We start from the raw sequence: 57,671 nt of genomic DNA, 5'->3' as shown, positions 1-57,671 counted from the left end.
TTGATCAGAAATTCATTTTGGTTAAAATTATATTTGTAAAAGCGGCTGCCAATATTCTTACCACGGATCGTTATTTTTTCATCAGTGTAGCGATACCCTAAAGTAGCCCAAATGGCATGCATATGAGCCCACTCACGGGCATAAGAAGTTTTTTCAATATAAAAGTCAAGAGGCTGACCGGTTGTACCTCCTGTGTTACTTTTTTTAAGTGCAAAATCTTTAAAGCTTCGCTTTTCGATAGAGTATCGCTGATATTCAGTTTTAGTACTAACTGGGATTTTTAGTACATCATCCATTATTTCAAACCGGTCTGGACTGAAACCATGGTCATTATAAAAATTTCGATAATACTCAATGTTTTTATAAGAGAAACTAACAAGGCTCTTTAATAATCCAAATTGTTCACCAATGACAGCGGAACTATGGCCATTGATCTTATTTGAAAACCGCTGATAGCTCCGTCCCAATCGAAACTGCATCGGGGTGACCCCCAACAACTTCCCTATAGGGTAAGGGATATGATCTGCAATTTTTTTTAGACTTTCTTTCATAAGTGATATGCCAATCTTATTTGGCTAAAGCCGTTAAAGTCGATATCATATTATTTTCAAATATTTTTATTGTATATTCACGGTTAAATTTTTCTAAACTTTTCTTTGAGCACGATTCTGAATACTGTCTGTCTTCAATATATTTAATCATTACTTTTGCCAATGAATTAGGCGTACAGTCGGGAATAATATCACCATTCACTTCCGTTTCAACAATATCAGTAATCGCTCCTTCATTTGTAGATATTACAGCCAACCCTGCTGACATTGCCTCTAATATTGAAAGCGGGAAGCACTCATTCTTGAACCGAGTAGGTAATACAAAAACATGAGACGATGTTAACTCCTTTAACTTGTCGTCATCATAGCGCGGCCCAAGAATATGAATATTATTATGTGAATGTTTTTTTATAATCGATTCTATCTCGGTCAAGTATTTTTGATCACTTTTTTTACCAATAATTTTAACCTGAAATTTTTCTTGATACCCTTCAGGTATCAGAGTGGTTGCTTTAACTAGTACGTCCGCCCCTTTCGAACGAATGAGATTAGATAAATACAGGAATGTTATTTTTTCATCTTTACTCTTAAACTGCTCCGGCTTGATCGGTTCAACACCATTAGCCACTGCATAGATGCTCTTTTTTTTATCCCTAACAGACTCAATGTCATTAAACAAATTTGGCGATAGATGGATTACATCAACCCCCCTAAATACCAGCCTGTAAAGCCATTTTTTGACCTTACTTTTCTCAGCCTCTCGGCTTATACCCTTCCCGTGCATATGAAAGACACAACGTCCTCTCATTAATTTAATCAACAGAGCAATAAGACCATCTTTGTAAAACGCCGCACCATGTGGACTAAGCGTCAAGTAAACAAGGTCCGGGCGAAATTTAATATATGTAAAAATCACCCGAACCAAGATAGAAAAGGTAGAAAGTATTTTCTCTAAATTCAATTTACCAAGGTCGGAAATCTCTTTAGCTGGAGATATGTTAAAATAATATGCATTGAAATTATCATTAAAAATCTGACTATCTTTAATAGTTTGGTTCACCACTGACGCACCATGTACTGGTGGTGGTAGCTGGAATAGGAAAAGAACTTTCTTCATAAATCCTCAAGTTTTATATCAAACTGATTTTCGTTTTTTTGAAAGCCAAAAAACCACTATAAAAAAAGGAAATATAATTTCAGGATATTCATATATATTATCAGAACAGCCAATAATAAAAACAAAAATTATAATAAAATTTATAAAGAAACGATTTAAATCATCAGAGTAATCCAATAAACCTAAAACGTAACTCCTTAACCTAGAAAGCATGAAAACAATGAAAGCAATACCTAGAAAACCGTACTCAGCCAAGATAGAAAGAAAGCTAGAGAACGGTTGATTCATACTACCATCTTGATACTGCTGAGAGAGTATTTCTTTTGACCACAACGGCATTACATATTTAAAATGATAGTTTGTAACCGAAGTGGGCAAGAAAGATAAAGACGAGTAATCACCATTAAGCAAAAATGCAGCTCTAGAATTAAATCCGCCCCCCCCTACTCCTGTTACAAACAAGCTAGGATTTTCACGCACCATATCGACATAATTAATAAAGACCAAAATTTTCCTTGGTACATAATAATCATAATAATGACTATTATCAAAAACAGAAACTACAGCACCAAAAAAAACAACGATATTATTAATATTATAAAAGAAAGCTGACCTATTAACATGAAAGATAACAAAAGCCATAAAACAAAACAAAACCATTACATAAAAAATTGCTCTTATCTTATTCTTTGAGGAAATAATAATCGCCAACAAAAGTGACAATGAGAAGACAACTAAACCTATCCCGTAGAAGCAAGTCACAAAAAAAACCAGAGAAAAAAAACTCTTTATTTTAAAATACTTGCTATCGGAGGTATAAAAATATACAAATGAAAAAACATAAAGAATTGCTAAACCGTGCATCTGCAATCCGGAACGACCATAGAAACCGATAGCAGAATCATCCGCAGGATTAATCGAGAACTGAATTAAACCGACAATTCCATTTATAATCAAAACATGAAAGAAAAAACATAAAAACTGATCTACTCGATAAGATGTCAAACTAGAGAAAAACGAACGATGAAATATAAGTAAAAATAAGAACGGAAACAGAAGAAGTGAAGAAACAATGTAGTTTAAAACAATCACACCATTAAGCTCAATAAACGAAAGTATCGAAATAATACCCCACAAAAAAAAGATGAGAATATCTTTTACTCTAAGTTTCTTTACAAAAAGAATGAGAGTTAGCGGTGAAATAAATACACTGAGATTCCTTAACGGTGACAAAAATATAAAAAAATTAAACAGAAAAATAGCTTTTCTAATCAACATAACTAGCCTTAAAAATACTGGTAAATATAAGGTGGTAAATTTTAACGGATTTACAAAAACATTATTAGGACGTGACCGATCACCCATATGATATTGCTAGTTAAATATAGTCTATATTAAGTCACACCAGTTAATAAATACCAGAAATATTTAGTACTTAAAGACAGCTTATTTCCATAAATTGAAGTGAACACTATCACAAAAAAAATTAAGAATAGACCACTCATTTTCATATATATCACCGCGACAGATTTTTATTATATCTGCATACTATTCCGACCAGTATCGTGCGATACTTAAGACTAGCTTATAGCTGAGTCAATCGTGATTTACTCTATGCAAACCTTCTCGTGAATAAAGCCCATCTATGATATTTATTTTAATCTCATATTAAATTATAAAAAGCACCACTCATTTAAGAATTACCCGCTTTGTCCTATCAATAACATCAAACACAAGCCCTAACAAAAAACCGAAGCCGTATACCAGATAATTAAATGAAATTCTAAAGCTCTTAACCATAAAAGAAACAAACAAAAAAATTAAAAACAATAAATAAACCCCAATATTCATAATTCCAGCACTAACAAAAACCATTGAAACAATAATCCCTAGAGAATATAAAAAAGTATAACGATTTTTCATTAAAAATTCAAAAAAATATGCTGGGGAGCTAAGGGAAACAATAAAATTCTTTGAAAGAGCGGTGATTTTTCTATCTTTCAACCGATCTTTCAACCTCATTCCAGAAGTAGGGACTTCTGTATGATGATTTATCATAGGCGTGAATATTCTTTTGAATAAAAACCCTTTTCTTGAAAGTCTAAAGAAAAGTTCCGACTCTTCATTTACAACTAAATCAGAGTTAAATCCTCCAACATTTAAGAACAAATTCTTTCTAATAAGAAAAGCACCACCAGGTATGTTTTTCGTCAAATCATAGACGTCTAACTCTTTGTTAGCTAAATATCCAGAATCATCATAAAAATAGTTATGCATCTGCCCTGCCACAGCCGCGATGTCTTTATTATTTTCAAGTTCCGATATTGCGTTATTTAAAAAACCAGGAAGTAATTCCATATCACCATCAAGAAAAAGAATATAGCTAGACATATTTTTAATTCTAGCTACACCTTCATTACGACCGCGCGCCGCCGTAAACGGTGAATTATCGTAAGAAAAGAAAGATACGCGTTTATCACTTAAAGCATAGAGCCTTACAACCTCACCTGTATTATCCGTCGAGTTGGAGTCAGACACAATAACTTCACTAATTCGTGAATCGACTAACGATTCAAGAGTCCTTTTTACATTTACTGCTTCGTTTCTAGTTATAACAACGACACTAATCATTTTTTAACCTTAATCTTCATTGATTAACTGAAATACCAACAATATTATTTTCATTCAAGCTCTCTATTAAAAACAACTTAGAAAATTCTTTCAGTGATTCCAATTTTTCAATCGCTGTTATAAAGTCAAAATCTTTTGATATTGCAAGTTTAAAAAGCTCATTCGTACTTTCAAGCGAACACATATCAAGACCCAACCTTCCTAGTAGTGAATTGAATCGAGCCGCTCCTCTTTTTTTATTAATAATTACAAAAAATGGCTTTCCAAAAATTATGGAAAAGACCATTCCATGGAAAGAGTCTGTCAATACAAATTCAGCATTAGCAAATGACGCCAACCAATCTTCTACCGGTGGCATCATATAATCTTCCAGTTTACTGCTAGCCGAGCTGCTCAAACCTAGCTTTGCCTGGCACTGGTAGGTATACGTATTCAAATGAGTAGCTAGTTGTTCGCTAACGGCACGTTTTTCGTCACTCCCATCCAGCCAGTAAGTGAACACTCCCTCCCCAGCCTCCTTATTATATCTATCACCGATAAGTTCAAGATAATCCTCTTTCTCAAGCAGTAAGGTCGGATCTAATACGCACTCACTTTTTACCCCTAAATGTCTATCACATAATTCAATACCTGAGGTTTCGCGAACGGATATTGCATTAAATTTCTGAGCAAGCTCAGCACACTTTCTTGTTTCCTCCGCTGAGTATTCCCAATTATCTACGCCAAATGATGACGCATAGGCGACACGCTTCACATTCTCTCCATCCATAAAGTCGAGGTAGAAATTATAGATATCCGGTGAGTACTTAGGACGCCAAGTCTGATCACTGCCAACCACTACTGCATCATATGAATTGTTCAAAAAATGCTTTTTAAGATTTTGAGTAGAACAAATACGCTCTGTTAGATTAATATTATTATCAATAAAACTATGTGAATTCTTAAAAATCAGCGGGTAATATCGTTCGATATTAACTGGAGCTTTTCTCTTACCTGTTATTTTTTTCATACCACGATACATCAAGCGCAGGCTGTCATGTACCATGCCACGATCGGCGGCCTGTCTGTCGATGGTAACCACTTCGTGACCCATTTTTTTAAGCACTTTTTGCAATGCAAATGCTTGTATCATTCCACCGTAGTTTTTCCCCAGAGGCTGGGTCAAGATCGCGATCTTCATCTCAGCATTACCGTTTGACTAATTTTTTTAAAGTGCTAATACCCTTTGGTCCAAGAATTTTCTTGACCCGCTCTTTAGTCTTGCCTTTAGGACTCGAGACGAGGGTTTGAATTCTTTCGATCGCTTCACTCTCGAGTGTACTATCGGTGAATACTTCAAATACGATCGGCCTATCCAGTATTTCTGATGTCACGAATCCTTCATAGCAATTCTCAAACTCCGTCTTCGACGAAGCTGTCATATATTCATAACCAAGGTCAGTGGCCAAATTCTTGACCAAGGTCGGTGACTGATTTCCGAAATGTCCTGCTGCTGCAATATATTCATCAGCCTGCTCACCAAAATAGGCAGCATGATGATTATACTGCCGAAATTCTGTTCCTTTACCATTGTTGACCAGTAGTATTCTCAGGTTTTTCCCGGTATGCCGGTTGCCCAACACATTAATATCATAGAAGAATGCAAGGTCACCAATAACTGCAAAATAGAGTTTTTCGCTATTTGCCAGTGAGGCTCCCACTAAAGACGAAAGCCCACCATCAATACCGAAACCGCCTACATTGGAAGCCGCTGTAACCGTAGCTGGAAGTTCAAAAAAGTTCCACGACCTGAGACTATTAAGAATACCAAAGTGGATTGTAGACTCTGGTGGAATATGAGGAGCTAACTTGGAAGCAAGCCAGACATTAGAGAACGGTAATTCCGGAATTTTGGCACGAATGGAGTCCAAGTGCTGATGACAACGCTGGTAATAACCATCCTCTTCAAGGTTGCCGGTAGCGTAATGTTCGAAAAAATATTTTTCAGGCATTTCGAACACATAGCGTAGACGATGAAATGTATCTCGTATTTCACCGTCCTCACTGACTCGCCAGACCTGCTTCCCAGCCATATTAAGAGTTGCATAATCACCAGAAATTTCGCCAATATGAATTAATATATCGGGGCGATAGTCAGTTTTATCAAGCATGCTTTGTGCTGCAGCTAGGGAATAAAGCAAACGGTGCTTACCATAATATCCACTGGTATGGTCACAAAAAACGACCGCATTGTTCTGTAAGCAAAAATTTTCTAGTGATTTTATTTCAGTATCGGACCATTGCTTGTGTGAGCCAACAAATACGGCTATCTTACCTTCCAGAATCGGAAAACTGTCATGCACGGTAACTCTATTAATAACCCGGTAGGCCGGTAACTCTTTTGTTCCGTAGGGTTTTGTATAGGTAGTGGGTAGATTGATGTGTACCGGCCCTCCACCTGCATGTTTCAGTTCCAATATGGCCTTGTTTACTTTTATTTCACAATCCCAAAGGTCGTCATCATCCTTGACAATAGGTAATGATACACTCAATTTTACAGCATCCTTGGGTACTGAACTGCGGTCAATCACTTGAGCTACGTGGTGCCCAACCTTTGTAAAGGACTGCATAGAAGTTATTGCCAGTACCGGTAATTTTCTGTAGAACGCTTCGGTCAGCCCCGGCAGATAGTTGCGTGATGCTGTTGCGCCGGTACAGCTAATTACAACCGGCTCACCCAGTTCAGCGGCCAAACCGCAGGCCATGTAAGCCGCTGAACGTTCGTCCACTGATGAATACATGATGAAGAAAGGATCTTGTTGCATGCTGGCAACCAGCGCAGTGTTGGTAGTACCAGGTGAAGCGATCACATGTTTTATGTTATGTGCTTTCAAAAGACACAGGATAACCTGTGCGTTTTTTTCATTTGTATATAAGAATGCCATTCTATCATCCACTGAATTTTTTATGCAAAGGGCGAGAATCTTGAAATGCAGTATTTCGCTTTCTGCTTGAGGCCTGGTATAGCAGTAATAGGCATTCGCTCACCGAACATCCGGTCTTTTATCCCTTCTTCACGCCAGTTCAGTACTTTAAATTGAGGATTTTTAGAGGTAATAAAACTCTCAAGGCATTGAGCCAAACCAACTCGCGGATCTAGGAATGAAGATCTATCGATGTACCGGTCTATTTTAGCGTTATCAAATTGGCGATTGTAAAGACGATCGTAAATTATCTGGTATTTACCGGAGCGCCATTGCATGAAGCTGTCCAGATCCTGCAGGGTTACTGTAGGCCTGTGCTGCAAGTATGCCTCTAGCACGGTCATATATGTATCCAACACTTCACTCCAGCTAATAGAAGTGTCCGAGGTGATGTGAAAGGCTTCACCCAGTGCACTTGGTTGTCCTAGAATGGCCGCCATTCCTTTAGCAACATCCTCCCCAAACGTCAGCGTTGTTTTTTTCGACTGAATATCACGGCATGCAGCGATGGTTTTTCCACGAAGCGCACGGTAAAGCCAGTCTTCTTTCTCCAGTACCCCTAGTTGCAGACGCTCATCACTGTAAGTGATGTAGGGGCGAACAATTGACCAGTTTTTATGCGCTGACTCGAAGAGTATATTTTCTTGCCTGGCTTTTGATAAAGCGTACTCATCGGTTTCGATATATGCTTGATCTTTTATAACATCCAGCAGGCGCGGGGAATTTTCTGTGATTGGCTGCTCTGAGTTGGCATAAACCCGAGATGAACTCAGGTAAATGTAGTGACCTGTTGCATTCAGCAATTGCCTGTAACGATGCTGAAATGACTGCGTTGAATAAACCATGAAGTCTACAATTGCATCCCAATGTTGATTCAACAGGCCTGTAATAAAACGCTCATCTCTCGCGTTGCCGGTCACGTATTCAACATTACCATCACGCCCGGACCGCGTGCGCGATGTAACCACGACTTGATTTCCCTGCTTAGCCAGAAAACTGACAAGGTGAAAACCCATGGCTCCTGTGCCACCCATCACCAATATTTTCATGCATTAGTCCCAACTTTGAATACGCGACGCATTACCATCTCTTTTGTTTTACTACGCCATAATTTATCCAGCCCAAGGTAATACATGCACAGTGTTGCAGCTGCCACGCTCACCAGTACCACTAACGCAGAAGCGACAAGCCCCTTATCCAGCCAGTTTTTTAGAGCAAGCGCCGGTATCGCCGAGAAAAAGGTGACCAAACTGATTGGGATCAATACTTTCATGTAGTAAGGTGTTAATCGCAGATCGACAAGCTTTTTCACGATCAAAAGCCTAACTTTAAACATCAATAGATTGGCAATTATCGCTACGATAAAAACAGAAGATGCAGGATAACCGTCCTGCAGAACAAACCAAGATGTAAAAAAAATCGCCAATTGGATGCTGCCAAGCGTTAGCTCGTATAGCATCATCTTACCCGGTGCTCTTGCCGCAGTGGCCAACGGCAAGCTAAATGACAGGATCAAGGATTCTACCAGTGCTAATTGAGTGAAGAGTACCGCCTCTGGTGGTGGTGTTTTCAGCCAGAGCGTCAGGATGGTTTCCATCTCTATAAGCATAGGCAAAGCAAAAACCCACATCAGAAAGAATGTCAGCTTTGAACCATTCAGAATGAGATTAAACATATCTTCCTTCTGGTTCGCTGCATAGGACTTGATGATGGGCGGATACAGTCCTGTATTTAAATGCTGAGAGAAGACCAGCGCCTGGTTCGCAACGGTTATTGCAATAGCCCTTGCGGCAACTGTTGCAGGATTGAACGTTTGGTTGACAAGAACGGTTATAGCCTGGTTTCTGAACACGGTACTTAACTGACCAAATAATGTCCAGCTAGTGAACCCGATAATTTCTTTTAGCAAAGACTTGTTCCAGTAGACCTTTGTGAACTGGCACTCTGCGTACTTCCTCAGGCAGATGGTGATATAGGCAGCAGTCGTGACTATCCCCGTGATTAGTAGGAATCTACCATACAGTTCAAGTGCGTCCCCCTCTACGTAGACCAGCAACACGGCAGCGGTGAGTTTCATGATTGCTTCGATAACCGATATCAATGCATAGATATGCATGTCTTCATGAGCAATCAAAATAGCAATAAACGGCGATGAAAAAACCGAAGCGACGAAGCTGAATACAACAAGATGATATAAGTTGACTACAGCGGCCGACCGCTCACTTGGAATGCTCAGGTGTTCAGTGATAAACCACAGACCTATGCTTTGAAGAACAAGAAAGGCCACTAGTGAAATAGCGGCATACAGTAGCCAGTTCATGTAAAAAGTTTGCTTGAGCTTCTCTGTATTTTCCTGCCCCATAGCAAATGAAAAAAAGCGTTGCGTTGCCGAGGCCATTGAGCCCGGTAGAAAGGTCAATAAGGTAACGAAACCTGCTACTACGCTGTATATGCCATAATCTTCAATGCCAAGTGCATTCAATACTACGCGCAGTGCATAGAGGTTGATTAGAACTATAAGTACTTGGCGGGCATAAAGAGCCAACGTGTTTTGAAGTATTTTTTTATTACGCATTATGTAAGAACGTCGTACATTGAATCACTCTTCGTAGTAGCCAGACCTGAAAACATGTTGCCTCAATTAATTGGACCAGGCACCACGGGTATCTATCACGTGCAGGCTACAAGAGGCTCTACTCTGCACCTCTTTGAACTCCCGGTGGTCTACCAGTAACACCAATACATCTGCTTCTGCCAAGCCATTATCCAAATCACTCAACTGAACAGTCCCTTCCAGTTTTTTCGGAAGTTGCTCGATATTCGGCTCAACCGCCAGCACCGGGCCAGGATGCGTTGCTGTAATCTGCTGGGTAATGGCCAATGCCGGGCTTTCACGCAAATCATCAATATCCGCCTTGAATGCCAGCCCCAGGCAAGCGATGGTCACATCTCTGGCTGTTTTTTCCGGGTTGGCTTGCAGGAAGTCGGCTACCGCCAGCTTGACCTTGTTGATCACCCATTCAGGCTTGCTGTCATTCACTTCACGAGCAGTACGAATAAGCCTGGCCTGTTCCGGTGCCTGGCTAACGATAAACCAGGGGTCCACGGCGATGCAGTGCCCGCCCACGCCAGGGCCTGGCTGAAGGATATTGACGCGCGGATGGCGATTGGCCAAGCGAATCAGTTCCCACACGTTGATATCCAGCTTGTCGCAGATCATCGACAGCTCGTTGGCAAAGGCGATATTCACATCCCTGAAGCTGTTTTCAGTCAGCTTGGCCATTTCTGCGGTGCGGGCATTGGTGACTACGCAGTCACCTTCCACAAACAGCTTGTACAGGCTTACGGCGGCGGCGGAGCACTTGGCGGTCATGCCACCGATAATACGGTCGTTCTGCACCAGTTCACGCAGTACATGGCCTGGCAGTACGCGTTCTGGGCAATGAGCAACACGGATATCAGAGTCTTCACCATGGGTTTGCGGGAAACTAAGGTCTGGCCGTGCCTCGCTCAGCCAGGCGGCCATCTGTTCGGTGGCCCCCACCGGCGACGTGGACTCCAGAATCACCAGGTCGCCCTTTTTCAGTACCGGGGCAATGGCCTTGCTGGCAGACTCTATATAGCGCAGGTCGGGCTGATGATCACCCTGCTCTTCATTGGAAAGAAAGGGTGTCGGAACCGCCACCAGAAAGGCATCCGCAGGTTCTGGAACCAGGGTGGCGCGCAGATAACCTTCGACAACGGCAGCATGCACCACCATATCCAGATCCGGCTCAACGATATGGATTTCGCCGCGATTAATGGTATCAACGGCATGCTGGTTAACGTCGACGCCGATAACTTTTTTCTTGCGGGAGGCGAAAACAGCGGCGGTAGGCAGGCCAATATAGCCAAGGCCAATAACGGAGATAGTATCGAAAGGCATGGAAAACTCTTAATGTTCGCGGAGATTGTTAATTGCGCAATTCGCGGCGCGGCGCCGCTCCTGCGAGAAGCGGCCCAGGAAGCTTGCAGTAGATTAAATATTCGCCAATAGCGCTTCGATGATGCGCTGGCAGGCTTTGCCATCCCCATAGGGGTTATGGGCAAAGCTCATGGCACTATAGGCATTCTCATCGTTGAGCAGCAGATTCAGCTCGCGCACTATATTGGCGTTATCGGTACCCACCAGTTTTACCGTGCCTGCGGACACGGCTTCCGGCCTTTCGGTGGTATCACGCATTACCAGTACCGGCTTGCCCAGTGATGGCGCCTCTTCCTGGATACCGCCGGAGTCTGTCAGGATAATGTGGGAACGGCTCATCAGGTAGACGAAGGGCAGGTAATCCAGCGGCTCGATCAGATGCACATTGCCGATATCGCTTAACAGACGATTGACCGGCTCGCGTACATTGGGGTTGAGGTGTACAGGGTAAACAATACCCACATCCGGGTGCTGCGTAGCTACATCCCTGAGCGCCTGGCAAATACGCTCGAAGCCCCCGCCAAAGCTTTCGCGGCGGTGCCCAGTTACCAGAATCAACTTGCGCTCAGCATCCAGAAAGGCGCTGGGTGCAGCCGCTTGCTCGCGCAGAGCGACATCTTTATCCAAGCGTTCAACCACATCCAGCAAGGCATCAATCACCGTGTTGCCGGTAACAATAATGCTGTTCGAATCAACGCCCTCAGCCAGCAGATTAGACTGCGAGGTTTCGGTGGGCGCAAAGTGCAGATTGGCAAGCGCACCTGTCAGCCTGCGATTGCCCTCTTCCGGCCAGGGTGAATACATATTGCCAGTGCGTAATCCTGCTTCCACATGCGCGACCGGGATCTGCTGATAATAGGCCGCCAGGCTCGCCGCAAAAGTGGTGGCTGTATCGCCATGCACGAGCACCATATCGGGCTTGAACTCGCTGAATACTTGCTTCAGGCCCTGCAGGATGGCGGTGGTGACATCGGTAAGATCCTGACCCGGCTTCATGATGTTCAGGTCGAAGTCCGGTTTGATGGCAAACAGATCCAGTACCTGATCGAGCATTTCACGGTGCTGGCCGGTAACGCAGACCTTGGCATCAAAACGCTCATCAGCCGCAAGGGCCAGAGTCAGAGGCGCCATTTTTATGGCTTCAGGACGGGTGCCAAAAATGCAAAGAGTTTTCAATTTGCTTCCCTTCGAGATTATTTCAGGGTGAAAAGTAAAAATGTGTTTGTTTACGGCCCCATGCGTAGCCCTCCGGGCTACTTAGAGCTCACGGCTTACGGCTTACGGGTCGTAATTGGTCATTCGTAAATAGTCATTCGTAAGAGCAGTCGGCATGGGCGCTTCGAGCGAACCAATTACCAATTACCAATCACACCACTCACGACCGGAGTGCAAAGACTCAATAAATCTCTTTCCCCAGCAACGTAAAGGGCGTCTTGATCAGAATCTTGATATCCAGCCACAGCGACCAGTTGTTGATATAGGCCAGATCCAGCTCGACGCGCTTTTCCATCTTGTCCAGGGTTTCGGTTTCGCCGCGGGCGCCGCTGATCTGGGCAAGGCCGGTGATGCCGGGCTTGATGCGGTGACGCGCCATATAGGCATCGATCTTGCCGGTGTAGTAATCGTTGTGGGCGACGGCATGGGGGCGCGGGCCTACCAGGGACATGCTGCCCTGCAGCACGTTAAACAGCTGGGGCAGCTCATCCAGGGATGTGCGGCGGATAAAGGCGCCGACCGAGGTAATGCGCGGATCTTCCCTGCATGCCTGCTTTACGACCTTGTCCTGATGCACGCGCATGGAGCGGAATTTCCACACTTCAATCACTTCGCCGTTCCAGCCGTGGCGCGGCTGGCGAAAGATGATGGGGCCTGGGGATGAGAGCTTCACGGCAAGGGCAACGCCGGCCAGTACCGGGCTCAGCGCCAGAATACCCAGCAAGGCGGCGCTGCGATCCATCGCCGCTTTCAGAATGGCGGCGGTGGGGTAGGAGGTAAGCGGGCTCTCGTTCAGATGGATGGCGGGCATGCCGCCCACATCCGATACCTGATGGTTAAGCATCACCAGGCTCGCCAGATCCGGAATCCAGACGACATCGACATTGGCATCGAGCAGATCGACATAGAGGCTTTCGATCAGCTCCATATCGCTGGCCGGCAGGGCCAGGTAAAGGCGACGTATATCATGCTCGGCAATCAGTGCGCGCAGGTGCGCCGCTTCGCCGATCACCGGATACAAGCCCTCAAATTCGGGCTTTTCATCGCTGTGGGCCACCAGCCCGATCAGCGGTTCATGGCGCCGGCGCACCAGGGTTTCCGCCAGGCGCTGGGCCAGATCACCGGTGCCTATAATCAGCGCCCGGCGCTCTGCACGCTGCTGGCGGAAATAGCGCCGCGCCATGCTGTGCAAGGGTATATAGGCGCCCGCCTGCAGCAAAAAGCCGATGCCGGCCCAGCTGAGCAGTACTTCACGGGAGTAATCTTCACCGGTTTTGGTCAGCAGCGCCACGGCGGCCAGACTCAGCAGCAAGGTGGACCAGGCCGCCGCCAGCGGCACCAGGCCAGACAGCGCCTTGTCACTCTTGCGGTACACGCGAAACAGCGTGTACACCGGCACAGACGCCAGCGTCGCAATAATGGCCAGCACGCGATAATGCGAATCGATGGTGTCTGTCTTGAGCCAGGTAAGGGTGCAGAGCAGCGTAGTGCTGAGCCCCGTGGCCACCAGCCAGTGAATCCAGAACGTCAGGCCCGTACGGTAGGGTGCCGATGCCTTGCTGCCCAGGCTAACGGATGCACTCTGGTGCAGGCGCATGTCGGGCGTTATGGGTGCTTGTGCATTCATGAAGTCCATCTCGTAACAAGGCGAAAAAGCGGAACTGACAGCTGAGAGCTGAGAGCTGTCAGCTACGGCTTACCAATTACCACTTCGTACTTGGTGATTCGTAATTTGTGATTCGTGATTCGTAAAAGCACTGAGCAATGCGCCTGGTGCGCGGTTGCCAGGCGTCAGACACGCTACCGCCCGAAGGTTATGATAAGGGCTATCCTCAACGCCCGGGTGCAGTCTGCCAGCAGATGTTTACAGTCCTGTGTATTACCGACTTTTCTTAGTCAAAAGCAGCCAAATCCGGCTGCTTTTTCGGCATATCACCACAGTTTTCTACCAAGCTTCCCGGGCAACCCTCCCGTGCTCATTCAGCTGAGCACGGGCGCGTCCTGAAAAAATCAGCAACTTTCATGCCCACGTTCGCGTCGAACGTCAGGCAGCAATCTATGCCCTAAAAAAGGGGGCACACATTTAACAAAACGAGACTTGGGATAGCTATAGGAAAAGGGCCTAATTTTCCGATCTGGGACAATAAAACGGCACTAACTGGTTAATTTTCAAGCGATTGATTCCACAGCAAGGCGTATTACAGCAATAGGCCGCGCAGCAGCCGACGCCGGAACGCACCAGGATGGGGCGGGGGGCTCGTGATTCGTGATTCGTGATTCGTGATTCGAAACATCGTGCTATCAGCTTTCAGCTCTAGGCTCGTTCGACGGTTTATTTTTCGCGAGTAAGGGGTCAGCTTCTCGATTTCCATCTCCGGGGGTTACGGCTCGCATGCATCACGGCAATGACAATGACAACATCACCAACAACCCGATAAAAAATACCGAATGGAAATTTTTGGATCAACGCACGATGCGTACCGCGGTGAACTCGCGGATACAAAGAAGGGCTTTCGGCAATTCGCCCGAGAGTGGCTTCCACTTCGCCCAGCAGCCTGTCGGGTTTGACCGGTCGTCGCGAGGGAAAGGCCGTTTTGAGGCATTTTTTGGACTCTTTTGAGGCAAATAGTGGTTCTATTTAACAAAAACGAGCGTGAAAAATGACCAAAATCGGCTTTTCCGCAGTAGATCAGTGTTAAGCCCGACAGGCTGCCAGGTATTCATGCCCAAGTCCCTGGCTCTGCGCCTCATACCATTGTGCAGCGTCTTCTAGTGTACTGCTTCGCCCTAATGGGTGCTTATAGAGCCCGCCAATTTGTGTCCGGCAAGGCGCCGTTCGCCGGTAATAGTGGGGCTCTTGCCAAGAGCGGCAACGTAGTTGGGCGCGAATTGGCGCGCTCCCTTCGGGCGAGCCGCCAGAAGGCCGTCCGCGGTGTTGCATTTCCTCGACATAGGCCCACTATGCCTTCGAAAATGCGCCGTGCGGCCAACCTCCTGGCGACTCGCTAAAAGCGCCTCTAAGAGTGAAGCAGTACACTAGATCCTGCTCTGCCTCTTTGCGAAGCCGAACATCGAACGTCATAGTTTTTTCCGAACGCTCGCCAGCACAGAAGTGGCACTGCGACCCATATCACCATCTACCTCCAACGCATCCAGGCGCTTGTCCAGCTCTTCCCGCTGTGCTTTGGGAAGAGGAAGTGACTGCTGTTCAGCCGCAATGCTGTCCCACACGTCCTCAACCAGGCGAATCCGCTGATCAATAGACAGGTCACGAAATGTTGGATTCATGGTTACCTCCAATTCCCTTAACCATACCGTAGCATGCCCCGAAACGACACTTGCTCACGCAATACCAATAATCAGCTATCAGCCGCGAGCTTAAAGCTTACAACTGCTTTTACGGCTTACCAATGACCAATTCCCAATCACGAATCACGAATCACGAATCACGAATCACGAATCACCAATAACTAATCACCCATTCCGACCCACCCATGCCGAACATCAGGCACTAAAAAGCCCGGCGCAGTTGCCTGCGCCGGGCTTGGGTCTTGCGAAGCGCGCTTAACGCTGGGCGTTGGCGGCTGCCAGTACGGCGTTCAGCGTGGCGCTTGGGCGCATGACTTTCTTCACGTTGGTGCGCAGGGCGTGGTAGTAACCCCCCAGCTCCGCCGGTTTGCCCTGGGCTGCGGCCAGTTCACCAATGATCTTGTCTTCATTGGTGGTCATGGCTTCAGCCAGCGGGGCGAAGAGCGCCGCCAGTTCTTTGTCTTCGGTCTGGGCGACCACGGCCTGAGCCCAGTACATGCCCAGATAGAAGTGGCTGCCACGGTTGTCCAGCTCGCCGGTGCGGCGCGACGGCGACTTGTTGTTTTCAAGCAGTTTGCCGGTGGCTTCGTCCAGGGTCTTGGCCAGGATCTTGGCGCGCGGGTTGTTCTGCTTGATGCCCATCTCTTCCAGGGACACGGCCAGGGCCATGAATTCGCCCAGGGAGTCCCAGCGCAGGTGGTTTTCTTCTTCAACCTGCTGCACGTGCTTGGGCGCGGAACCGCCGGCACCGGTTTCGTACATGCCGCCGCCCTTGAGCATAGGCACTATGGACAGCATCTTGGCAGAAGTACCCAGCTCCATGATCGGGAACAGGTCGGTGAGGTAGTCGCGCAGTACGTTGCCGGTAACGGAGATGGTGTCGCGGCCGCGAACCATGCGTTCCATGGAACGACGAATCGCCTCAACGTAGGTCATGATGCGGATATCCAGACCGCTGGTGTCGTGATCCTGCAGGTACTTGTTGACCTTCTTGATCAGCTGGATATCGTGGGCGCGGTTGCGGTCCAGCCAGAAGATGGCCGGGGTGTCGGACTGACGCGAGCGGGTAACCGCCAGCTTGACCCAGTCACGCACGGGCTCGTCCTTGGTCTGGCAGGCGCGCCAGATGTCGCCCTGCTCGACATTGTGCTGCATCAGCACTGTGCCATCGCTTGTGACCACACGCATGGTGCCATCGGCCATCATTTCGAAGGTCTTGTCGTGGGAGCCGTATTCTTCGGCTTTTTTCGCCATCAGGCCAACGTTCGGTACTGTACCCATGGTGGTGGGATCGAAAGCACCGTTGGTCTTGCAGAAGTTGATCATCTCCTGGTAGATGGTGGAGTAGGTGCTTTCCGGCATCACGGCCTTGGTGTCCTTGGCCTTGCCATCGGGGCCCCACATCTTGCCGCCGTTACGGATCATGGCGGGCATGGAGGCATCGACGATCACATCGCTCGGTACATGCAGGTTGGTGATGCCCTTGACGGAATCCACCATCGCCATTTCCGGCCGGTTTTCGTAGCAGGCGTGGATATCTTCCAGAATCTCTTCACGCTTGGAGCGCGGCAGGGATTCGATGCTCTCGTACACGCTGCTCAGGCCGTTGTTCGGGTTTACACCCAGCTCGGCAAACAGCTCGCCGTGCTTCTCGAACAGGTCCTTGTAGAACACGGTGACGGCGTGGCCGAAGACGATGGGGTGAGACACCTTCATCATGGTGGCCTTGACGTGCAGCGACCACATGACGTTGGATTCCTTGGCATCGTTCAGGGAATCTTCAAAGAACTGGCGCAGCGCCTTGGCGCTCATGAACATGCTGTCGAGGATTTCGCCGGCTTCCAGGCTCAGTTCCTTCTTCAGGCTCACGGCACCATCCTGGCCGACGAACTCGATGCGCACATCGGTGGGCTCGTCCACGGTGACAGACTGTTCGCTGGAGTAGAAGTCGCCGCCGCGCATGTAGTCGGCATGGGTCTGGGACGCCATGCTCCACTTGCCCATGCTGTGCGGGAACTTGCGTACGAACTGCTTCACGGCCGCCGGCGCACGGCGGTCGGAGTTGCCTTCACGCAGCACCGGGTTTACCGCGCTGCCGAGAAGCTTGGAGTAGCGGGCACGGATTTCCTGCTCGGCATCGTTGTGCGCCACTTCCGGGAAATTCGGTACCTTGTAGCCCTGGGACTGCAACTCGGCGATGCAGGCCTTGAGCTGCGGCACGGAGGCACTGATGTTCGGCAGCTTGACGATGTTCGCATTCGGATCCTGGGTCAGCGCACCCAGAAACGCCAGGCCATCGGTCACGCGCTGATCTTCGGTCAGAAAATCCGGGAAGGCAGACAGCACACGGCCCGCCAGGGAGATGTCGGTGATCTGGACATCAATGCCGGCAGCGCTGGTAAAGGTGCGAACGATAGGCAGCAACGAGCAGGTTGCCAGCGAAGGCGCTTCGTCGGTGAGCGTGTAGTAAATAGTCTGTTTGGTCATAGTATCACTCTGTATGTTCCGGCTGCGTGCAACGGCTTGTGGCTGATGCGGTGCCCGGAGACTCCGTTATGCGAAAGATAGTGTTGAACCTACGCAGGGGCTCTTTTGCAAGCAATATCCATGCCGGCACCTGACGCAGGTTGCGGGATCGCGGGTCTTTGCCTGCTTGATCACCTCTTGGCACCGGTGGCAGTCATGACGCGGGTCATCAGTGTGCGCCAGCCTGCCAGGGCCGCCCGACCGCTCCGACGGTTCAGGCTGCCATATCAACCAGCCATTACTGGCCCAACAACCCCCTGCGCACAAGCATGATCGGGCCTGATACACCGATGATCACCCAATGCACACGGCCAGGAACAGGGCGGGACTGAGCGCCGCCAAGCCTTAGCTGGTCATATAGCGGCCTAATCATACCACCGACAATCGAATCCGGCTCGCCCCAGACACGCCGAAATGACAAGATCGGCACTGGACCATGGTCGAAGAAGGGCGGAGTGATTGGTGGTTGGTGATTGGTGATTGGTGGTTGGTGATTGGTGAATCGTAATTGGTAAGTCGTGAGCTGTGAGCTGTGAGCTGTGAGCTGTGAGCTGTGAGCTGTGAGCTGAGAGCTGAGAGCTGTGAGCTGTGAGCTGAGAGCTGAGAGCTGAGAGCTGAGAGCTGAGAATGATGGTCGTGCCACAAATGACGAATGACGAATAACTATTTACGAATCACAACGAACGCAGAGGCAAACTGGAAAAGTGGCGCAGCTGTGGCGCTTTGATCTTCCTTGCCACTTTCAACTTTCGACTTGCCCCTCAAATCACCAATTACAAATTACGAATGACCAACGGCAAGGCGATGGACTGCGAATAAACGGAGGTGGTAACGCTGAAAATTCGGAGCAAACGGGGAAAAGTGGCGCGCCTGGAGGGATTCGAACCCCCGACCAACAGGATCGGAACCTGCTACTCTATCCAGCTGAGCTACAGGCGCGCAAAAGAAGTTGTTTGCAGGCCGGTATGTTACGGATAACTAAGGTGTTTGCCAAGCGTTTTCATGCGCCTGCAATTTAGGCACCACGCCGTCATGCCGGCGTCACAGTTGGGGGCTAGCATTGGTTACGGCTGATCAGGATACGTATCGGCAGGGACCAGCCAAGGATGGCGCTTCCCCTTTCAACGTGCAACTTGCCCCTTTCTACTTGCTCCTTTACCCCGCGAATCCGTATCGGTATCGGACTTTTGCCGTTATAATTCCGCGCCTGTAGCTCATTGCGTTGTCGCGTCTGTCCCTGGCTCTGTGCTTGCGTAGCTTTGCAGGGCCGTCTGTAGCAGACGGGCGGATACGCTGAATTTTTGAAAAGTGATGAGGGTCCTGAGTGTGAATAAATTTGTTTCTGCGCTTTGCGCGCTGGGTCTGGGTGCCGTACTGGCCACGTCTGTTCAGGCGGCAACCGACAATGACAAGATCATCGAGCGCATCAAACCGGTCGGTTCCGTATGCGTGGTCGGTGACGACAGCTGTGGCGGCGCCGCAGCGGCAAGCACCGGCAGCGCTGGACGCAGCGGTGAAGACGTTTATACCACCAGCTGCGCTGCCTGCCACGGCACCGGTGTGCTGGATGCACCCAAGTTTGGCACCAGCGACTGGACTGATCGCAGCGCCAAGGGCATCGAAACCCTGCTGACCCACGCTATCGACGGCATCAATGCCATGCCGCCACGCGGCACCTGCGCCAGCTGCTCCGATGACGAGCTCAAGTCCGCCATCGAGCACATGATCGACAGCGCCAAGTAAGCGTAGATAAAAGAAGCAGGGGGCAAGGTAAAAGAGGCTAAAAGCCACGCTTTGCCTTGCCCCTTGCGCGTTCTGATTCGTGATTCGTGATTCGTGATTCGTGATTCGTGATTCGTGATTCGTGATTCGTGATTCGTGATTCGTGATTCGTGATTCGTGATTCGTGATTCGTGATTCGTGATTCGTGATTCGTGATCAGCGTGCCCCGCCAATTACCAATTACAAGTCACCATTTACCAATAACTACTTACCAATTACAAAACGTAATTGGTCATTCGTAATTGGTAATTCGTGAAGCCTGAGTGATCGGTGATGGCTAGCTCACCGCAGGAGGCGCGCCCCGCGACCAATACTAGATACCCCAAGGGACGCAGCTCCTACGATAGCGGCAGCGCTTTTCATCGCACTTCAAACTCGCCTGGGGCTCCTTTCCCGGAATTCGCAAGCTCATTCCAGGCTACTGCGTGCTGCGGTGACTGGTGACTGGTGACTGGTGACTGGTGACTGGTGAATCGTAATTGGAAAGTCGTGACTGGTCGTTGCGCCACGAATCACTACTTACTACTTACCAATAACAAATCACGAATCACGAATCACGAATAACCGCCAAATCGGAAACAGGCCGCCCGCCGAATTGCCGATTTTTCTTGATTGAGGCGAGTTTTGGAGACATCATTCAGGTTCCTTCGACACCCGGATGCATAGCATGGAGCGCTCCCCCGTTGATCTGCTGCCCAGATCACAGCTCATTGGCTATATCGCGACCTGGATAGCCGCCTTTGTGCTGATGGCCGGCAGTATTGTCGTGCTCGAGTACCGCCGGCTGGAATCACGCTTCGATACTCTCTCCCAGAACATCAGCCGTCAGGTTGAACACCAGCTCAGAGAACAGCAGCTGGCGCTTGAAAGCTTCGCCCACGGCCTCGCCGGCCAACCCGAATTTTCCTACCTCCAGGCACAAAACACCGCGCAAAGTCTGCTGCAGCACTCCCCCAACCTCTATATGTTTGCCATCGCCAGCCGGGTTGAACCAGGCCAGCGCGCACAGTTTGAACAACGCATGGCGGCGTCGCAGCCCCGCGGTTTTCGCATCCAGACCTCCAGCAACACCGCCACAGGCAGCACAGCGCCTGACCTTTACCCGGTTGTATTACTGATACCCGAGCGTCCCGAAGCCCGGGCCTTGCTGGGGCTGGATCTGGCCAGCGAGCCCTCTGCGCTCAGCGGCCGGCTGTCCGGGGTCGTTGCGCCCAGCGGCATGTCCAAACCCATACTGCTGGGTAACGGGCCTGGGTATCTGATCTACCACGCCATCGACAGGCAGCTCGATGCAAAGAGCCACAAGCTGCCCGGGCAGTTTTCCAATTACGCCCTGCTGGCGGTCAGTGCCGAGGGTCTGTTTGCACCGGGGATGATCGATGAACCCGGCCTTAGCCTGCGCCTGGTGTCCCAGGCATCCGCCGACAACCCCGTGACCCTGTTTGAAAGCCAGCCCGCGCCAGAATTCGCCCTGCCGATCCCACCCATGACCCGCAGCCATCACTTTGCCGGCGCCTCCCGCGACCTCCTGCTCAGTATTCAATATAAGCCACCCTGGCAGGCGCTGGATCTGTGGCAGCTGGCGGGTTTGCTGGGTGGCCTCTGCCTGCTGATGCTGCAGGTCGGCTGGGTACTGAGGCGCGTCTGGCGCACCCGCCAACACCTGTTCGAACAGCAACGCAGCCTCTACAACAAGGCCCACTTTGACCACCTCACCGGCCTGCCCAACACCAACCTGCTGCTGGACAGGCTCGAACAGGCCATCCGCTCGGCCCAGCGCACCTCCAGCCGGGTGGCGGTATTCTTTCTCGATCTGGATGATTTCAAGCAGGTCAATGATGCCTGGGGACATGATGTCGGCGACCAGTTGCTGATCCAGATAGGCGTGCGCCTGCGCGAGTCCATGCGCGGTGAAGACACCGTGGCCCGCATCCACGGCGACGAGTTCGTCATTCTGATTCCGGTGTTCAGCGGCGAACGCCAGCTCAACAAGATTCGCGGCAAGCTCGAAAACCTGTTCGAGCGCCCCTTCAAGGTGGGCGACATAGTGCTGCACCAAAGCGGCAGCTTCGGCCTCGCCATCTGCCCCGAAGATGCCGACGATGCCGAAGGCCTGCTCGGCCTGGCGGATCGCCAGATGTACCTGCGCAAACAGAGCCGCACCGAGCAGCGTAATGCCCTGACGTCGGCTGCGGGCTGAGGTGAAAGAGCAGGTGAAAGGTGAAAGGTGAAAGGTGAATCGTAATTGGTAATTGGTAAGTCGTGAGCTGTGACCTGTCGTAGGAGCCGCGCCTCGCGGCGAAGCTTTTGGGCAGTAATTGGCAAGGTAAAAAGCAGGCTCAGGGGGGCAAGGTGAAAGATAGAGCAAGGGCCGTCCAGCCTTAACTACGGGCCTTCGCTTTCTTCTACTGACCCCTGTCAGCTTGAGCCTTTCACCTTGCCCCGAGCTTCACCGCGGGGCGTTCGTCGCGGGGCGCGACTTCTACGGGATATCTACGAACTCCGGCTTACGAATGACCACCAGTAATTCGTGAGTAGTAATTCGTAATTCAAAGCGCTCAAGCCGACTGCTCTTACCAATGACTAATGACCAATAACTAATCACCACCAGTAATTCGTCATTCGAAGCGCTCAAGCCGACCGCTCTTACCAATGACTAATGACCAATGACCAATGACCCGCTCCGAATGGCCAAAGATCGCAGGAGACGTGGTTCCCTTTTACCTTTAACCTTGTACCTCCTTGTACCTCCTTGCACCTCGAGGTCTTCGATGATCTGGCTCAATTACAGCGAAGCCTGTGCACGCAATCAGGCGGTGATTCTGCAACAACTGGCGCCGTTGCTGCCGAGCACAGGCAGCCTGCTGGAAATCGGCAGCGGCTCGGGCCAGCACGCCGTGCACCTTGGCGCTGCGCTTAGCGGACTGCGCTGGCAGCCGACGGATCTGCCCGCCAATCTGCCGGCGCTGAGCGCCAACCTGCTGCATTTTGGCAGCGACAATATAAGCCCGCCGCTGGCGCTGGATGTCACCGCCGAGCCCTGGCCGGTCACGGCGGCCAACGTGATCTACAGCGCCAATACCTTGCATATAATGGGCTGGCCCCAGACTGTCGCCCTGCTGCAGGGGGCCGGCAGGCTGCTGACGCCGGGCGGGCTGCTGTGCATCTATGGCCCCTTCCGCTATCAGGGTCAGTACACCAGTGCCAGCAACGCCGAGTTTGACCGCTGGCTGCAACAGCGCGATCCCCGCAGCGGCATCCGTGATTTCGAGGCCGTCAACGAACAGGCGCTTGCCCAGGGCCTCGAGCTCGAACGGGATATCAGCATGCCGGCCAACAACCAGTTGCTGGTCTGGCGCAAGTTAGCCCAGGAGCAAGTAGGAAGTAGGAAGGTTAAAGGTGGAAGGGGAAAGTAAAAAGTTGAAAGAGCGATCCGCTGCCACATACCAATGACTCATTACCGCCCGTGAGTAGTAATTCGTGATTAGTTAGTGGTAATTCAAAGCGCTCAAGCTGACCGCGAGGCTGTAAACCAAATTGTGTAACTGCCCACGAATAAGTAACCTTTTCAAAAGGATATCATCGTGGGTAAGCAAATGGACCAAGAAAAACTCAGAGCCCTGGCCGCGGAGCTGGTCAAAGACATCAAGTCCGAGCACGATCTCGGAGCCCTCACGCAGCAACTGGTCAAGCTCACAGTCGAGACCGCCCTCAACGCCGAACTGGACGAGCATCTGGGGTATGAGAAGCACGCCCCGGAAGGCCGGGGTACCAGCAACAGTCGTAATGGCTATTCCGCCAAACGCCTGAAGGGGCAGCACGGAGACGTATCGATCCAAGCTCCGCGCGATCGTGACGGTTCCTTCGAGCTTCAGTTCGTGCGCAAGGGTCAGTCTCGACTGACCCAGATGGACGATCAGATCCTTACCTTGTACGCCAAGGGTTTGAGCACCCGGGACATCGTCGAGGCTTTCAAGGAGATGTACGACGCCGACATCTCCGCGACACTCGTGTCCAAGGTCACCGAACGCGTAATCGAGCAAGTCCACGAATGGCAAAACCGGCCGCTGGACCCGATCTATCCCATCGTCTATCTGGACTGTATTGTGCTGAAAATCCGCGAGAATAAGCGGGTGATCAACAAGTCTCTGTATCTGGCACTGGGTATCAACATGGACGGTCACAAGGAGCTTCTGGGGCTGTGGCTGGCCGAAACCGAAGGTGCGAAGTTCTGGTTATCGGTGCTCACCGAAATGAAGAACCGTGGCCTGGAAGACATCCTGATCGCCTGTGTGGATGGCCTCAAGGGCTTTCCGGATGCCATTGCCGCAGAGTATCCCCAGACCAAGGTTCAGCTCTGTATCGTGCACATGGTCCGCAACTCGCTACGGTACGTGTCCTGGAAGGACTATAAGACCGTTACCGCTGACCTGAAGCAGATCTACCACTCTGCCACGGAATCCGAGGCTCAGCAGGCGCTGGAGGCCTTTGGAGAACGCTGGGACAGTCAATACCCTCAAATTACCCGCTCCTGGCGTAACAACTGGGATAATTTGATCACGCTGTTCGATTATCCTCCGGCCATTCGGAAGGTGATCTATACCACCAATGCCATTGAGTCACTGAACAGCGTTATTCGCAAAGCGACCAAGCGTCGGAAACTCTTCCCCACCGATGACTCCGCGTTGAAGGTTGCCTACCTCGCGATACAACAGGCCTCCAAGAAATGGACCATGCCAATACGGAATTGGAAGCCTGCACTGAATCGTTTTATTATCGAGTTCGGTGACCGCCTGGACGGTCACCTGTAATGGAGTGGGCAGTTACACAGAATTATTTACAGGCTCCTGACCGCTCTTGCCAATGACTATTTACTAATCACCCGCAGCGCAGCTGTGGCGCTTTGCTTTTTCTTGCCCCCTTTCGTCTTTCACCTTACCCCTTTCGCCTTAATTACGAATGACCAATTACCAATTACCAATCACTACTCACCATCCCCTATTCACCTTCCACCGAGGCAAATCCTGCCATTTCCCGGCCAACAAACGCACCACCAGGGTGCATTTTAGCGGCCGAATGCGCCAAAAACGCCCATCGCAGTAACGCGGAAAAACCGCCAATTCCATTTCTATAAGCGACTTTCACAATTTCAATTACGACATTTTCGCCGTAATTCGGGGATTTTCGTACCCTTTTGCGCCAAGGCACCCAAGTGCGGGTTGACAGTGCGCGGCTAAAACGCCAATCTTTTGTTAAACGACTATTTAATTAAAAAAGAGTGCGACGCGCTTATGCCCAAGGTCGGGATGCCCGAAATCCGAAAACCCCAGCTGATCAAGGCCACCATGCAGGCTATTGATTCCGCCGGGCTGCAGAAAGCCAGCGTCGCCATTATCAGCCGCTACGCCGGCGTGTCCCCGGCCATTATCAACCACTACTTCGGTGGCAAGGATGGTCTGCTCGAGGCCACCATGCGCTCGGTACTGCGGGATCTGTCGAATGCGGTGCGCGAACGCCTCGCCGATACCGACCCCAGCGATGTGGTCGCCCGCATCAAGGCAATAGTGGGCGGCAACTTTGATAGCCGCCAGCTCGACTCCAAGGTGGTTAAAACCTGGCTGGCATTCTGGTCCCAGGCCATGCATCACCCAGCGCTCTTCCGGCTGCAGCGGGTCAACGAACAACGGCTGCTGTCGCACCTGCGCCTGGAGCTCAAGCGGGTCATGGAGCCCGAGCGGGCCCAGTTTGTCGCCCAGGGCATAGCCGCACTGATCGATGGTATCTGGCTGCGGGGGGCTCTGACCCCGGGCGGCATCAACAGCGAACTGGCTCAGCGCATCATCACCGATTATCTGGAGCGGCAGCTGCCGCCGACCGCGACCCTGACAGGTCTCTCAACCCGGACTGCAAGGTAACAATGAAGACTATTTCTCTCTACATTCACGGCGCTAGCCGCGACGCCAGCAGCGGCGAAACCTTTGAAACCCGCAACCCGGCCACCGGCGAACTGCTGGCCCAGGTGCAGCAGGCCAACGAAGCCGATGTTGAAGCCGCACTGGCCTCAGCGCGCGAAGGCTTTGCCATCTGGTCTGCCATGACCGGCACCGAGCGCAGCCGCATCCTGCTGCGCGCCGTAGCGCTGTTGCGCGAGCGCAATGACGAACTGGCCCGCCTCGAGGTGCAGGACACCGGCAAGCCGATACAGGAGGCCGATCTGGTGGACATTCACACCGGCGCCGACGTGATCGAGTATTACGCAGGCCTGGCATCCAAGATTCAGGGCGAATACCAGGATCTGGGTAACGGCAACTTCTTCTACAGCCGTCGCGAGCCCCTGGGCGTCTGCGCCGGCATCGGTGCCTGGAACTACCCGATCCAGATCGCCTGCTGGAAGGCCGCCCCGGCGCTGGCCGCCGGCAATGCCATGATCTTCAAGCCCTCGGAGGAAACCCCGCTGAGCGTGATGAAGCTGGCGGAAATCTTTACCGAAGCCGGCCTGCCGGACGGTGTTTTCAACGTGGTGCAGGGCGATGGCCGCACCGGCGCCATGCTGAGCAATCACCCGGATATCGCCAAGGTCTCCTTTACCGGCGAATGCGGTACCGGCAAGAAGGTCATGGGCGCTGCAGCCGGCTCGCTGAAATCCGTCACTATGGAGCTCGGCGGCAAGTCACCTATGATCGTCTTCCCCGATACCAAGGTGGAAACCGCCGTTTCCGGCGCCCTGCTGGCCAACTTCTATACCCAGGGTGAAGTCTGCACCCACGGCACCCGCGTCTTCGTGCACGATGCCATCTATGATGAATTCGTGGCCGAGCTGGAAGTACGCACCCGGGCACTGCGCATCGGTGATCCAATGGATCCGTCGACCCAGATTGGTTCGCTGATCTCCCGCCAGCACATGGAAAAGGTACTGGGCTTTATCGATGCCGCCCAAGAGGCCGGCGCCCGCCTGGTGTGCGGTGGCAAGCGTGCCACCGGGCCTGGGCTGGACCAGGGCAACTTTGTTGAACCGACGGTCTTTGCCGATTGCACCGACGACATGCCCAACGTGCGCGAAGAGATCTTTGGCCCGGTGATGTCGGTACTGCGTTTTCACGATGAGGAAGAAGTGATTCGTCGCGCCAATGATACCCCCTTCGGCCTTGCCGCCGGTGTCTTTACCCGCGACTTCAGCCGCGCCCACCGGGTCATCGCCCGCCTCCAGGCCGGCATCTGCTGGATCAACACCTGGGGCGCGTCGCCGGCCGAAATGCCGGTGGGCGGCTACAAGGAGTCCGGTATTGGCCGCGAAAACGGCATCGAGAGTCTTTATCAGTACACCCAGACCAAGAGCGTCTATGTTGAACTGGGCGAACTGGAAAATCCCTACGTTTGAGAGCAGGAGACGATTGGTGATTGGTGATTGGTGATTGGTGATTGGTGATTGGTGATTGGTGAAACGATCACACTGACCCTTTCGAATTACGATTTACAAATCACAAATCACGAATACCGAAAAATGACAGGTGCGCAGGCCCACGCCTGCGCCGCTGTGGCTCCACGCCAGCCCGCACGCGCTTCGGGCTGCCCTGGAGGTACAGAATAATGATAACTAAACAGGACTGACTATGACCCCCACGATCAAGAACCTACGCAACGGCCTTTTCACTCTGATGTGCGCCGCAGGTATTAGCACCACCGCGCTGGCCGCTGGCAGCTGCGATGTTGTGCGTTTCGCCGACGTCGGCTGGACCGACATCACCTCCACCACCGCTGTGACCGCCGAACTTGTAGAAGCTCTGGGTTACGAAAGCCGCACCGACCTGCTGTCCGTGCCTGTGACCTACAACTCTCTCGCCGCCAACGATATCGATGTCTTCCTCGGCAACTGGATGCCGACCATGGAAGCCGACATCGCCAAGTACCGTGACGAAGGTTCGGTCGAAACCGTGCGGGCGAACCTTACTGGCGCCAAGTACACCCTGGCGGTTACCAAAGCCGCCTACGACGGTGGTGTAAAGTCCTTTGCCGATCTGGCCAAATTCAGCGACGAGCTCGGCGGCAGCATCTACGGTATTGAGCCCGGTAACGACGGCAACCGCCTGATCCAGAAAATGCTCGATGAAAACGCCTTTGATCTGGGCAGCTTCAAGCTGGTGGAGTCCTCCGAAGCCGGCATGATGTCCCAGGTCAACCGTTCGGAGCGACGCAACAAGTGGATCGCCTTCCTTGGCTGGGCACCGCACCCCATGAACGCCAACTTCGAGATGGAATACCTTAGCGGCGGTGACGACTGGTTCGGCCCGGATTTCGGCGGCGCGACTGTCTATACCAACGTGCGCAAGGGCTATGTGCAGGAATGCGCCAATATCGGCAAGCTGCTGACCAACCTCGAATTCTCCCTGGCCATGGAAAACGAAGTCATGGGCGCCATTCTGGATGACAACCAGAAACCCCGTGACGCTGCCCGCAGCTGGTTGCAGCAGAACCCCGAAGTACTGGACGCCTGGCTGGACGGCGTACAGACCAAAGACGGCAAACCGGGCCTGGCCGCGATCCGCACCCACCTCGAGCTCTGATAGCCACAGCTTGACTCCCTTATCCGCAATGCCTGATCACCTTGTCTTCGGACAGGGTGCAGGGCCCCGCTCATCCTGAGGAAATCTCCCATGAACTGGTTAACAGACCACAAGTTACCCCTTGGCAGCTGGATGGAGCTTTTCGTCGACTGGCTGACCACCAACGCTGCGGGCTTCTTTGATACGATCGCCATCTCGCTGGAGTGGCTGATCCTGAATATGGTTGCGATCTTCCAGTGGTTTCCGGTCTATGTACCTATTGTGATGACCGCCGCCCTCGCCTGGCTGCTGCACCGCAGCCTGGGTCTGGTCATTTTCGTGGTCGCCGCCCTGCTGCTGATCCTGAACCTGGGCTACTGGCAGGAAATGCTCGAGACCTTCGTGCTGGTGCTCGCCGCCACCACACTGTCGGTCATGCTGGGCCTGCCCATTGGCGTGCTGGCCGCCCACAAGCCCTGGGTCTACACCCTGCTGCGCCCTATTCTCGACCTGATGCAGACCATCCCTACCTTTGTTTACCTGATTCCGACCCTGGTGCTCTTTGGTCTTGGCGTGGTGCCGGGGCTGATTTCCACCATCATCTTCGCCATCGCCGCCCCCATTCGTCTCACTTACCTGGGCATCAGCAAGGTGCCTGAAGAGCTGCTCGAAGCCGGCAAGGCCTTTGGCGCCACGCCGATGAAGCTGCTGCTCAAGGTGGAGCTGCCGGCGGCCATGCCCAATATCATGGCCGGTGTCACCCAGTGCATCATGCTGTCGCTGTCGATGGTGGTTATCGCCGCCCTGGTCGGGGCCGATGGCCTTGGCAAGCCGGTGGTACGCGCACTCAACACCGTGAACATTTCCCAGGGCTTTGAAGCGGGTCTGGCCATAGTGCTGGTCGCCATTATCCTGGATCGTATTTGCAAGGCACCCAACGCCAAAGAGGAGGCTTGATCATGTCCGTTGCCGTCAGTATCAAGAATCTCGATGTGGTGTTTGGCAAGAAGGTACAGCCTGCACTGGAGTTGCTGGCGCAGGGTAAAACCCGCCAGGAAATCATTGAAGCCACCGGCCAGGTCGTCGGCGTGCAGGACGCCAGCATAGAAGTGCAGCGCGGCGAAATCTGCGTCCTGATGGGGTTGTCGGGCTCCGGCAAGTCCAGCCTGCTGCGCGCCGTGAACGGGCTCAACCCCATTAGCCGTGGCGAGCTGCGGGTGCAGGATGGCGACGAGATGGTCAATATGGCCGACTGCGACGCCAAAACCCTGCGCCACATGCGCAGCAAGCGTGTCTCAATGGTGTTCCAAAAATTCGCCCTTATGCCCTGGCTCAGCGTGCTGGACAACGTCGCTTTCGGCCTCGAAATGCAGGGCATCGGCAAGGTCGAACGCCGGCGCCAGGCGATGGAAAAGCTCGAAATGGTGGGCCTCGATGAATGGGCCAACAAGCTGCCCCACGAGCTCTCGGGCGGTATGCAGCAGCGTGTTGGCCTGGCCCGCGCCTTCGCCATGGACAGCGATATACTGCTGATGGACGAGCCCTTCTCGGCGCTGGATCCGCTGATCCGCAACCAGCTGCAGGATGAGTTGCTCGAGCTGCAGCGCAAGCTCAACAAGACCATCATCTTTGTGAGCCACGATCTGGATGAAGCCCTGAAGATCGGCACCCATATCGCCATCATGGAATCGGCCCGCATCATTCAGCACGGCCGGCCCGAGGATATAGTCCTTAACCCCTGCAATGAATACGTGCGCAACTTCGTCGCCCATACCAACCCGCTGAACGTGCTCAAGGGCCGTTCACTCATGACCGGGCTGGATCAGCTGGAACGGCTCGACGAAATGCTGGTGCTTAACCGCGAGGAAAACAGCTGGTTCAAGATGGATGCCCAGGGACAACTGCTGTCCGCCAGCCGCCAGGAAACAGCGCTGCAGCTGCATCAGTGGGAGACCACCAGCAACCTCACCGACCTCAACGAAGGCACCCTGGTCGTCGCCAGCCCGGATATTTCCATGCGCCAGGCACTGGAAATCCGCTACCAGACCGGCCTGCCGGTACTGCTGCGCGAGGCCAGCGGCCTGGTCGGCGTCCTGCGCGATCGCGACTTCTACCACGCCCTGCTGGGCAAACACTTCGGCACCGAAACGGTTTAGAACAGCAGGTGAAAGGTTAAAGCGCAGAAACAGGTGAAAGGAAGAAAGCACATGGTGATTCGTGATTGGTGACTTGTAATTGGCAGGAGCTGGTAGTGAAGCTATCAGCTTGGAGCTGTCAGCGTTAAGCTTACGGCTCACGAATAACCAATTACGACCGGTGATTCGTTATTTGTAATTTGGCAAGAGCGGCCACAGTGCCGCGCTGCAACTTGCGAGTAACCAGTCACACCCCGTGACAGGTAGAGCTATCAGCTTTAAGCTTACGGCTTACGGCTTACGAATGACCAATTACCAATTACCAATTACCAATAACGACCCAATCACCGTAGAAGTCGCGCCCCGCGACGAACGGGCGCGCTCTTTTACCTTGCCCCTTGAACCTGCTTTTTAAGCCCAATCACCTCATACACTTCCAGCGGCTTCTGCTTGCCCTTGACCTTAATGCGCTGCAGCGGCCGCACTTCAACATCATCCTGCACCGCCTGGTAGATCTGGGCGCTGATCAGAATCTGATTAATGCCACTGTGCTCCTGAATGCGTTTGGCTGTGTTCACATCGTCACCGATGGCGGTGTATTCGATGCGCGCCTGGGTGCCGACAAGCCCGAGCACCGCCTCGCCGGTGTGAATGCCCACTCCGAATGAAAGCCGCAGCGCAGCTGGCAATTCCTCGTGCAGCTGCTCGATGGCGCTGCGGATTTGCAGCGCCGTGCGCACCGCCCGCAGGGCATGATCGACCTGGGGCAAGGGTGCGTTAAACCAGGCCATGATGGCATCGCCGAGGAACTTGTCGATGGTGCCCTCTTGCGCCAGCACCGCATCGGCCATGGCCCCCAGATAGCGGTTCAACAGGCCCACCAGCTTTTCCGGCGTCAGCTGTTCGCTGATGCGGGTAAAGCCGTGGATATCGGCAAAGAGCGCGGTAATCTCGCGTCTCTGGCCGCCAAGCTGCAGCCGGTCGGGATCAATCTGGCTCAGAATGGCCGGCGACACCATGTGCTCCAGCAACCTGCGCTGGGCCTCCATCTGTTTCAGCGTCGTGACATCGTCTATCACTATGGCGATACCCAGCACCTGTTCAGCGCCGCGCAGCACCGAAAGATTGCAACGCAAATGTACCTTGCCGCGCTCCTCTAGCACCGGGCTGACCTCCAGCCCGATCAGCGGCTCATGGGCTCGGCACACCGACTGAACATGGGGCAACAAGAGCGCGTTCAGCGGCGGCCTGAGGCTGGCCACGGTCTGGCCGACCAGCATCTTGCTGTGGGGATAATCCAGTATGCGCAGCGCCGCCAGGTTGCACAGGGTAATGCGCCCCTGCAGGTCGGTGGTCATGACACCGCTGACAATGGAGGCAAACACATTGTCGAGCAGGTTTTTCAGCTCGGTGGTATCGGCCAGAGACTGGCGCAACTGCTGCTCGCGCGCCTGCAACTGCTCGGTCATCTGATCAAAGGCATCCCCCAGCTGACTCAGCTCGCCGTGGCCAGCAGGCACCCGGGTACGGGCCTGCAGATCGCCCTGCTGCAACCGCTCGACGCCGCCGCGCAACAGTGCCAGCGGGCGCAGAATCTGTACGCGGGTAAAGCGCAGGATACTGCGCACCAGCCATGCGGCCAGCACCAGCGCCAGCAGCATCCCAAGCGCCAGCATCACCGAGGGCCCCAGAGCTTCAAACAGCGGCTGTTCAACGATGGCAAACCAGGGTGCCAGTTCGAACGCCATGCCAAAGCCCAGCACCCAGCGCCCATCCAGCGCCGGATAGATATGCAGGTTACCGTCGGCGATGGCCTGGGGGCTGCGGCCAATAAGGCTTTGCAGGGTTGCATCGCTATACAGCAGGCGCAGGTTGCGATGGGCCACCAGCTGACCCTGCTGATCGCTGATGTATACGTAGCCCGACTCGGCCACCGGCAGACTGATGGCAATATTCCATAGCGTGGTCAGGTCGAACCGTGCCACCAGAGAAGCGGCGAAGACGCCCAGCTCATCGGTGACAGGCGCCGCTAGGGTCACCGTAGGCACGCTGAATTCACCGAAGTCCACCGCCCCCAGATAGCTGTAGCCGGCACGCACGGCACTGAACCAGGGTTGCTCGCTCACCTCTATCTGGTAGGGCCTGCCGACACGATTGCGCTGAATCAGAATCCGCCCGTCGGCGTCTATCAGCTGCAGCTCGAACAGGGTCGGCCGACGTGCAATCAGCTGCCGCAACAGATCGCTCTGGTCTGCGGAAGGCCCAAGCGCCGCAGCGGTTGCGATCAGATCGCTTCTGACATCCAGCAGGTAGGAATCAAAGGCGCGGGTGGCCTGGAGCCCGGCTTCGTGAAACTGTCGCTCCTGCCGGTTCTGCGCCCCCAGCAGCCCGGTCACTATCACAAAGACGAAACCAATAATGGCGATAATGCCCAGCAACAGTACACGCTGGTGCAGACGCCGGCTTAGCGAGCCTTCGGGCCCCAGCAATCTGGCTGGGCTGCGCAGCAGCCTGCGTCCTTTGCTGACCCGGCTCATTGCAGGAAGTCCGTTACGTTTTCAGCGGTCACCAGCCGCAGGTTGCTCCACAGCAGCGTCGCCGGAAAGGGCTCACCGGTTTCCAGGTGGCGTACCATCAACTGCACGGCACGGCGGGCCTGGAGTTTTGGCACCTGATCCATGGTGGCATGCAGACGCCCCTGGCGGATGGCCAGCAGCGCATCGGTATTGGCATCAAAGCCGGTGACCAGCACATTGCGCCTATTGGCCCCCTCCAGCGCATCGGCGATCCCCAGTGCCATCACATCATCCACCGCCATGATGGCATCAATATCATCGAGCCGTGCGAGCCAGTTCGCCGCGACCTGCTGCGCATCAGCGCGCTGCCAGCGCCCGGAACTCAGCCCCAGCACATTGATATCCCCCTCGCGCAGGCCCTCAAGCATGCCGTTGCGCCTATCGAGGGAGTTCTGATGCCCCGGCAGGCCCTCCATGATCAGTACATTGCCAGCGCCGCCGAGCTGCTCCACCACCCAGCGCCCCAGCAGGGTGCCGGCCCGGAAATTATCGGAGCCGACATAGGTCAGAACCCCCTCGGCATTGAGTGGTGTGTCGTAAACGATCACGGGTATACCGGCACGAACGGCCTTTTCCACCACCGGCGACAGCCGGTTGGTATCCACCGGCGCAATGATGATGCCGTCGCTGCGGTCTTCCCGAATCAGCGCATCCAGACTGCGAATCTGACGCTCCACGGCATATTCCTGCACTCCCTGCACGCGCAGGAAAACACCGAAACTCTGGCGCGCCGTTTCGGCACCTTCCTGAGTACGGCGCCAGTAGGGATTGGCCCAGGCAAAGTTCTTCATCAGAAAACTGATGCGCCAGGGCCGGCTCGCCGTCAACTCCTGCGCCACCCCCAGAGCCCGACTGTCAGCCGCGGCCTGGGCCTGATTTTGCGCCAGTACCACCGAGGTCTGAGGCCTGGAGCGCTGCGCTGGCTTGTCATCACAGCCGGTCAGAAAGCCCGCTGCCAACAGCGCTAACAAGAGTATCCACACAGCCGCAGCAAGGCGGCTCGGCCCGGGCCTGCGTAACCTCGCCATCGGCTGACTCCTCGGCTATTCGGAGCCTTCAGTCTAGGCTCTGTTGGTGATTGGTGATTCGTAATTCGTAATTCGCTGGCTATCTGCTGCCTTGTACCAATGACTAATTACTAATGACCAATTACCAATTACGAAAGACGAAAGACGAAAGACGAAAGACGAAAGACAAACGCCATCCTGTGCATAACCTGTGCAAACAACGGCAGCGTCCTGCGTGCAAAGTTTTGCACAGGCATGTTTTTCCCGTTGTGGATTAATCTCTGATCAGCTTTTGCAGAGCCGGCAGTGTCGGGGGGTAGAATCAACTGTGATGAGCTTGTGCGGAGCTTATACACAGACTTATGCCTGTATTTTGTGCACAGATTTTTGAGCCTTCGCCGGGAACCTTATACACAACCAAGTTACGCACAGACCGAAAATAACGTTGGCCGAGGTGGTTACGCTGTGCATAAAAAGTTACCCACAGCGTCCTATACAACAACCTGGTACATATAGGGCCGACCATTGCCGCGCTGCTTTTGCTCCACCGTAATGTCAGGCGCGAACAATTGCAGGAACTCCTTGAAGCTGGCCGCGCCGAAGGTGCGGGGGTCAAAATCAGGCCGCTGACGCTTCAGCAGGCTGCCGGCGTGGCCCATGTTCATCCAGCCTTCGTCATCCGAATGTTCACGCCAGGCCTTGATCAGCAACCGCTTGATCTGCGCCATATCCGGGTTGCCCGGCAGGGTTTCAGCCGGTACATCACCAAGGATCTCGGTGAAGATAAAGTCATCACAGGCATTGCGAAACGAGATAGGGGTCTTCTTCTCGCCAAAGCCGAAAACATAGATTTCCGACTGCTTGAGACGGGATGCCAGGCTGGTGAAGTCACTGTCACTGCTGACGATGGCAAAGGCATCAAAACGCTTGGAGTAGAGCAGATCCATGGCGTCAATAATCATGGCGCCGTCGGTGGAGTTCTTGCCGGTGGTATAGGCGAACTGCTGGCAGGGCTGTATAGCCAGCTCATTCAACGTTGTACGCCAGTTCTTGAGGTTTTCGGAGGACCAGTCGCCGTAGGCACGCTTGACCACTATATGGCCGTGCCCGGACAGCTCGTCGAGGATATGTTTGGTCTTGGAGCGCTGTGCATTATCGGCATCAACAAGCACAGCGATTTTCTTGTGTTGGTCCAGGTCCTTCATCTTGAGAGGCCACTCCGTTGCTGGCAGCTGAAAGCTTCAGCCTAGCAACGGATTCTGGGTAGCGAAACCCATAGGCCCCGGAATTCGCCCGAGGCTCATTCCAGAGATGCTTAGAGCTTTCAGCCGTAAGCTTAAAGCTGCCTGTGTACCAATTACCAATTACGACTCAGGCAGCAATAGGCTGGTTACGCAGGCGCGCAACCGGGCGCTCATCAATAAAGATATGAATCACGGCGGTGATCAGGGCAATAGCGGCGGCGGACCACCAGACGATGTTGTAGGTGCCGGTGGCATCGTACAGGTAGCCGCCCAGCCAGACACCGAGGAAGGACCCCAGCTGATGATTCAGGAAGACGATGCCGTAGAGCGTGCCCATATGGCGCAGCCCGAACATCTGCGCCACCAGACCCGAGGTCGCAGGAACCGTCGCCAGCCACAGAAAACCGGTGGCGATAGAGAACAGGTACACAGTGGTGGTACTGATAGGCAGCAGCATGAACAGGGCTATCACCAGCGCGCGCAGCGCATAGATAATGCCCAGCAGGTTCTTTTTCGAGTACTTGCCCGACCAGGAACCAAACAGCAGACAGCCAAAGATATTGAAGAGTCCGATCAGCGACAGGCTGATTACAGCCACCTGGGGCTCAAAACCACTGTCCGTAAGAAAGGCCGGCATATGTACGGTAATAAAGGCCAGCTGAAAACCGCAGACGAAAAATCCCGCAATCAGCAGCCAGTAATGCACATGACCGGTGGCTTCCTTCAAGGCCGCGGGCAGCGTCTGCTCGGGTTCAGTCTCGTCGCCGGAACGGGCCTTGGCGCTATCACCGCGAAAAGGCGTGGCCAGCATCAGCATGCTGAGCGCGCCGCCCGCCAGCAGCAGCAGCGCCGTTTGCCAGCCGTAGCTGGTAATAAAGCTCTGGGCCACCGGTATCACCAGCAACTGCCCGGCGGACCCCGCCGCAGTACCCAGGCCCAGTGCAAAGGCACGCTTCTCGGGCGCCACCATTCTGGCCAGCGCCGGCAACACCACACCAAAACCCGTGCCGGCGATGCCCATGCCCACCAGAATGCCGGCACCGCTGTGCAGCGCCCAGATACTGTCGGCGGTCGAAGTGATATAAAGCCCCAGCGCATACACAATGGCGCCGCCGATCAGGGTGCGGGCGGTGCCAAATCGATCCGCCACGGCGCCGGCGAATGGCTGGAAAAGCCCCCAGCACAGGTTCTGCAATGCCAGTGAAAAGGCGAAAATCTCGCGGCCATAGCCAAAGGTTTCAGAAATGGGCGCCATGAAAAAGCCCATGGACGAGCGCAGACCAAAGTTGATTGCCAGCAGCAGACAGGCAAAGGCGACGAAAATACTCAGCAGCTTGACCGGAGTGCGCATGTGTCTGGTTTCCATTGTGACCACTGCTGCGGTCGGGAGATAAGGGTATAGGGGTCGGAATTATCGCAGTTAAGTACCCGCCCCTCAATCAGACTGCCACAACTGACAGCGGCCTGATATTGCTGAAAAACGACACACTAAGCACCGTACCGTCAGAAATAGTAGCCCAGCGACAGCATCGTCTCCTCGGCGCTGTCCCGGCGATACTGCAGGCGCAGGTCAATATTGGTATCCAGCGCCTTTCTAAGCTCCAGCGTCACACCGGAGCGCAAGCGCTGGGCCCCGTCCAGCGCCTGGCGCTGCTCCAGTTGCAGGCGCCCGCTGTAGCTTGAACCCAGGGTCATATTGGCGAAAAAAGCCGCTTTTACCGCTAGATGACCGCTGTGCTGATAGTTTTCCTGCGCCACGCCGCCCACGCTCAGCCCCAGCAGCAGGTTGCGATTGATACGCCTCGCGGTACCGATCGCGCCTTCCGCCTGCACCACCAGACAGCGGCTGCAGGCCAAATTGTCTGCCTCAGCCCCCAGCTTGAGCTTCCAGTAACGGCCCTTGTCGCCCGGCAGGCCGGTGGCGGAATCGTTCAGGCTCTCGAGGTTCACCAAATTGATGGCGCGCAGTTCGGTCTGGCCATCGACATGCACGGCGCTGATCTCGCCCATCGACAGCACCGAGTTCTTGATATGGCCATTGCCCGAATCCAGCACATCATAATAGGCCGGGCGCAGACTCAGCAGCAGACCATTGCCCCGCCTGCTGTTATGCAGCACACCCAGGCGCAGCAGACTCGGATTGCGCCCCTGGTGCGGCGCAGGCTGGTGGCTTTGCGGCAACGCTGTCGCCCCCGGCGGCAAGCTGAAGCGGGCCTGCAGCACCTGCTGGTAATGGCTGTTGTTGCTATCGGCCACGCCTTCATCGGGGTCGCGAACATACTGGTAATAGTCCAGCAGGGTGTCGAGAATGCGCTGGCGTGCCGCCAGCCCAGATGCACCATCCAGCACAGCTTGTAACCCTTCTGGCTGTTCCGCCGCAGTGCCCACTGCGGCACGCTCATCGGCCTCAAGGGCAAAGAAACGCTTGTAAAGGCGGGTCTGGCGGGACGGGTGGTAACGCACAGAGCGGATCAGCGGCTGCCCCTGCAGGGTGCCGCGCGCCATCTTCTGTATTACCGCCTGGGGGATGGTGGCAAAACGGACGTCGGGAATAATGTTCAACCCGTCGATAATCTCCAGCAGTTCGGCCACGCGATAGGCGCAGTTCTTGCGAAAAAAGTAATAGGTATATTCACGTCGCAAGACTTCCCAGCCATGGGCGACGACAAAATCAACCTGCTCGCGGCTGAGATTCAGCTCGTATTCCCACAGGTCGCGCAACTCCACTTCGCCGTAAACGCCGCTGTGGAAATAGTATTCAACTTCGCTGAAACCACCTATATAACCGCCGAAAACGCCTTTGTACATATAACGTAGCGGGTTTTCGTTCGGCGGCACCACAGCGCCGTAATTGAGGCTGTTGTCCAGCAACTGTGACTGCCCGCTGTCGCTGGCGGAATTGAACTTGAGCAGGGTATGGCCATAGAAGGAGGCCGGATTACCCAGATAACCGCTGGCGTATACCAGGCTGATGGAATCGATGCGGTTGCCGCGGTTCCAGGCATTGAAAGCCGCACACTCCAGCGCCGCAAACGCACTCGGTTCTGTCCTCTGGCGGATCCAGATAAAGCGCGCCGGAAACAGGCACTGGGCATGCTCATCGACATCAGTGCCGGGCGTTTGCACAAATGCCTGTAACGTCGCCTCAAACTCTGCCTGCGGATCCGTGGCGCCGCTCGGACTCAGGAAAAACGCATCGTTATGAATGGCGCTGCGATAGCCACTGGGGGAACTGGAATCCGGCGCGTAGTGCAGCAGCTTGAGCCAGGTTGACTGCAACCAGGGACTTTGCGTTGTAGCCGGCACTGTGGCGCGAGCCTCTGCGACGAACAGCAACAGCAGCGCTGCTGCCAGGGCACAGAGCAGCTTGAGCGAAGGTATCGGCATGGGAATCCGGGTTCACAAGAGCTTAAGCGTACCGGCAGTGGATGCCGGCACGCTTGGCAGCCTGCAGGGCAGGATCAGGCAGCGCAGTTGGCGGCGGCTGTATTCACCAGATCGTAGTAGATGGCGGCTTTTTCGATTTTAGTCTGCTCTGCATAACCGGCAACGCCGATCTGCTGCCCCATCTGGCCGCGCACTGCACTGATCACAGAAGGCTGAGCACTTTGCTGGCAAGCCATGATCTCGAGCATGGCGCTCAGGTGTTCACCCTGGCCCTGCGCGGTTTCTTCGGCAAGGTTGTCATAGGTATCCAGAATGAATTGCGCGACTTGAACGTTACGCTTGTTGCAGGTCTCCGGGCTCGAGGTCGCAGAGGTAACCGCCGTGGTACCCAGATCCCAGATGATATTGGACGTAACAGCCGCCCAGTGCGTCGCCGGGAACAGGGCCGCACCTATGCCGCAGTTTACATAGGGATTCGGGCCTGAGCCCACAGGCTTGGTTTCTGCCAGAGTGGCCGCAGACATGCTCAGGGCGGTACCGGCGAGCACCAGGGATAACAGGCTGTGCTTGATATTCATCAGGAAAGGCCCCTCCAGGGCAAGTAAATCCATTTATCCATTTTGGATTCGGGGCAGACGCCCAAGGATACCCGCGCAAAAATACAGCATCGAGCATCAGCGTCAATTAAAACTCGGGGTTAGTGTCACATTCGGAGCTAAAAACGCGAGATGATTGCTGATTGCTGATTGGTGATTGGTGATTGGTAAATCGTAAATCGTAAATCGTAAGTCGTAAGTCGTAAGTCGTAAGTCGTAAGTCGTAAGTCGTAAGTCGTGAATCGTGAATCGTGATCTAACCACGAATGACCAATGACCAATGACTAATAACGAATAACGCCAGACTCAAGCAGAGTCTGGCGCAGGCATAACGATCAGAGCGTTAAAAGGGTATTAAAGGAAGCTGTTAAAGCACCCTTTTACCATCCAGCAAGCGGGAGCGGCCTTCGAGATTGTCATCGCGCAGTGCCGCCGGCAATAGCGCCTGGGACAGGTTCTGATAGCACACCGGGCGCAGGAAGCGATGGATTGCGGCGCTGCCGACTGAAGTGCTGCGTGCATCGGCGGTGGCGGGGAAAGGTCCGCCGTGAACCATGGCGTGGCACACCTCGACACCGGTCGGCCAGCCATTGACCAGTACGCGTCCGGCGCGGCGCTCCAGAATTGGCAGCAAGGCCTGCGCCTGGGCCGTATCATCGGCATCCATCTGCAGGGTAGCGGTGAGCTGCCCTTCAAGATGCGCTGCCACCTGCCTGATCTCGGCCTCGTCAGCACACTCAATGACCAGCGAGCAGGAACCGAAGACTTCAGCTTGCAGCGCTTCGTCGGCCAGGAAATCTGCCGCCTTGGCGACAAAAACACCGGCCTGACACTGATAAGGCCCGGCGCCCGCCTGGCCACGGGCCAGAGTACGCACGCTGTTGTGCTGAGCCAATACGCCAACGCCATCGTTGAAAGCCCCGTGAATGCCCGGCGTCAGCATGGTCTGGGCCGGCGCGGCCTGCGCAGCCTCTGCAACCACATCGAGGAAAGTATTCAGTGCCGCACCCGCCTGGGCAATCACCAGCCCCGGGCTGGTGCAGAACTGACCGGCTCCCATGGCGAGGGAGGCCACAAAACCCTGGGCGAGTTCGGTGCCGCGGGACTGCAGCGCCTGGGGCAACAGGAATACCGGGTTAATGCTGCTCATTTCGGCATAGACCGGAATCGGCTGCGGACGTGCCTGGGCGGTCGCCATCAGTGCAGTACCACCGCTGCGCGAACCTGTGAAACCCACCGCCTGCACACGGGAATCGGCCACCAGTGCCTGACCGACTTCACGGCCAGAGCCGAACAGCAGCGAGAACACCCCTTCGGGCAGAGCACACTTGGCTACCGCCGCCTGCACCGCAAGACCCACCAGCTCCGAGGTTCCAGGGTGCGCCGAGTGCGCCTTGACGATCACGGGGCAACCCGCGGCCAGTGCCGAGGCGGTATCACCCCCGGCCACACTGAATGCCAGCGGGAAGTTGCTGGCACCGAACACCACCACAGGCCCGAGGGAGATATGGCGCTGACGCAGGTCAGCACGCGGCAGTGGCTGGCGTTCCGGCTGCGCCGGATCAATGCGCAGATCCTGCCACTCGCCGGCGCGTACTACCGATGCAAACAGGCGCAGCTGACCACAGGTACGGCCACGTTCACCTTCCAGCCGGGCCCGCGGCAGGCCGGATTCCTGCATGGCGCGTACAATCAGCGCATCACCCAGGGCTTCAATTTCACTGGCGATGGTTTCAAGAAATGCCGCCCGCAGCTCAAGCGGCGTCTCGCCGTAGGCCACGCAGGCCGTTTCGGCCAGCGCGCAGGCCTGTTCAACCTCGGCCGCACCGCCGCCCAGGTAAACAGGTTCAAGCCGCTCGCCCGTGGACGGGTCAATCGCCTGAATGGCGGCGCCCTTGCCGTTCACGCCATTCTGGCCGATCAAAAGCTGTCCTTTGAGTTGCATCGTTACTGCTCCTTGAATGAGGAATAAATTCAGCGCGGGCTGCATCAACCCCTCAGGTTGACGCAGCCAGTCGCTAGACGGGTTAGGTGGCTGAGGCGGCCGCAACCGGATTTTTCAGCGGTTTGCGGATCACCAGGAAGTACACAAAGACCGCCGTCAGCAGGACAAAGAAGAGGCTGTCCAGGTTGGTAAAGAAGGTCATGGGATTGCCGTTGGACAGTGCCAATGAGCGACGCAGGAACTCTTCCAGATTCGGGCCCAGAATAAAGCCGAGCAGCAAGGTGATCACCGGGAAGTCATGCTTGCGCAGGTAATACGCCAGCACACCCATCACCAGTGTCATGATCATCTGGAACATGGAGTAAGTGGCCACATAGCTGCCAACCACCGCCAGCAGGGCAATGGCGCCGTAGAGCGCATCCTTGCGAATGGATACGATGCGGATGAAGTAAGGCCCCAGCAGGAAGAGTGTCAACGGAATCAGTATCACCGCACTGAACAGCAGGGATGCCAGCATGGGCGCGATCAGCCCGGCCTGCTCCGCCATCAGTTGTGGCCCCGGCTGAATGCCGTTGATCACCAGCACGCCCAGCATAATGGCGGTCACCGGATCACCGGGGATGCCGAAGGTCAGCATGGGTACCAGGGCGCCACCACAGACGGCGTTGTTGGCGCTTTCCGACGCGGCTATCCCCTGGGGGTTACCCTTGCCAAAGCTTTTCGGGTCCTTGGAGGTACGCACCGTTTCGACATAGGCCAGGAAGCTGCCCATGGAACCACCGGCTCCTGGCAAGGTGCCCACAAAGTAACCGATCAGGCTCGACTTGAGGTAACAGCCCAGACCAATCTTGCGGATAGACGCAAAGGACGGCAGAAAGTCACGTCGCCTTATGGCCTTGACCTTGCTGAGGGCACTGGCCACCTTGCCGGAGTCCGACATTGCGCCTGCCTGAATCAGTATCTCGCTGATGGCAAAGGTACCGATAATCACCGGCATCAGATCCAGACCCGCCGTCAGGTCGCTCAGCCCGAAGGTAAAGCGTGTCACCGGCACCATGGCATCCAGCCCAACCGTTGCCAGCATAAGCCCGATACAGGCCGCCATGGCCGCCTTGATCATCTTGCCGCGCTGGGCAATAACGATCACGATCATGGCGAAGGCGATCAGGGAGAACTTGCCGGTCGTCTTGACCAGCAACGACAGTTCGGCGATTAAGGGTGCCAGCAGTATCAGCAACAGCGCCCCCAGGCCACCCCCCACCATGGAACCGAAGGACGCGTGCCCCAGCGCCAGGGCACCTTCGCCGCGCTGCTGCATGGGGTAGCCATCCAGCGCCGTCATCATGGAGGAAGGCGCACCCGGAATATTAATGGTGGTCGCGGTAATGCTGCCGCCGCACATGCCGGCCATGTAGATACTGGCACAGGCCATGAGTGCGGTAGTGACATCCAGGCTGTAGGTCAGGGGCAACAGCAGCGCCAGTGCCAGCGTTGCGGTCAGGCCCGGAATCGCGGAGAACACAGTACCGATCAGAAATCCGGCCACCACATAGGCCAGAGTGGCAGGATCTAACAGCTTGGCGAAACTGCCAATAACAAGTTCAATGAATTCCATGGACTACTCCCACAGGGCCGGGAGCCGAACACCAAACATCTGTTCAAACACCAGATATCCGATCCCGACTGTAACGATTGCAATGGCCAGTTTCTGCCAGATTTTTTCCCGGTTCGAGAAAATAACCATGACGGCGAAAACATAGAGCGCTGACGCAAGCAGATAGCCTATCTGCGAAAAAGCGAATATATAAACCGCCGTCGCCGCAATAATAAGATAGGCAGAACGATCGCTTGTTTTTTCAGAGTCACTGTCGCTAGCTTGATCCGCTTCCCGGGCTTCTCCGATAAAAGAAGCTTTGTCTGTGCGAATTTCTCTTAAAAAAAGAATCGCACTGAATATGACAGACAGGAAACCGATCAACATGGGGAAGAAGGAGGGCTTTAGCTGGCTTTCAACCACCGGCATTCCCAGGGAAAATGCTGACAGCAGATAACCGCACGAAACCACTAGAACAAACACATGGAAAAGTATTTTTCCGCTACTTTCTTTTTTCCGAAGCATGGCCTTATACCTCGAAAATGCCCCCGGTTACCGGAGGCATTCTCGCTGACGATTTACAGAGAAAGCTCATCCATGACTTTGAAGGTTTCTGTTTGCAGCTCACCCATCCAGCCCTGCACCTCTGCAGCGCCAAGCCAGCTTGGAGTCACACCGATGCTGGTGACCCAGGTCTGGAACTCTTCGCTTTCGAAGGCTTTCTGATAGGCGGATTCGATTACCGCAAGGGCATCTGCCGGCGTGTTCTTGGGCGCCGCCAGAATGATGAAGCTGCCGGTTTCAAGCGTGTATCCCAGCGTGCTGATTGGCGGCACGCTCTTGTAGGACGGGTTCTGTTCCGATGACAGCTCCACCAGGCCAATGGCATCGCCGGATTCCAGAATGCCGCTGAAGTCGCCCAGACTGGAGATGGCTCCATCCAGTTCGCCCGACAGCAAGGCCTCGGCTTCAGCCGTGGATGAACCCGGATAGGTGATGACATTGAAGTCTACCCCGGTTTTTTCCTCCAGACGGCGCACCGCCAGGAAAGGACCTGAGCCTTCAGGTGCCACGCCAATGCGCACCGTATTGGGATTCGCCTTAGCCGCTGCGATCAGTTCCTCAAAGCTGCTGTAGCCCGATTTTTTGGAAACCACAATGGCATCGGCTTCACGGGTAATACGGGCAATAGGCGCCATATTTTCCAGTGAATAACCCGGCACCATGTTGCCCCGCGGCAAGGTAATAACGCTGTCATAGGTCAGCACACCCAGGGTATGGCCATCCGGACGCGCCTTTGTCATCTGCATCAGGCCCGTGGCCGTTACAGCGCCGCCAATATTCTCGACATAAACCGACACCGGCATGTTCTGCTCGGCAAGATTGCTGATTTTGCGTGAAATGGCATCGGCACCGCCACCTGCAGGCCAGGGCACAATCAGGCGGATATCCCGGGACGGAAATTCCGCCGCGACGGCGGAGGATGTCAGCACAAGCGCGCCCAGGGCGAGGGTCAGATTACGTTTGAATTTTGTCAAAGACATGTTTAGCTCCACTTTCTTATGGTTGTATGTGTTCAATACGACTGATTTCGATACCCGCGCGTTCGCGGTTATTATTCCCGGGGGAACTCTTGGAAATTGCAGTAACTGATTTCGTGGAAATCAGGCTTCAGTGTATTTGGTGTACTCAGCCAGCGCGGCTTCGCTTGGCGGATAAAGACCGATAACGGCACTGCCGCTGCGGACCTTGCCAATAACATAGGCTTCGAATTTTTCCATCCGAATCGCTTCTTCCGCAATAACGGCCGCGCGTTCAAACGGAATCACGATAATGCCATCGCCATCTCCCACCAGGACATCGCCCGGGTTGACCATCACACCACCACAACCGATGGGAACCTGAATATCCACGGCATGGTGTTTGGTCAGATTGGTCGGCGCACTGGCCTTGGCACAGAAAACCGGCATATCCATGCGGGCAGCGTCGATGGCATCGCGAATACCGGCATCAGAAACAAAACCGGCACAGTCACGATACTCAAGACGGGCCAGAAGAATGCTGCCTGCGCTTGCGGCCGAAGCATCCTGGCGACAATCGGACACAAGAATATGACCTGCCGGAACTGTTTCCACCGCCAGACGCTGGGGATGTTTGGGATCTTTGAACGCCTCTATGGAATCAACATCTTCCCGCGCCGGGATATAGCGCAGGGTAAATGCCTGGCCAACCATCTTTACATCTTTTGAATTTATCCGGCTCACGCCCTGGATATAGGTATTGCGCAGCCCCTGCTTGAACAGGGCGGTATGCAATGTCGCTGTGGACACCTGCATAAGTAACTGCTTGATCCGCGGATCCAACGCCTGACTCTTATTTTCTTCGCTCATTGGACTCTTACCGTTGCTGATCTGTTGAAAGTAGAGTCAATATAGACGATGAAAACTTACAAATCAAACAACTTTTTACAAATACTTGGCATCATCAAAGGGCCCCTTCTGCCTGTTACGTGCTACAGACAGGCATCGTTCAGACAGCAACTACCTCGCCGCGGCCCCTGCTGTCTGACATCTGTACAGCTTGAATTTACACGCAATAGCGCCCATTTTCCCCCTTGCCAGACCAGGCCCGGGCGGACCTGCGTTGACAACACTGACCTGCCTAAATACTATTTGTAAAATTTATCTGGCCCAAATCATGAATACCCAAAGAATCAAATCGCCGGAATCCCTGTCATCGCTGGTATATGAAAAGATCCTTACCGCGATCATCAATGGCGAATACAGCGTCAATAAAAAGCTGCCGACCGAAGCCCAGCTGTGCGATATCTACAATGTTTCGCGCCCGGTGATCAGAGAATCCTTAACCCGGCTCAAGGAAGACAACCTGGTGGTCTCCAGACGGGGCTCCGGCAGCTTCGTGATAAAGCGCCCCGACAGCACAGTGCTGCAATTTTCCAGAATATCCAGCATCTCGGATATTCAGCGCTGCTTTGAATTCAGAACCAACATTGAGAGCGGTGCCGCCGGCCTTGCCGCCGTGCGGCGCACCAAAGAGCAGCTGGACCGGATTGTTCGTGCTGCCCAGGCCATGACCGAGGCCAGCAAGCGCCATGCCGTGGCCACCGATGAAGACTTCGAGTTTCATATTGCCATTGCCGATGCCGCCAATAACAACTACTACTCGACCGTTTTGAAGTCGCTGCAGGACAATATAAAAGAGGGCATGAACATCACCCGCACCCTGTCGCTGCAGGCCTCGGAAAAGCGCCTGACGATGGTACAAAACGAGCACGACGAGATTCTGGAGGCTATAGTCGCCGGCGACGGCCCGCGCGCCGAAACCGCCATGCGCGCCCATCTGACCAACGCCAAGACCCGCATGTTCGAAGGCACCGGCGACTAAAGCAAGAGCACACAGGTATGAGCAAACCCTGCCCGCCACGCACCCTGGTGATGGGTAAACCGGCAGCTTTCAGCTGCTTTCACCTTGAACCTTGAACCTGCTTTTTGGCTGTAAGCTGACAGCTATAAGCTTACGGCTTACGGCTTACGGCTGACAGCTCCGCCCCTTGACCCTTGCGCCTGCTTTTAACCTCTTAAAAACGATCAGACACAAAAAAGCCCCACTATTGACTAGCGAGGCTTCCATCAGCGTTACCTGGATAGCACTTGGTGCCCGGAGGCGGACCAAATTGCCAGGAGCAATTTGACATATCGGAGCGCAGCGACGATGACCCGCAGGGCGAGTATCAGGGACGATACGAGTCATCGAACCTCGGTTCGATGGAGCCTCACCCACTGAACGATCAGACACAAAAAAGCCCCACTATGACTAGCGAGGCTTCTAAGCATTACTTGGTGCCCGGAGGCGGACCAAATTGCCAGGAGCAATTTGACATATCGGAGCGCAGCGACGATGACCCGAAGGGTTAGCCACAGGGATGTGGCTAATAATCGAACCTCGGTTCGATGGAGCCTCACCCACTGAACGTCCAGACACAAAAAAGCCCCACTATTGACTAGCGAGGCTTCCAGGTATTACTTGGTGCCCGGAGGCGGAATCGAACCACCGACACGAGGATTTTCAATCCTCTGCTCTACCGACTGAGCTATCCGGGCAACTCAAGAGGCGCGTATTATTCTCTTTGGCGGCCGTCTTGTCAACGCTATATTTCCATAAATTTCATGGGTTTTGCGATAAATATCAAAACACCACACCCCCGGGTGAACGACTGCTCAGTGATCATCCATAAAGCGCTTCGCATGCTCCTGACCCTGGGTATTCTCCTCCCATTCCAGACGGTGATGCAGCGCACTTTTGGCCAGCATATGGGTACTGACCGGCGTGGTCAGCAGCAGGAATACGGCAATCAGCAGCTGATTCATGCTCAGCACGCCGCTGTTCCAGGATGACAGCAGCAAGGCACCGATCAGCAGTCCCCACATCCCCAGGGTCGTAGCCTTGGTGGGTGCGTGCATGCGCGTATAGAAGTCCGGCATGCGCACCAGCCCCAGCGAACCCAGCAGTATAAAGGTGCCGCCACCGAGCAGCAGCAACGAGACAATCAGTTCAAACCAGAATGGCACAGGTTTGCCTCCTTATTGAGTATTCATGACCTGGCAAGGCGCAGGCACAGCGCCGATGCCAGCGTCCTATTCGATAATGTCGCCACGCAGCATGTATTTGCACACCGCCACTGTGCTGACAAAACCCAGCAGGGCAATCAGCAGTGCGGCCTCAAAATAAAGCTCGGTGGCCTTCCAGAGGCCGAACAGAATGATCAGCGCGCTGCTGTTGATGTACAGCGTATCCAGCGCCAGCACCCGGTCCGGCAGACCCGAACGGGTATGCAGGCTCCACAGGTTCATCAGCATCGCCAGGCACAGCATGGCGAACACCAGGGGTATGACCCAGCTCAGCATTCGAAAATCTCCCGCAGCGGTGTCTCGTAACGGTGCTTGATGGTTGCGATCAACTGCGCCTCGTCTTCCAGATCCAGCACGTGCAGCAGCAAGCGGCTGCGATCCGCCGACACATCGGCGCTCACAGTACCCGGCGTCAGGGAAATAGCGCTGGCCAGCACAGTGATGGGGAAGTCCCGGGTAATATCCAGCGGCACTACAACAAAGGCCGGTCGCAGCCTCAGCTGTGGCCGCAGCGTCAGCCGCGCCACTTCCATATTGGCCACCAGAATGTCCCTGAGCACCCGAAACAGAAACATCAGCGCCTTGAACGGGTGACGGATGGTAGGCTGGGGATTGCGCAGATGCATCGTCAGCAGTGGAATCATCACCGCCAGCGCGGACCCCAATAGCAGATGGCCAGGCGCGACCGTCTGATTCAGCAACAGCCAGACCAGCAGCAGCAGCAAACTGGTATGGGGCAATGGTAGCCAGGTACGCATCTTATTTGACCTCCACCAGGTGAGTCACCGGCTGCAAAACGCTGCCGATCTGGCCCTGAACATCATGCAACTGCTGCGCCGTAGCGGCCACCATTTGCGTCACAGGCCCGGCAAAGACCGACAACAGCAACGGCATGGAAAGCAGCAGTACCGTCGCCAGCAGCTGCACCGGATTGGCCCGCATAATCTCGACAGGCTTGCCCGCCGGATTCCAGAACAGGGTACTGCCGGCACGGGACAGGGTTATCAGCGCCACCAGACTGCTGCCCAGCACCAGCGGCCAGAGCCAGCTCATTTCAGCGACGCTGCTGGCAGCACTGAGCATCAGCACCTTGCCGACGAAGCCCGCCAGCGGCGGCATGCCAATCACCGCAATGGCGCCGATAAAGAACAGCGATCCCAGCAGTCGACCCTGGCCCACGCCACGCCCCGGCACCAGCCGATCACCCACCTTGCCGCGCTGACGCGCAATCAGGTCGGCCAGCAGGAAAAGACCGCCGCTGATCAGGGTGCTGTGCAGCAGATAATAGAGTGCCGCTGCGGTGGCATCTTCACGCTGCAGCGCAATGACCGCCAGCAATGTGCCCACCGAGACAATGATCAGGTTGGCAACCAGCCGGCGCAGATCCTGCGAGGCCAATACACCTATGGCACCGATCAGAATCGTCATCAGGCCCAGTGGCCAGAGCCAGGGGCCGGCGATATGACTGAGGGGCCCGGCGGCGTCACCGAAAATCACCGTGAACACCCGCAGGATGGCGTAGATGCCCACCTTGGTCATGATGGCAAAGAGCGCCGCCACCGCCGGTGTCGAGGCCGCATAGGCCGCGGGCAGCCAGAACTGCAACGGCAGCATGGCGGCCTTGAGGCCAAACACGATCAGCAGCATCAGGCCGCCGGCGCGTACCAGGGGCGTCTCAGCGGGATCCAGCTGCTGCACCTTCTGCGCCAGATCAGCGATGTTCAGCGTACCCAGGGTGCCGTACAGAATACCCAGCGCAAACAGGAAGATGGCCGAGCCCGCCAGGTTCAGAATCACATAGTGCAGGCCGGCGCGGGTACGCGTCTTGCCACCGCCAAACATCAGCAGGCCGTAGGAGGCGATAAGCAGAATTTCGAAGAATACGAACAGGTTAAACAGGTCGCCGGTCAGGAAGGCGCCGTTGATACCCAGAATCTGGAACTGCAGCAGCGGCTGGAAAAAGGAGCCTTCTTCATCCCGGGGGCCGAAAGTATAGAGCAGCGAACAGAAGGCCAGCACCGAGGTCAGCAGCAGCAACATAGTACTGAGGCGATCGGCCACCATCACTATGCCAAAGGGCGCGGCCCAGTCTCCCACCGCATAAACCCCTATAACCCCCTGCTGCGCCTGCTGCACCAGCAGGACACTGGTCAGCATGGTGGCCGCCGACAGCACCAGGGCAAAGTTGCGCTGGCGCACGCGGCTCTCGGTCAGGGGTGGCAGCAACATCAGCAAGCCGCCGAGCAGCGGCAGAATAAGCGGTAACAGAATCAGATGCTGCATCTCAGCTGCGCTCCTCTGATTCCAGTACCAGTTCCGGTACGCGGCCGTCCACATGGTCGTTGCCCAGGTCGCCCCGGGCACGCATGGCCAGAATGACGACAAAGGCCGTCATGGCAAAACCAATCACGATCGCGGTCAGCACCAGCGCCTGGGGCAACGGATCGGCATGATCGCTGCCGCTCCCCAGCACCGCGGCAGCACTGTCATTCAGGCGCCCGGTGGAGAACAGAAACAGGTTCACACCATAGGACAGCAGGGTCAGGCCCACCACCACGGGAAAGGTGCGCCCGCGTAGCAGCAGGAAGACACCTGCGGCTGTCAGAACGCCGACACAGACGGCATACAGGGCTTCCATCAATCTTGCTCCTTGGTCACAGGTCTTTCACTGGTGGTCATCTGACCGAGATTGGCAAGAATCAGCAGCGTGGATCCCACCACCGTCATGTAAACCCCCAGGTCAAAGGTCATGGCGCTGGCCAGTTCGAATTCGCCCACCAGTGGCAGCTCGAAATGACCGAACCAGGACGTCAGGAAAGGCCGGCCAAACAGCCAGCTGGCAGCCCCTGTGAGGGTCGACAACAGCACGCCACAGCCAATCAGGCGCGGATAGATCACCCGTACCCGCGCTTTCATCCAGTCCACGCCCTGGGCCATGTACTGCAGAATCAACGCCACCGCCGTCACCAGTCCGGCGATAAAGCCGCCGCCCGGCATATTGTGGCCGCGCAGAAAAATGAACGCCGACACCAGCAACGCCAGCGGCAGCACGCTCTGGGAAATGGTCGCCAGCACCAGCGGATGGCGATCCCGCGCCCAGTTACGGCCATCGGCATCCCCGGAAGGCATAAACAGCCGCAGCCCTGCCAGCAGGTTGTAAATGCCCAGCGCCGCTATCCCCAGCACGGTGATTTCTCCCAGGGTATCGAAGCCACGGAAGTCCACCAGGATGACATTGACGACATTGTCGCCACCGCCGCCGGTCTTGCTGTTCTGCAGGAAGAAGTCGGAAATCGGGTTAAAACTGCGTGTCATCATGGCGTAGCTGATCGACCCCATAAGGCCACCGATCACAATCGACAGTGACAGGTCGCGCAGTATATGGCTTGGGCGTGATTCGCGCGGCGTACGCTGGGGCAGGAAAAACAGCGCCAGCATCAGCAGGATCAGCGTCACCACTTCTACCACCAGCTGCGTCAGAGCCAGATCCGGCGCTGAAAAGCGCGCAAACACCAGCGACACCACCAGACCCACAACGGACAGCATCAGCAAGGCCACAACCCGGTTGCGGTTATAGATCACCGTGGCAACGGCACCGATGCACAGCAGCAGCGCCATGGCGACGGCAACCCCATCCAGCGGCAGCTGCGGCCGGTCGCCGACCAGGCTCACCAGATCGAGCATCGACTGCCCCACCAGCAGGACCCACAACAGCAGCATCAGTACCAGATAGCGCTGCAGCGAGCCGTTATCGAGCCGCTCCAGCAGCCAGGTCGCGGCCGCAATCAGGCGGCGAACCACGCGTTCAAAGGCCTCATTGGCGTTGAACTCCGGGAACTGCTTCTGAAACGCATAGATATGGCGCCGGTTGAAGTACACCAGCAAACCGCCGCACATGGCCACCAGGCTCATGATCAGCGGCATGTTAAGGCCGTGCCAGATCGCCAGACTGTATTCGGGCAACTCGCCGCCCAGCACAGCAGAGGAGGCCAGCGCCAGCAGCGGCCCGACCACCAGGCTCGGGAATATACCCACCAGCAGGCAGAGCGCCACCAAAATTTCCACCGGCACTTTCATGTAGCGCGGGGGTTCATGGGGTGTGCGGGGCAGGTTGATCGGCTCGCCATTGAAGAAGACATCGTGGATAAAGCGCACCGAATAGGCCACCGAGAAAATCCCTGCCAGGGTCGCAAGCACTGGAATAATCCAGGAAAGTGAGCCCAGGAAGTGCTGCTGCAGGGTTTCGGCAAAGAACATTTCCTTGGACAAAAACCCGTTCATCAGCGGCACACCCGCCATCGCCAGAGCCGCCACCATGGCCAGGGCCGCGGTATAGGGCATGTATTTCCACATGCCGTTGATGCGCCGCATGTCCCGCGTGCCACACTCGTGATCAATGATGCCAGCGGCCATGAACAGCGAGGCCTTGAAGGTGGCGTGGTTGATGATATGGAACACCGCCGCCACAGCGCCAAGCTTGGTGCCAAGACCAAACAGCAGCGTAATCAGACCCAGATGACTGACCGTGGAGTAGGCCAGCAAGCCCTTGAGATCATGTTTGAACAGGGCGAAGTAAGCGCCCACCAACAGCGTTGTAAGACCGGTCAGGCTGACCAGAACAAACCACAGATCGGTGCCCGAGAGCGCTGGATAGAGCCTGGCCAGCAAAAAGAGCCCGGCCTTGACCATGGTAGCCGAGTGCAGATAGGCGCTGACAGGCGTTGGCGCCGCCATGGCATGGGGCAGCCAGAAATGGAACGGAAACTGCGCCGACTTGGTAAAGACACCCAGCAGCACCAGCACCAGAGTCACCGGATACCAGGCATGGGCACGAATCAAATCACCGCTGGCCAGAATCACATCCAGCTCGTAGCTGCCAGTGATCTTGCCCAGCAGCAGAATACCGCCCAGCAGCGCAAGGCCGCCGGCACCGGTGACGGTCACCGCCATGCGGGCACCGCGACGGGCCTCGCTCTTGTGCCACCAGTAGCCAATCAGCAGAAAGGAGCTGATGCTGGTCAGTTCCCAGAACATCCACAGCTGCAGCAGGTTGCCCGACAGCACTATGCCCAGCATCGCCGTCATGAACAGCATCAGATAGGCGTACAGCCGTGGCAGCGAATCCTGCGCCGACAGGTAATAGCGGGCGTAGAGGATAACCAGCAGGCCAATGCCCAGAATCAGAATGGAAAACAGCAGCGCCAGGCCGTCAAAGCGAAAGCTGATATTCAGCCCCAGCGCCGGCAGCCACTCCAGCTGCGCCTGAATCGAACTGCTGCCCTCTATCTGGGGAATCAGGCTTAGCGTCAGCAGCAGTGCCAGTGCCGGCAGTACCGCCGTGGCCCAGGCACAGGCCGTGCGTCCCAGGCCCGACGCCAGAATGGGGACGAGCGCCCCCAACAGTGGCAGCAGGGGTATCCACATGAGAGTCATGCCGTGTTCATTCCTGTTCCAGGCAAAATTGATGGTGAGCGGGCCAAAATCCAAGGGCCCGGTATCATGGCGGCGAGGCTGACCACTTCGCTCCGGTACAGGTCAAAGCCCGTATAAGCAGATTCGCCCGGCGGGTATCGCCGCCGGCCCTGCAACAAGCCCGGAGAAGTGCCCGACGGGATCAGGAGGCGTCGCTAGGCGGTACGTAACCTTCGGCCTGGGCGTAATCATCGCCGCGCATGAATTTATCCATTTCCTTCTGCAAAAATTCGCGGGTCGAGGGGTCCATCATGTTCAGGTGCTTCTCGTTGATCAGCAGCGTCTGGTGGGCGGTCCACTCGGTCCATGCCTGCTGGGAAATGTGCTCGTAGATATCCATGCCCTTGGGGCCGGGATAGGGCGGACGCGCTAGACCTTCCAGCTCCTGTTGGTACTTGCGGCAGAATACGGTACGGGTCATCGGTGTCTCCGAATAAATTACTTTTTAAGCTTGCGGACACACAGGCTCAGGCTCTGAGTTGTCCGTGACGCCGCAGGCTCTTTGATCCAAAAGCATGGACGCCAGTGTCTCCAGATGTGAAGCCCTGGGGCTCACACAGGCTGTCGGCTTAACTCGCCTGACAGGCCGCCAGCAGCCGTTTGACCGGCGCGGCAAGGCCCACACTGGCGGGCCGCTGTATGTTATACCAGAGTAACGGCGCCCCTTCCATGACAGCCTCTGCGTCACTGGGTCGCACCAGTACCGGCGTTATATCCAGATGAAAGTGACTGAAGGTATGGCGTAGCGGCGCCAGCACCCGGGCGCTATCGAGGTCCAGCGCAAGGCCGGTTTCACGTTCGGCATCACGCAGATCCGCCGCCTGGGGCAGGCTCCAGAGCCCACCCCAGAGGCCGCTCGGCGGGCGCTGCTGCAGCAGAATTTCACCGGCTTCGTTCTGCACCATCAGCATCAGCGTCTGGCGCACCGGCAGCACCTTTTTCGGCCTTGGCATCGGCAGCTCGCCGGTGCGTCCCTGGGCATGGGCCGCACAATCGCTCTGCAGCGGACAGCGCCCGCACTCGGGCTTGCCCCGGCGGCACAGGGTCGCGCCCAGGTCCATCATGGCCTGGGTATAGTCACCCCCGCGCTGCCAGGGCGTATTGCGCTCGGCATAAGCCCAGAGTTCCTGCATCACCGCCGTGCTGCCCGTCCAGCCGTCCAGGGCGTAAAAGCGCGCCAGCACCCGCTTGACGTTGCCATCCAGAATGGCGGCACGCTTGCCGGTCGAGATGGACAGTATGGCACCGGCGGTGGAACGGCCGATACCCGGCAGCGCCTCCAGCTCCTCGACGCTCTGGGGGAAACAGCCGTCGAACTCGCGGGCGACTATACCCGCGGTCTTGTGCAGGTTACGGGCCCGGGCGTAATAGCCCAGGCCTGTCCAGAGATGCAGCACCTCGTCCTGATCCGCCGCCGCCAGGGTCTCGACATCGGGGAAACGGGCGATAAAGCGCTCGAAATAGGGAATCACTGTTGCAACCTGCGTCTGCTGCAGCATGATTTCCGAAATCCAGGTGTGGTAGCTGCTTTTGTCCGCCTGCCAGGGCAGATCATGGCGGCCGTGCTGGTCAAACCAGTCGAGGACCGCCGTGCTGAATTGCTCGCTCGTCATCAGTTACCAAAGAGCCCCTTGAGTAGCTGCTTGGCATCATCGCCCAGCTTTTCCTGAATGCCTTCCTTGACCTTTTCTTCCACTTTTTTCTGCACATCCTGTTTCAGACGTGCCTTGAGCAGGTCCTCGAATACACTCAGATCCGGACGGCACAGCTTGGCCGGCGGCGTATCGAAGGAACCCTTGCAGTTCACCGGCCACTCGACACCCTGGATCTTGTTGTTGACCGAACAGCTCTGCTTGAACAGGTCTTCCTGAATCGTCAGGCCCAGGCGGTAATCAATCAGCGCCCTGGGCAGATCCACCGAACCGCTGCCCTTGAGGCCGATAGCATCCAGCGATGCCTGCAAATCCTCATTGCTCACCACACCATTGCGCATGATGAAATTGCCGCCCAGATTGGCAAAGGGTGTGGAGCCATCAACCTGCTCGGCATTGACGCCCAGACTCGCCAGGTTGTTGAAGCCCTGACAGACGGTCTGCGCCATGTCGATACCGCTGATGGTACCGTCCGCCACATTAAATTTGGCCGTGCCGTTGAGGCTGTTGACGATGGCATGCACCGAACGGCCCTGGGCACTGACTTCAGCCTGGCTGCTCAGGGTGCCGGTCATGGCGGGCTTTTCTTCAGGCTTGAGGGCCTGCAGCAGGTCACCTATCTGCAGGCCGCTGACAGCTTTGCTCGATTTAAGCTTCACCGGCGTGCCCCGTACATCCAGCACTGCGCTGTTGCGCACTGTGCCGCCAAAGAGGTTGGCATTGATACGCGACGCATTGATCAGGCCGTTGCGGGCATTGACCGCCAGATCAACATCGCTCAGTGTCATGCCCGATACCTGCAGCGCCTGCAGCTTGAACTGGGCATCCAGCAACAGCGAGCGCAGCGGTTCAACCGGAATCACTTCTTCTTTGGAGTAGCGCTCGCCGCTGGCGGCTTTGCCAGCCGACGCCGTCTGAGCACCCTGGGCGCTCTCGCTCTGGGGCGGCAGGTAGCTATCAAGATTGAAGGCATCGCCATTCAGATCCAGACTGATGGCCCCATCGGCCAGCCCATAGGCCAGGGCGCCATTGAAGTGGGTGTCATCCAGCGTCAGGCTCAGCGGCTTGAGGCTGATATTGCTGGGCGAACCACCCAGCACGGCGCTCAGCGACAGCCTGGTCAGCGCCTTGTCGTCCTGCATCGCAGGCAGCGGCTGACCCAGCAGTTCAAGCAGGCTGCGCGGATTGAATTCAGCCAGTTTAAGCTCGCCACCCAGCACGGGCGCGGCAAAATCCTGCAGCGACAGCGAACCGCTGGCCTTGAGGCTGGCAAGGCTCAGGTTCAGGTTGTCGATGCGGGCCAACTGTGCGACCAGGTCGGCGGCGACATCGCCGCTGAGTTTGAAATCCACCGGTTTGTCACCCAGCTCGGCCAGGCGCAGCTGCACACTGCTGTCCAGCCCGCGCAGGCGATACTGCTGCGTCAGCAGGTCGACCTGAACCTCGGCCTTGAGGCTGGTGTCGGCGCTCAGTGTCGGGGCGGCATCGCCTGCGGACTGATCCAGCTTGAAACTCAGCTCGATCGGGAAGTACTCGGTCTGGCGGATACGGCCAGACGTCAGCGCCAGCTCCTGCAGCCGCACCCGTGTGCCGGCCTTGAGGTCGGCATAGCTGATGCGGCCATTGCTGACGGCAATGCTTTCGATATCCAGCGCAAGATCTGCACTGCCATCAGTGTCTGCGCCTTCATCGCCGCTGCCTTCGGACTGCACCGGGGCGGCACCGGGCAGGCTCCAGTTGTTGCTGCCATCGGCCGCCTGCACCAGATTAAGATCCAGTCCCTCGACCATGATGCTGCTCATCTCGACCTGGCTTGACAGCAGCGGCAGCAGTTTCACTGACACATGGGCCTGTTCCAGGCTCGCCAGAGCCGGCTGCTGCGGATACTGCAGCTTGACCTGGCTGATTTCCAGCCCCAGCCAGGGGAAAACCGACCAGCCGATATCACCGTCAATACTCAGCTCCAGCCCGGCTTTCTCGAGCGCCAGCTGTTCAATATCGGCCTTGTAATCATTGGGTTCAAAAAAAACGCCGAGCAGAATCCCTGCTGTCGCAATCAGGATGACTACCAGAGCCGCCAGGCCCAGTATCAGTTTCGTCAAGCCTTTCATGGCTGCCTCCATTCATATATCAGTGCGCCAGCATAATAGGATCCCGTCAGGAAGCAACGTTTTAGCGTGCCAAAGGGGGCTTCACCGGCCTCCTTAAGGGTACCAAAATCATCCGCCATGCCGAGTCGTGCGCCGCCCCTGAGTTAGTTGTATAATCGCCGCCTTGATCAAGCTATCTGGAGCCCCCCATGGCAGAGCGTACCGCCACGGTCACCCGCAATACACTGGAGACGAAAATTACCGTCTCGGTCAATCTCGACGGCAGTGGCAAACTGAATGCTGATACCGGGGTTCCATTCCTCGAACACATGCTCGACCAGATAGCCCGTCACGGCCTGCTGGATCTGGAGATTCACTGTGTCGGTGACATCCATATCGACGATCACCACACCGTCGAGGATATAGGTATCACCCTGGGTCAGGCGATCGCCAAGGCCGTGGGCGACAAGAAAGGCATCATGCGCTACGGCCACGCCTATGTGCCGCTGGATGAAGCCCTGTCCCGCGTGACCATCGATTTCTCTGGCCGCCCCGGTCTGCACATGGACGTCGAGTTCACCCGCGCCTCCATTGGCCGACTCGATACCCAGCTGTTCTGGGAGTTCTTCCAGGGATTCGTCAATCATGCCGGTGTCACCCTGCATATCGACAACCTGAAAGGCTTTAACGCCCACCACCAGGCCGAAACCATCTTCAAGGCCTTCG

At 54.9% G+C, this 57,671-nt stretch carries 45 protein-coding genes and 2 tRNA genes (2 of these 47 only partly in view); 11 read left to right on the top strand and 36 right to left on the bottom strand.

All coding sequences use genetic code 11. From position 1 onward, the window contains the following. The 15 genes from A8C75_RS23495 to A8C75_RS00895 form a co-directional block, all read right to left on the bottom strand. A protein-coding gene (locus tag A8C75_RS23495) for a phenylacetate--CoA ligase family protein (RefSeq protein ID WP_157890191.1) crosses the window boundary here: on the bottom strand, positions 1 to 551 show its start. The gene continues 763 nt to the left of window position 1, outside the view; the window shows 551 of its 1,314 coding nt (coding positions 1-551); it begins with the start codon at positions 549 to 551; its stop codon lies beyond the left edge, outside the window. 16 nt (positions 552 to 567) lie between these two features. After that, positions 568 to 1,668, bottom strand: coding sequence for a glycosyltransferase family 4 protein (locus A8C75_RS00960; protein ID WP_067376811.1), 1,101 nt, complete (start codon positions 1,666 to 1,668; stop codon positions 568 to 570). Positions 1,669 to 1,686: 18 nt separating this feature from the next. Next, a complete protein-coding gene (locus A8C75_RS00955) occupies positions 1,687 to 3,033 on the bottom strand; it encodes a hypothetical protein (RefSeq protein ID WP_157890190.1) in 1,347 nt (448 codons plus the stop codon). A gap of 324 nt (positions 3,034 to 3,357) precedes the next feature. Further along, positions 3,358 to 4,299 carry a glycosyltransferase family 2 protein gene (locus A8C75_RS00950; protein WP_084783627.1) on the bottom strand — a complete coding sequence of 314 codons (942 nt, stop codon included), beginning with the start codon at positions 4,297 to 4,299 and terminating at the stop codon, positions 3,358 to 3,360. 16 nt (positions 4,300 to 4,315) lie between these two features. Beyond that, complete coding sequence (locus A8C75_RS00945; RefSeq protein ID WP_067376802.1) at positions 4,316 to 5,479, bottom strand: polysaccharide pyruvyl transferase family protein; 1,164 nt, start codon at positions 5,477 to 5,479, stop codon at positions 4,316 to 4,318. 7 nt (positions 5,480 to 5,486) lie between these two features. Further along, a complete protein-coding gene (locus tag A8C75_RS00940) occupies positions 5,487 to 7,223 on the bottom strand; it encodes a thiamine pyrophosphate-binding protein (protein ID WP_067376800.1) in 1,737 nt (578 codons plus the stop codon). A gap of 20 nt (positions 7,224 to 7,243) precedes the next feature. After that, positions 7,244 to 8,311 carry an NAD-dependent epimerase/dehydratase family protein gene (locus tag A8C75_RS00935; protein WP_067376798.1) on the bottom strand — a complete coding sequence of 356 codons (1,068 nt, stop codon included), beginning with the start codon at positions 8,309 to 8,311 and terminating at the stop codon, positions 7,244 to 7,246. Next, positions 8,308 to 9,837 carry a lipopolysaccharide biosynthesis protein gene (locus A8C75_RS00930; protein ID WP_067376795.1) on the bottom strand — a complete coding sequence of 510 codons (1,530 nt, stop codon included), beginning with the start codon at positions 9,835 to 9,837 and terminating at the stop codon, positions 8,308 to 8,310. The genes A8C75_RS00935 and A8C75_RS00930 overlap by 4 nt, the downstream gene beginning before the upstream one ends. A 66-nt stretch (positions 9,838 to 9,903) precedes the next feature. Continuing rightward, complete coding sequence (gene wecC / locus A8C75_RS00925) at positions 9,904 to 11,187, bottom strand: UDP-N-acetyl-D-mannosamine dehydrogenase (RefSeq protein ID WP_067376792.1); 1,284 nt, start codon at positions 11,185 to 11,187, stop codon at positions 9,904 to 9,906. Between the two features lie 93 nt (positions 11,188 to 11,280). After that, positions 11,281 to 12,357 (bottom strand): non-hydrolyzing UDP-N-acetylglucosamine 2-epimerase, encoded by a 1,077-nt coding sequence (wecB, locus tag A8C75_RS00920; protein ID WP_067376789.1) that lies wholly within the window; start codon positions 12,355 to 12,357, stop codon positions 11,281 to 11,283. A gap of 265 nt (positions 12,358 to 12,622) precedes the next feature. Further along, positions 12,623 to 14,068 carry an undecaprenyl-phosphate glucose phosphotransferase gene (locus tag A8C75_RS00915; protein WP_227819799.1) on the bottom strand — a complete coding sequence of 482 codons (1,446 nt, stop codon included), beginning with the start codon at positions 14,066 to 14,068 and terminating at the stop codon, positions 12,623 to 12,625. A 726-nt stretch (positions 14,069 to 14,794) separates the two neighbouring features. Continuing rightward, positions 14,795 to 15,079 carry a type II toxin-antitoxin system RelE/ParE family toxin gene (locus A8C75_RS24215; protein ID WP_084783623.1) on the bottom strand — a complete coding sequence of 95 codons (285 nt, stop codon included), beginning with the start codon at positions 15,077 to 15,079 and terminating at the stop codon, positions 14,795 to 14,797. Positions 15,080 to 15,519: 440 nt separating this feature from the next. Next, positions 15,520 to 15,729 carry an addiction module protein gene (locus A8C75_RS00905; RefSeq protein ID WP_067376779.1) on the bottom strand — a complete coding sequence of 70 codons (210 nt, stop codon included), beginning with the start codon at positions 15,727 to 15,729 and terminating at the stop codon, positions 15,520 to 15,522. A gap of 276 nt (positions 15,730 to 16,005) precedes the next feature. Further along, positions 16,006 to 18,237: an NADP-dependent isocitrate dehydrogenase gene (locus tag A8C75_RS00900; RefSeq protein WP_067376776.1), complete on the bottom strand. Its 2,232-nt coding sequence runs from the start codon at positions 18,235 to 18,237 to the stop codon at positions 16,006 to 16,008. Positions 18,238 to 19,138: 901 nt separating this feature from the next. After that, positions 19,139 to 19,215, bottom strand: a tRNA-Arg gene (locus A8C75_RS00895). 387 nt (positions 19,216 to 19,602) lie between these two features. On the opposite strand from A8C75_RS00895, the gene A8C75_RS00890 reads away from it, so the two are divergent. The 9 genes from A8C75_RS00890 to choV all read left to right on the top strand — a co-directional run bounded on the left by A8C75_RS00890 (position 19,603) and on the right by choV (position 30,754). Beyond that, entirely contained in the window at positions 19,603 to 20,019 is a 417-nt protein-coding gene (locus A8C75_RS00890) for a c-type cytochrome (protein WP_227819798.1), read from the top strand. A 706-nt stretch (positions 20,020 to 20,725) separates the two neighbouring features. Further along, entirely contained in the window at positions 20,726 to 22,258 is a 1,533-nt protein-coding gene (locus A8C75_RS00885) for a sensor domain-containing diguanylate cyclase (protein ID WP_067376769.1), read from the top strand. A 571-nt stretch (positions 22,259 to 22,829) separates the two neighbouring features. Then, entirely contained in the window at positions 22,830 to 23,474 is a 645-nt protein-coding gene (locus A8C75_RS00880; protein ID WP_067376766.1) for a DUF938 domain-containing protein, read from the top strand. 180 nt (positions 23,475 to 23,654) lie between these two features. Further along, positions 23,655 to 24,869 carry an IS256 family transposase gene (locus tag A8C75_RS00875; protein ID WP_067376763.1) on the top strand — a complete coding sequence of 405 codons (1,215 nt, stop codon included), beginning with the start codon at positions 23,655 to 23,657 and terminating at the stop codon, positions 24,867 to 24,869. Between the two features lie 480 nt (positions 24,870 to 25,349). After that, positions 25,350 to 25,973 (top strand): transcriptional regulator BetI, encoded by a 624-nt coding sequence (gene betI, locus A8C75_RS00870; RefSeq protein WP_067376761.1) that lies wholly within the window; start codon positions 25,350 to 25,352, stop codon positions 25,971 to 25,973. Between the two features lie 2 nt (positions 25,974 to 25,975). Beyond that, positions 25,976 to 27,436: a betaine-aldehyde dehydrogenase gene (betB, locus tag A8C75_RS00865; protein ID WP_067376758.1), complete on the top strand. Its 1,461-nt coding sequence runs from the start codon at positions 25,976 to 25,978 to the stop codon at positions 27,434 to 27,436. Between the two features lie 232 nt (positions 27,437 to 27,668). Then, positions 27,669 to 28,619 carry a choline ABC transporter substrate-binding protein gene (locus tag A8C75_RS00860; RefSeq protein ID WP_084783617.1) on the top strand — a complete coding sequence of 317 codons (951 nt, stop codon included), beginning with the start codon at positions 27,669 to 27,671 and terminating at the stop codon, positions 28,617 to 28,619. A gap of 90 nt (positions 28,620 to 28,709) precedes the next feature. Beyond that, positions 28,710 to 29,555 carry a choline ABC transporter permease subunit gene (gene choW, locus A8C75_RS00855; protein ID WP_067376755.1) on the top strand — a complete coding sequence of 282 codons (846 nt, stop codon included), beginning with the start codon at positions 28,710 to 28,712 and terminating at the stop codon, positions 29,553 to 29,555. A 2-nt stretch (positions 29,556 to 29,557) separates the two neighbouring features. Then, a complete protein-coding gene (gene choV, locus A8C75_RS00850; RefSeq protein ID WP_067376752.1) occupies positions 29,558 to 30,754 on the top strand; it encodes a choline ABC transporter ATP-binding protein in 1,197 nt (398 codons plus the stop codon). A gap of 365 nt (positions 30,755 to 31,119) precedes the next feature. Here the strand turns inward: choV and A8C75_RS00845 are convergent, their stop codons facing one another. The 11 genes from A8C75_RS00845 to A8C75_RS00795 all read right to left on the bottom strand — a co-directional run bounded on the left by A8C75_RS00845 (position 31,120) and on the right by A8C75_RS00795 (position 45,472). Next, positions 31,120 to 33,270, bottom strand: coding sequence for an adenylate/guanylate cyclase domain-containing protein (locus A8C75_RS00845; RefSeq protein ID WP_067376749.1), 2,151 nt, complete (start codon positions 33,268 to 33,270; stop codon positions 31,120 to 31,122). Next, complete coding sequence (locus tag A8C75_RS00840) at positions 33,267 to 34,337, bottom strand: sugar ABC transporter substrate-binding protein (RefSeq protein ID WP_084783615.1); 1,071 nt, start codon at positions 34,335 to 34,337, stop codon at positions 33,267 to 33,269. The genes A8C75_RS00845 and A8C75_RS00840 overlap by 4 nt, the downstream gene beginning before the upstream one ends. A 470-nt stretch (positions 34,338 to 34,807) precedes the next feature. Continuing rightward, positions 34,808 to 35,521, bottom strand: coding sequence for an NYN domain-containing protein (locus tag A8C75_RS00835; protein WP_067376743.1), 714 nt, complete (start codon positions 35,519 to 35,521; stop codon positions 34,808 to 34,810). 166 nt (positions 35,522 to 35,687) lie between these two features. Next, a complete protein-coding gene (locus A8C75_RS00830; RefSeq protein WP_067386870.1) occupies positions 35,688 to 36,911 on the bottom strand; it encodes an MFS transporter in 1,224 nt (407 codons plus the stop codon). Between the two features lie 152 nt (positions 36,912 to 37,063). Beyond that, the gene (locus A8C75_RS00825) at positions 37,064 to 38,947 is read right to left on the bottom strand and encodes an Lnb N-terminal periplasmic domain-containing protein (RefSeq protein WP_067376740.1); all 1,884 of its coding nucleotides are present in this window, start codon (positions 38,945 to 38,947) and stop codon (positions 37,064 to 37,066) included. A 74-nt stretch (positions 38,948 to 39,021) separates the two neighbouring features. Beyond that, the gene (locus tag A8C75_RS00820) at positions 39,022 to 39,525 is read right to left on the bottom strand and encodes a DUF3015 family protein (RefSeq protein WP_067376738.1); all 504 of its coding nucleotides are present in this window, start codon (positions 39,523 to 39,525) and stop codon (positions 39,022 to 39,024) included. A gap of 385 nt (positions 39,526 to 39,910) precedes the next feature. Beyond that, positions 39,911 to 41,488, bottom strand: coding sequence for an aldehyde dehydrogenase (NADP(+)) (locus A8C75_RS00815; protein WP_067376735.1), 1,578 nt, complete (start codon positions 41,486 to 41,488; stop codon positions 39,911 to 39,913). A gap of 82 nt (positions 41,489 to 41,570) precedes the next feature. Next, positions 41,571 to 43,103, bottom strand: coding sequence for a tripartite tricarboxylate transporter permease (locus A8C75_RS00810; RefSeq protein WP_067376732.1), 1,533 nt, complete (start codon positions 43,101 to 43,103; stop codon positions 41,571 to 41,573). Between the two features lie 3 nt (positions 43,104 to 43,106). Beyond that, on the bottom strand, positions 43,107 to 43,607 hold the full coding sequence (locus tag A8C75_RS00805; protein WP_084783613.1) for a tripartite tricarboxylate transporter TctB family protein: 501 nt from the start codon (positions 43,605 to 43,607) through the stop codon (positions 43,107 to 43,109). A 53-nt stretch (positions 43,608 to 43,660) separates the two neighbouring features. Next, complete coding sequence (locus A8C75_RS00800) at positions 43,661 to 44,626, bottom strand: Bug family tripartite tricarboxylate transporter substrate binding protein (RefSeq protein ID WP_067376729.1); 966 nt, start codon at positions 44,624 to 44,626, stop codon at positions 43,661 to 43,663. Positions 44,627 to 44,746: 120 nt separating this feature from the next. Next, positions 44,747 to 45,472 (bottom strand): ribonuclease activity regulator RraA, encoded by a 726-nt coding sequence (locus A8C75_RS00795; protein ID WP_067376726.1) that lies wholly within the window; start codon positions 45,470 to 45,472, stop codon positions 44,747 to 44,749. Between the two features lie 307 nt (positions 45,473 to 45,779). Between A8C75_RS00795 and A8C75_RS00790 the strand changes: the two genes are divergently transcribed. Beyond that, positions 45,780 to 46,487 carry a FadR/GntR family transcriptional regulator gene (locus tag A8C75_RS00790; RefSeq protein WP_067376722.1) on the top strand — a complete coding sequence of 236 codons (708 nt, stop codon included), beginning with the start codon at positions 45,780 to 45,782 and terminating at the stop codon, positions 46,485 to 46,487. Positions 46,488 to 47,127: 640 nt separating this feature from the next. On the opposite strand, the gene A8C75_RS00785 is transcribed toward A8C75_RS00790, so the two are convergent. From A8C75_RS00785 to A8C75_RS00740, 10 genes are all read right to left on the bottom strand, one after another. Beyond that, positions 47,128 to 47,203 (bottom strand) — tRNA-Phe (locus A8C75_RS00785). Positions 47,204 to 47,320: 117 nt separating this feature from the next. Further along, positions 47,321 to 47,671, bottom strand: a complete 351-nt coding sequence (locus A8C75_RS00780) for a Na+/H+ antiporter subunit G (protein WP_067376720.1) — start codon at positions 47,669 to 47,671, stop codon at positions 47,321 to 47,323. A gap of 66 nt (positions 47,672 to 47,737) precedes the next feature. Then, on the bottom strand, positions 47,738 to 48,007 hold the full coding sequence (locus A8C75_RS00775) for a K+/H+ antiporter subunit F (protein ID WP_067376718.1): 270 nt from the start codon (positions 48,005 to 48,007) through the stop codon (positions 47,738 to 47,740). Next, a complete protein-coding gene (locus A8C75_RS00770; protein ID WP_067376715.1) occupies positions 48,001 to 48,489 on the bottom strand; it encodes a Na+/H+ antiporter subunit E in 489 nt (162 codons plus the stop codon). Before A8C75_RS00770 ends, A8C75_RS00775 begins: the two co-directional genes overlap by 7 nt. Position 48,490: 1 nt before the next feature. After that, positions 48,491 to 50,014, bottom strand: a complete 1,524-nt coding sequence (locus tag A8C75_RS00765) for a monovalent cation/H+ antiporter subunit D (protein WP_067376713.1) — start codon at positions 50,012 to 50,014, stop codon at positions 48,491 to 48,493. Between the two features lies 1 nt (position 50,015). Further along, positions 50,016 to 50,369 (bottom strand): Na+/H+ antiporter subunit C, encoded by a 354-nt coding sequence (locus A8C75_RS00760; RefSeq protein ID WP_067376710.1) that lies wholly within the window; start codon positions 50,367 to 50,369, stop codon positions 50,016 to 50,018. Then, a complete protein-coding gene (locus A8C75_RS00755; protein WP_067386866.1) occupies positions 50,369 to 53,164 on the bottom strand; it encodes a monovalent cation/H+ antiporter subunit A in 2,796 nt (931 codons plus the stop codon). Before A8C75_RS00755 ends, A8C75_RS00760 begins: the two co-directional genes overlap by 1 nt. A 181-nt stretch (positions 53,165 to 53,345) precedes the next feature. Then, on the bottom strand, positions 53,346 to 53,624 hold the full coding sequence (locus A8C75_RS00750) for an oxidative damage protection protein (RefSeq protein ID WP_067376707.1): 279 nt from the start codon (positions 53,622 to 53,624) through the stop codon (positions 53,346 to 53,348). A gap of 148 nt (positions 53,625 to 53,772) precedes the next feature. Beyond that, positions 53,773 to 54,816, bottom strand: coding sequence for an A/G-specific adenine glycosylase (mutY, locus tag A8C75_RS00745; RefSeq protein ID WP_067376704.1), 1,044 nt, complete (start codon positions 54,814 to 54,816; stop codon positions 53,773 to 53,775). Then, positions 54,816 to 56,966, bottom strand: coding sequence for an AsmA family protein (locus A8C75_RS00740; RefSeq protein WP_067376701.1), 2,151 nt, complete (start codon positions 56,964 to 56,966; stop codon positions 54,816 to 54,818). The genes mutY and A8C75_RS00740 overlap by 1 nt, the downstream gene beginning before the upstream one ends. 188 nt (positions 56,967 to 57,154) lie before the next feature. On the opposite strand from A8C75_RS00740, the gene hisB reads away from it, so the two are divergent. Continuing rightward, positions 57,155 to 57,671 carry the 5' portion of an imidazoleglycerol-phosphate dehydratase HisB gene (gene hisB / locus A8C75_RS00735; protein ID WP_067376697.1) on the top strand. The gene runs 77 nt beyond the window's last position, so the window shows 517 of its 594 coding nt (coding positions 1-517); its start codon is at positions 57,155 to 57,157; its stop codon lies off the right edge, out of view.

It is taken from the genome of Marinobacterium aestuarii (genome assembly GCF_001651805.1).
GTDB classification, from domain to species: Bacteria; Pseudomonadota; Gammaproteobacteria; order Pseudomonadales; family Balneatricaceae; genus Marinobacterium_A; species Marinobacterium_A aestuarii.
This window is presented reverse-complemented; position numbering and strand designations above follow the sequence as displayed.

Coding starts and splice junctions, on each gene's coding strand:
- A8C75_RS00960 (WP_067376811.1), bottom strand. CDS start 1,668: ATGAAGAAAGTTCTTTTCCTATTCCAGCTACCACCACCAGTACATGGT.
- A8C75_RS00955 (WP_157890190.1), bottom strand. CDS start 3,033: ATGGGTGATCGGTCACGTCCTAATAATGTTTTTGTAAATCCGTTAAAA.
- A8C75_RS00950 (WP_084783627.1), bottom strand. CDS start 4,299: ATGATTAGTGTCGTTGTTATAACTAGAAACGAAGCAGTAAATGTAAAA.
- A8C75_RS00945 (WP_067376802.1), bottom strand. CDS start 5,479: ATGAAGATCGCGATCTTGACCCAGCCTCTGGGGAAAAACTACGGTGGA.
- A8C75_RS00940 (WP_067376800.1), bottom strand. CDS start 7,223: ATGGCATTCTTATATACAAATGAAAAAAACGCACAGGTTATCCTGTGT.
- A8C75_RS00935 (WP_067376798.1), bottom strand. CDS start 8,311: ATGAAAATATTGGTGATGGGTGGCACAGGAGCCATGGGTTTTCACCTT.
- A8C75_RS00930 (WP_067376795.1), bottom strand. CDS start 9,837: ATGCGTAATAAAAAAATACTTCAAAACACGTTGGCTCTTTATGCCCGC.
- wecC (WP_067376792.1), bottom strand. CDS start 11,187: ATGCCTTTCGATACTATCTCCGTTATTGGCCTTGGCTATATTGGCCTG.
- wecB (WP_067376789.1), bottom strand. CDS start 12,357: ATGGCGCCTCTGACTCTGGCCCTTGCGGCTGATGAGCGTTTTGATGCC.
- A8C75_RS00915 (WP_227819799.1), bottom strand. CDS start 14,068: ATGAATGCACAAGCACCCATAACGCCCGACATGCGCCTGCACCAGAGT.
- A8C75_RS00905 (WP_067376779.1), bottom strand. CDS start 15,729: ATGAATCCAACATTTCGTGACCTGTCTATTGATCAGCGGATTCGCCTG.
- A8C75_RS00900 (WP_067376776.1), bottom strand. CDS start 18,237: ATGACCAAACAGACTATTTACTACACGCTCACCGACGAAGCGCCTTCG.
- A8C75_RS00885 (WP_067376769.1), top strand. CDS start 20,726: ATGGAGCGCTCCCCCGTTGATCTGCTGCCCAGATCACAGCTCATTGGC.
- A8C75_RS00880 (WP_067376766.1), top strand. CDS start 22,830: ATGATCTGGCTCAATTACAGCGAAGCCTGTGCACGCAATCAGGCGGTG.
- A8C75_RS00875 (WP_067376763.1), top strand. CDS start 23,655: ATGGACCAAGAAAAACTCAGAGCCCTGGCCGCGGAGCTGGTCAAAGAC.
- betI (WP_067376761.1), top strand. CDS start 25,350: ATGCCCAAGGTCGGGATGCCCGAAATCCGAAAACCCCAGCTGATCAAG.
- betB (WP_067376758.1), top strand. CDS start 25,976: ATGAAGACTATTTCTCTCTACATTCACGGCGCTAGCCGCGACGCCAGC.
- A8C75_RS00860 (WP_084783617.1), top strand. CDS start 27,669: ATGACCCCCACGATCAAGAACCTACGCAACGGCCTTTTCACTCTGATG.
- choW (WP_067376755.1), top strand. CDS start 28,710: ATGAACTGGTTAACAGACCACAAGTTACCCCTTGGCAGCTGGATGGAG.
- choV (WP_067376752.1), top strand. CDS start 29,558: ATGTCCGTTGCCGTCAGTATCAAGAATCTCGATGTGGTGTTTGGCAAG.
- A8C75_RS00845 (WP_067376749.1), bottom strand. CDS start 33,270: ATGAGCCGGGTCAGCAAAGGACGCAGGCTGCTGCGCAGCCCAGCCAGA.
- A8C75_RS00840 (WP_084783615.1), bottom strand. CDS start 34,337: ATGGCGAGGTTACGCAGGCCCGGGCCGAGCCGCCTTGCTGCGGCTGTG.
- A8C75_RS00835 (WP_067376743.1), bottom strand. CDS start 35,521: ATGAAGGACCTGGACCAACACAAGAAAATCGCTGTGCTTGTTGATGCC.
- A8C75_RS00830 (WP_067386870.1), bottom strand. CDS start 36,911: ATGCGCACTCCGGTCAAGCTGCTGAGTATTTTCGTCGCCTTTGCCTGT.
- A8C75_RS00825 (WP_067376740.1), bottom strand. CDS start 38,947: ATGCCGATACCTTCGCTCAAGCTGCTCTGTGCCCTGGCAGCAGCGCTG.
- A8C75_RS00820 (WP_067376738.1), bottom strand. CDS start 39,525: ATGAATATCAAGCACAGCCTGTTATCCCTGGTGCTCGCCGGTACCGCC.
- A8C75_RS00815 (WP_067376735.1), bottom strand. CDS start 41,488: ATGCAACTCAAAGGACAGCTTTTGATCGGCCAGAATGGCGTGAACGGC.
- A8C75_RS00810 (WP_067376732.1), bottom strand. CDS start 43,103: ATGGAATTCATTGAACTTGTTATTGGCAGTTTCGCCAAGCTGTTAGAT.
- A8C75_RS00805 (WP_084783613.1), bottom strand. CDS start 43,607: ATGCTTCGGAAAAAAGAAAGTAGCGGAAAAATACTTTTCCATGTGTTT.
- A8C75_RS00800 (WP_067376729.1), bottom strand. CDS start 44,626: ATGTCTTTGACAAAATTCAAACGTAATCTGACCCTCGCCCTGGGCGCG.
- A8C75_RS00795 (WP_067376726.1), bottom strand. CDS start 45,472: ATGAGCGAAGAAAATAAGAGTCAGGCGTTGGATCCGCGGATCAAGCAG.
- A8C75_RS00790 (WP_067376722.1), top strand. CDS start 45,780: ATGAATACCCAAAGAATCAAATCGCCGGAATCCCTGTCATCGCTGGTA.
- A8C75_RS00775 (WP_067376718.1), bottom strand. CDS start 48,007: ATGCTGAGCTGGGTCATACCCCTGGTGTTCGCCATGCTGTGCCTGGCG.
- A8C75_RS00770 (WP_067376715.1), bottom strand. CDS start 48,489: ATGCGTACCTGGCTACCATTGCCCCATACCAGTTTGCTGCTGCTGCTG.
- A8C75_RS00765 (WP_067376713.1), bottom strand. CDS start 50,014: ATGCAGCATCTGATTCTGTTACCGCTTATTCTGCCGCTGCTCGGCGGC.
- A8C75_RS00760 (WP_067376710.1), bottom strand. CDS start 50,369: ATGGAAGCCCTGTATGCCGTCTGTGTCGGCGTTCTGACAGCCGCAGGT.
- A8C75_RS00755 (WP_067386866.1), bottom strand. CDS start 53,164: ATGACTCTCATGTGGATACCCCTGCTGCCACTGTTGGGGGCGCTCGTC.
- A8C75_RS00750 (WP_067376707.1), bottom strand. CDS start 53,624: ATGACCCGTACCGTATTCTGCCGCAAGTACCAACAGGAGCTGGAAGGT.
- mutY (WP_067376704.1), bottom strand. CDS start 54,816: ATGACGAGCGAGCAATTCAGCACGGCGGTCCTCGACTGGTTTGACCAG.
- A8C75_RS00740 (WP_067376701.1), bottom strand. CDS start 56,966: ATGAAAGGCTTGACGAAACTGATACTGGGCCTGGCGGCTCTGGTAGTC.